The following is a 57671-nucleotide window of genomic DNA, read 5'->3' as shown; positions in this document are numbered from 1 at the left end:
CGGATGACCGTGGCACGGTTCATGCGAGACTGACCAGCGGCAACGACACCGCGAAGACCTGCAGTGCCGAATTCGAGTGGCCCGGCGAAACGGCTTTCCAGCTCGGCAATCGCATCGGGGTTGGCGGCCTTGGCTTCGTCGTAAAGCGAAGAGAGCTCGGCGGCGGTGGCCTCGTCCGGATCGTGGGCGATCCAATCGGTGATGGTGGCTTGTAGCTGTTCGGAGAGCATCGGGGTTCGCCTACTTCAGACCGTCGAGGACAGCGGCGGAGGAAGAAAGGCCCAGGCGAGAGGCGCCAGCGGCGATCATTTCCTCAGCGGCAGCGGCATCGCGGATACCGCCAGAAGCCTTGACGCCCAGGCGGTCGCCCACGGTTTCGCGCATGAGTTTCACGGCGTGAGCGGAAGCGCCGCCAGCTGGGTGGAAACCTGTGGAGGTCTTGACGAAGTCTGCGCCTGCGGACTCGGAGGCCTTGCAAGCTGCGATGATTTCCTCATCGGTCAGGGCGGCCGACTCGATGATGACCTTCAGAACCTTGCCCGGAATGGCATCGCGAACAGTCTTGATTTCGGCCTCAAGGTCGTCGAAGCGGTGCTCCTTGGCGAAGGCGATGTTGATGACCATGTCAATCTCTTCGGCACCATCGACCACGGCGCGGGCGGCCTCGGTGGCTTTGACCTCGGCCTTCACCGCACCGGAGGGGAAGCCTACGACAGTGGCGATGTGCAGGCCCTCAGGCACCTCGACTGGGAGCTCCGAGGGGGAGATGCAGATGGAGTAGGTGCCGAGCTTGCCGGCCTCAGCGATAAGAGCCTTGACCTGGTCAGAGGTGGCTTCTGGCTTGAGCAGGGTGTGGTCAATCATCTTGGCAACATCAGCGCGGGAAGTCATGGGAGAAATCAAGTCCTTTCGGAAATTTGGGAGAGAGCTTAAAAGTAGGGAGATGGCGGGCTCGGGACGGGGAAGTGGCGCCGGCGCGAGCCCGTCAGAAATTTTCTAGGACACGCGATCGAGGATAATCTCGTGCTCGGCTGTCGGCGCGGTGTCGCCGATTTCAATGCCTGGCTCGATGGACTCGAGAGCGCGCTCGAACTTATCCGGAGTTTCAGTGTGCAGCGTGAGCAGCTTCTGGCCCTTGACCACCTTGTCTCCCGGCTTGGCGAAAATCTCAATACCGGCAGTGGCCTGCACCGGATCATCCTTACGAGCACGTCCCGCGCCCAAGCGCCAGGAACCAACGCCGAGAGCCAGTGCATCCAGCTTGGTCAGGTAACCGTCAGCCTGCGCAACCACATCGTGCGTGTGAGGTGCCACCGGCAACGCGGCATCCGGATCGCCGCCCTGAGCGCGGATCATCTTCTTCCACGAATCCATTGCGCGGCCGTCCTTCAGAGCCTGCTCCACGTCAGCATCGTGTACGCCGGCCAGCTCCAGCATGTTTCGGGCCAGCTCACAGGTCAGCTCCACGACGTCCGCGGGGCCACCGCCAGCGAGAACCTCCACCGATTCGCGGACCTCGAGGGCGTTGCCGATGGTCAGGCCCAGCGGAGTGGACATGTCCGTTAACAGTGCGCGGGTATTCACGCCCGCATCGTTGCCCAGGTCAACCATGGTGCGGGCCAGCTCGCGGGCCTGATTCAGATCCTTCATGAAGGCGCCCGAGCCGACCTTGACATCCAGCACCAAGCTGGAGGTGCCCTCCGCAATCTTCTTGGACATGATTGACGAGGCAATCAGCGGAATGCAGTCCACCGTCGAGGTGATGTCACGCAGCGCGTAAATCTTCTTATCCGCAGGTGCCAGGCCCGCACCGGCTGCTGCGACGACCGCGCCGGAATCCTCCAGGATTTGCATCAGGCGGTCATTCGGAACATCAGCCTGCCAGCCTGGAATGGATTCCAGCTTGTCCAGGGTGCCGCCGGTGTGGCCGAGGCCGCGGCCGGACAGCTGCGGGACGGCCACGCCGTAGGAGGACACCAGTGGGCCCAGCGGCAGCGTGATCTTGTCACCGACACCACCGGTGGAGTGTTTGTCCGTGGTGGGCTTGCTCAGCGATGCGAAGCTCATGGTCTCGCCCGAGTCAATCATCGCCTGAGTCCAATCCACAATCTCGCGACGGTTCATGCCGCGGATGAAGATGGCCATGTTCAGCGCCGCCATCTGTTCATCGCCCACGACACCGCGAGTGTAGGCATCAATGACCCAGGAAATCTCTTCCGGACTGAGCTCACCGCCATCACGCTTTACCTTGATGACGTCAACTACATCGAACTTTTCAGCCATTGTTCGCTCCTTTTATAGGCGATTGTGCTTAGCGATATTGGTCTTGTGAACTCTGCTGATTCCGATTATCATCAGCACTAGAACAAATGTCAATAGGCAACTTTCCATTTGTACCCACATAAGTATGTTTGCATAAACACCTCGAACAGGCTCGGGGAGGGAGAGCACAATGTCCTACATTTCAGACGAAGAACTACTGGCTAAGGCCTACGCAGCCACGGAAAACTCGTACGTCCCCTATTCAGGTTTTCCGGTCGGTGCCGCACTTCTGCTTGACGACGGCACGGTGGTCACAGGCTGCAACGTGGAAAATGCGTCCTATGGGTTGACCAACTGCGCAGAGCGTACAGCCGTGTTCCGCATGGTCGCGGAGCACGGCGGCAACCATAAGATTGCGGCCTGTGCCATTGTCGGGCGAAAGGCGGCACCGTGCCACCCCTGTGGTGCCTGTCGGCAGGTCCTGCACGAATTTGGGTGCAAGCGTGTCATTGTGGAATCCGAGCGCCCGGAAAATGGTGGTTTAGGCGCTCCGGCCAGCATCGACTTCGAAAAAATTCTCCCTTACGCCTTTGGTCCCGAGGACCTGTAGGCATCATCACCACAGCCTCTTTTATCAAGAAAGAAGACCTTAGTCATGGATAGACTGCAAGGCTTACTGGGCATCATCCTCGTCATCGGATTTGCCATTGCTATCTCAAAGAACAGGAAAGCCATTAACTGGCGCACGCTCGGCGTTGGCCTGCTGCTGCAAGCGGTGTTCGCGCTGGTAGTGCTGAAGTGGGAACCCGGCTTCCAGGCGTTGAAGAGCGTCGCCGGTGCCATTGAGAAGATGATCGACTTTACAAATGAGGGCACCTCATTTGTCTTCGGTAATCTTTTCGACGGCACGGGGAAAAACTTCGTCTTCGTGCTCAACGTGCTGCCAGTGATCATCTTCCTGGGCGCAGTCCTCGGTGCCCTCTACTACCTGCGGGTAGTGCAGTACTTCGTTGAGTATGTCGGGTCCGCACTGAAGTTCATTATGGGAACCTCGAAGGTAGAGTCCGTCTTCGCTTCCACGGTGATTTTCCTCGGGCAGTCGGAGGCTCCGCTCGTCGTTAAGCCGTATATTCCGAAACTGACCAAGTCGGAGCTGTTCGCATGTATGTCGGGCGGTTTTGCTTCGGTGGCCGGATCGACGTTGATTGGTTACTCCCTGCTCGGTGCGCCATTGGAGTACCTGCTGGCGGCATCGGTAATGAACGCGCCGGGCTCGCTGCTGATTGCGAAGACTTTCTGGCCGGAGACGGAGGAATCCGATCTGGATGCGTCGGTGAAGGATGTCCGCGACACTGAGTCGAAGAACGTCATTGACGCGCTAGGATCGGGTGCGTTGGCCGGCGGTCGTATCGCTGTGGTTGTGGCATGTCTGTTGATTGCGTTCATCGCTGTGATTGCGATGCTGTCGGCCATGATTGGCGGCATCGGCGGCTGGTTCGGTCAGGAAAACTGGTCACTGGAGGGGCTGTTCGGCCTAATCTTCGCGCCGATTGCCTGGTTGATTGGTGTGCCGTGGGAGAACGCAGGGCTGGTCGGTAGCTTCATTGGTGAGAAGACGATTCTGAACGAGTTCGTCGGCTACACCTCGTTCTCGGAGCACGTCGACTCGCTGGATCCGAAGTCCATCATGTTGGCGACCTTCGCCCTGGCTGGCTTCGCCAACCTGTCTTCCATTGCAATTCAGATCGGTTCCTTCGGTGCGCTATCGCCGGAGCGTCGCGGTGAGATTGCCAAGAACGGTCCGCTGGCGCTGATTGCGGGTCTGTGCACCAACCTGCTCAACGCTGCAATTGTGGGTGTGATTGCGCTATAGCTAGGTGCTTGCTGTGTGGTTAGTTACTGGCCCTGCTAGTCGATCTTCTGGAACGGATCGGTAGCAGGGTCAGTCTCAGCAGCGGGCTGCGAGGAAAAATCTTCAGTTGCTTCTGCTGGCATTTTATCCAGGCGGTCGGGTTCCTCAGTTCGGAATTCGGCCGCCTGCTTTTCTAGATTCTGATGGATTTTCTGCTCGCCCTCGGCGGCCGCGGTAGCTCGGGGTGGAAGCTGGATGTATCGCTCTGCGGGCAGGCCGGCGCGCAGTTGGCGCATCCTCTCAACCTCGGCATCCAGCTTGAAGCCGAAGACCACGACGACATTAATGCCCCAAAGTGCAGTCATGAGAGCAATGACGGCACCCATGGCGCCGTAGGGGTTTGAAGCCGCAAAGTTGAACAGGTAAAGCTGCAATGCCTTGCCAATACCCAGCGAGCTGATAATTGCCAGTGCCGAACCGGTACTGAGCCAGCGGAATTTGCGCATGCGCACATTCGGTGTGAAGTAGTACAGCGAGCCAATCAGAATCATCGACATGACGATAATGACCGGCCAGCGCAGCCAACTCCAGACGGAGATGCAGAAGTCAATGACCTGTCGCGTGGTCGATTCAATACCCAACGGGCGGGCAACCGGTTCGACGATGGTGATAACTAGCTGGTCATTGACAACAATCGCAATGAGCAGTACCACCGTGCCAATGAGCAGCAATAGCGTAATGGCGACCATGAGCAGGTGGTAGCGAATAAGCGTGCGGCCTTCGGATACGCCATAGATGGAGTTACCCGTGCGCGAAAATGCGCGCGTGTAGGCCGACGACGAAATCAGCGCAAAGACAATACCGATAGTCAGTGCGACGAGACCGCCCGTGGCGGAGCCGATAATCGTTGAGATGACATTGCGAATCGGTTCGGCATACTCAGCTGGAATGTAGCTGCGGATGAAATCCTCGGTCAGTCGGTTGAGGTCATCGGTGTAACCGGCCAACATCAGCGTGGCAATTGAGTAAATCGCAAGCAGTGCGGGTGCGAAGGTTAGCACCGTGTAGTAAGTCAACTTCGCGGCGGCGTCGAAACCGAGCTCCAAGAAAAACTCGATACCCGCACGCTTGAGAGCGTAGAGCGCTCCTTTCCACCCCACGGGTGGCAACTTCTTCGCGGACTGAGCAAAAGATGCGTCCGCCGACTCGTAGGCCTGGAGTGTGTGCTTGATCTGCTGTGCTGGTGACACCTAAAGAATCGTCCTCTCCGACCGGACAGCGGCTGCAACATATATGCGGACATCTGCGCTCGCTTAAGTCTATCGGTCGAAGAGGGCAGAGACGCTTCTCGGGCCCGGGTGTCAGTTCTTTGTACTGATGCGTCCCGAGACAGCTAATCCGTGGCAGAGGGAGGGGTGGAGCTAGTGGGTGAGTCTGGCGAGCCCGGTGAGTCCGATGAGTCGAGCGAAAGTAGGCGCTCGGCGGTGGCATCGTCAATGACCAAGTGAGTGGCCAACTTTGTTCGAAGGGCCACATCGATAGCCTCGGCCTTGTGTGCGCCACCGGCCACAAGTACCCGAGTGGGGATCCGGCGCAGGTCAGAGAGGCTGATACCTACCGTGCGGGCATCGACCTCTGGCAGCGCAATGCCACCGTCCGGGCGGTAGAAGCGTGAGCAGGCATCGCCCACTGCGCGCTCCACGAGTAAGTCCTTTTCGGTTGCCGACAGCTGCCCCAAGTTCAAGGCCAGTGAATCATGGTCGACTGCGCCGACAGTGAAAACGGCAATGTCCACCGTCCGGCCAAGCGCCAATACGCTGGCGATGAACCGATCCTGTTCCACGATGCGCTTGGTCTCGACCGAATCGAAAATCACCGGCAGCGGCAATGTGCGGGCATAGGCATGGAAAGCGTGGCAGAACCCGCCAATAGTGCGGATGTCATTCGTCGACTTATCGGAATGACTCATTCCGCCCTTGAGCTGCACAATTTCCACGCCCGAGACATCCTTGGACTTCAGTTGCGTGGATACGGAGTACATGGTCTTACCCCACGAAACACCGAGAAGGGTACCGTCGACCACCAGCTCGTCGAGAAGCTCGGCGCCCACACGCCCCAACTCGCGGAGCAAGACCGCGTTGCCAGCGCGTGCCGGTTGCGCCAGGCGCACATCGTTGAGCTGGTAGCGATCCCGCATCTGCGTCGCGGTCTCTGAGGCTTCCTCGCGCGGGTCGTGGATTTCAATGCGCACGTAACCGCGCTCACGGCCAAGGTTGAGCAGTTTAGAGACCGTTGGGCGGGAAACCCCGAGTTCGGTTGCAACCTGAGACTGTGTGAGCCCCTCGCCGTAATAGAGCTTGACGGCGGTGAGTGCTTGGATGTCGCGGGTGTCCACAGCGGCCTCCTCCAGCAAGAGCACTTAGTAAGCGCACTTGTAACAGGAACCTCGCTTGATTGGGACCCTGCCCGACTTGGTCATCGGGAAAGCGTGCGCCTCACCTGTGATTTTAGTTCCACGTTTGCAAAAACAAAAAGTCAGCTTTTGCATTTGTAGTAAACGGTGAGGCGTTTGCTGTCCCCGGAGGCTGCGGAAGGCATCGGAGAGCCCGGAAAGCATCGGAGGATAAGGCAGCGCAGGTTGGGTTCCCGCAGAATTACCAGATATTCACGCGCTCATTCGGCTCACGCCACATGCCGTCCCCCGCTGAAGTGCCGAAGGCCTCATGGAACTCATCGATGTTGCTGGCAATGACGTTGCAGCGGAACTCCGCCGGCGAGTGCGGGTCAATGGCAAGCAGCTGACGTGCAAACTCCGGACGAATCTTGGAACGCCAGACCAGTGCCCACTGCTTGAACAGGTCGCGGTAGGTCTCGGGGGTGTCCTCCAACCCGAGTTCCTTTCCGCGGGCAGCGAGGAAACGGCGGAAAGCGACGACAGCAATACCAAGCCCGCCCAAGTCACCGATGTTCTCTCCCAGGGTGAAGCGACCGTTGACACCGGGCAGGTCAGCGCCCTCCTCGGCCTGCTCGCGCAGAGCCTGCGGAACCAGGCCCTCGTACTGGTCCACCAGTGCGGAGGTCAGCTTCTCAAAAGCTGCGCGATCCTCATCGGTCCACCACTGGTGAAGGTTGCCGTGACCGTCATACTGCGAGCCCTGGTCATCAAAACCATGACCAATCTCGTGACCAATAACCGCACCGATGCCACCGAAGTTCTCCGCCGGGGAAGCGTCCGGTGAGAAGAACGGCGACTGCAAAATCGCAGCCGGGAACGTGATGTCATTGACCACCGGATTGTAGAAGGCATTGACCGTCTGCGGAGTGCCATGCCACTCATCACGATTGGCCGGGGTTCCCAGCTTTGCCACCTCATAATCATGCGCAAAAGCGCTGGCAGCGCGAGCATTGTCCATCAGTGAATCCCCGAGCTCCATCGCCGAGTAATCACGCCAACGCTCCGGGTAGCCAATCTTGGCCTTAAACAGCGACAGCTTCTCCAGCGCCCGCTCCTGTGTCGCCTTCGTCATCCACGGCAGCTTCGAAATTCGCTCCCGGTACGCCGCCAGCAGGTAGTCCACCAGTTCCAGGACCTGCTCCTTGTACTCCGGAGGGAAGTGCTTTTCCGCATACAGCTTGCCGACGTCATGTCCAACCGCCCCGTCCGCAAAGGCAACACCACGCTTCCAGCGTGCACGCTGCTCGGTCGAACCCTGCAGGGTGCGGCCGTAGAAGTTAAAGCTCTCCGCAGAGAAGTCATCCGACAGGTAGGCGGCGCGCTGGTGGAGGACGCGCCACAGTGCCCACAGGCGCAGATCTGCCAGGTCAGTGTCCTGCCACAACTTGCTCAAGTGCTCGAAGTACGACGGCATCATCACCACGATGGTGTCGATGGCAGTCTGGTTCGTCTCATTGACACCGGTGGCCGCGAGCCACTCCGCGACCGGGAAGCCGGTGGGGAGGTCAGAAATGGCCGTCTTGTTATAGGTCTTCAGTGCATCGCGGGTATCGACCACATTCCAGTGACCAGCGGCAATACGCTTTTCAAAAGCCACGATGCGCGCCGCCGCAGCGGCCGGGTCCACCAACTCGAATGCAGCAAGCGCGGTGGAGAGGTTCCCCGCGCCGTCGTCATGCGAGGAGAGAAGCTTCAACATAGCGGCAACATGCTGCTCATAGGCAGCGAGGGTGTCGGCGTGACCAGGCTCGCGGTAGTAAGCCTCATCCGGGAGGCCGAGGCCCGACTGCAACAGATAGAGAGCATCCAGGTCCGAGCCGGAATCCTTCTCTACCCAGTACCCGAGCGCACCACCGACACCGAGGCGGTCGAGGCGGCCGAGCGCCAACGCCAGCTCATGCGCGTTCTCGGCGGAGGCAATCATTTCTAGATCCTGCGCGAGAGGAGCTGCGCCGGCGTTATTAATAGCGGCTTCGTCCATAAAAGAGTTGTACAAGCGAGCGACGCGGGAATTCGGATCCGCATCGGCGGCAGTGGTGATGAGCTCGCGGACGTTTTCCTCCGCCTCATCCCGCAGCTTGTAAAAGGCGCCATCGATGGGGCGGTCAGCCGGGATGACGTGATTGCTAATCCACCCACCGTTGGTGGCCAAGTAGAGGTCGTCCTGCGGGCGAGGAGTTGTTGAGAATTGGGACGTTGCGGACTGGGTCTCAGTATTAGTGCTATTTGTCATGCCGCCAGTCTAGGGGCAAGGGCGGATTGAAGCTGTGACTGGAGGGGTGGAATAAGTTTAGGCTTACGAATGGGGCTGAAGTGGTTTAGGGGGTAAGGTGCAAACCATGAAATTTCTTCCACTTTCCGCGAACGCGGTGTTGAAGCGACGCCCGGGACGCGCCACTTTGGCAAGTATCGTGGCCGTTGCGCCGCTGACCTTGGGTGTTATTGCACCGGCAGACGCACAAACACAGGACGCATCTGCACACTCCAACCAGTCCGCTGCTGATTCCAAGGGGTCGCTCGACTTTTTGACTGTTCAGGAGTCGCAGGGCTCTGATGCCAACGGGTCGTCAACTGGTTCGGCTACCAGCGCATCGTCAAACTCGGCTCGCACCGGCTTCAACATGGGGCCGACCGGCGTGGACGTTTCCAAGTGGCAGCGCCCAGGTGGCGTCGCGCTGAAATGGGACGAGGTCGCAGCCAGCGGCCAGAAGTTCGCTTTCATCAAGGCCACCGACGGTGTCGAAGGTGACCAGAAGTACTTCCTCGAGGACTCCATTGCTGCAGCGAAGGCCGGTCTGTATGTGGGCAGCTACCACAAGGCACATCCGGATCGCTCCGCAATTGCGCAGGCTGACCAGTACGTAGAAGCACTGCAGCAGCGCGATGAGCAAATCTCCACAGACAAGACACTGCCGCCGGTGCTGGACATCGAGCTGGATAATGGCCTCAACCCGACCCAGCTGCAGAAGTGGACCAAGGACTTCCTCGAGCGCGTAGAGGAAAAGACCGGCGAAACCCCGATGATTTACACCTACCGTTGGTTCTGGCAGAACCCGATGGGTAACTCGACCGACTTCACCGACTACCCGCTGTGGCTCGCCGCCTACGAAGACAGCGCTCCGACCTCGCTGCCGGGCGGTTGGGAGAGCATGGCCTTCTGGCAGCGTTCCTCCACCGGCCGCGTCGATGGCATCCCGACCATCGTGGATGAGGATGTCTTCAACGGCACCGAAGCTGAGCTGCAGCAGCTGGCTGCTGCTCACTAGCAGTGTGTTGTGGGGCCTGGGGGCAGGCTAAAACTTCGTCCGCCCCGCACGCCACGCAATCAACGCAGGCAGGAGCTTGTCGACGTCGTCGACGACGATAAGCGCATCGAGAAGCTCCGGTCGCACAAACCCCGCATCCACAACTTTGCGCAGGAGCGCCAACAGGGGCTCCCAGAAGCCCGAAGGTCCCAGCAACGCCACTGGCTTGGCATGAATCCCCAGGTGCTGCTGGGTCCACACCTCGAAGAACTCTTCCAGTGTGCCCGCACCGCCGGGGAGTGCAACAAAAGCATCGCCGAGCTCATACATGCGCGACTTTCGATCGGCCATAGTCGCAACAGTTTCCAGGTGAGTCAGCCGCGGATGGGCAATTTCCTTCTTGACCAAGACCTCGGGGATGACACCTGTGACACTGCCGCCGTCGTCAAGCGCTGCGTTAGCAACCGTGCCCATAAGACCAATCGCCGCGCCACCGTAGACGAGCTCCACCCGATTTTCCGCGAGTGTCTGGCCGAGACGTTCGGCGGTGACGCGCCAGGCGGGATCGTTGCCGAAGCCGGAGCCGCAGAAAACAGTTAGTGACGACAGTGCGCGCTGTGTCTGTTCACGGCCAGCGGCAAGCTGCGGCAGCTCTTCGCGGAGTTTCGGCAGAGTGGTCTCGGCCAGCATAGGGGCGATTTTCCCGGTCGGCAGCCAGGGGTCGAGCCAGCGGACCTCTTCAATTTCGGCGTGGGGCTGAACGTTCGCCAGCTCATCGGTGAACTCGCCGACATAGCGCACATGGTGGCCGACGACCTCGAAGCCCGCCTCGTTGGCGGCGGCCGCACGGGCGATATTCCACGGACGCAACAGCGATAGGTCGATGTCCACGCCGAGCTCCTCGGAGACTTCGCGCGCGGCGGTGACCTCCGGGTGATCGACGGACTCACCCGGCTCGAACTTGCCGCCGGGCAGCATGAACGTATCCGTGCCCCGCTTACGAACGCACAAAACCCGCCCCACCGGGTCAGTCACAACCATTGCGGCGACAACGATGGAACGGGTTTGTGCAGTCACTCGGTCTCCTTAGGTGAAGGAGGCACCGAGGCTCTTTCGCCTAGGGATCCTTCACAATCATCTTCCCGGGCGAGTATAGACCCGAGCGAGTGATATCTTCATACTCAATTTCGGCGACATCCGGCTTGACCTTGTCCTTATTCGGACGCGGCGAGAGCTTCTCGACGGAACCCCAGTCGCGGCGCCAGTCGTTCTTGAGGTAAGTCGGTACGGACGTAGCCTCATTCACAGCGTCGGAGAATCCGAGCGGACCACCGCCATCGACCGACTGCCAGACATCTGCACCGACGACCTTCAGGCCACGGTCCGGAGTGATGCGGTATTCCGGAAGCTCTGCGACACCTGCGTAGTGGTCGAACGGACGCTGGCACGGGAACTGGAAGGCAACCGGCCAGTCCGGGATAGTCGCAGTTTCCGGCGAAATGACATCAGTCATCGACTGCAGCTCGGCCAGGCGCGGCGGGGTCAGTGCCAGCCACTGATCCTCGGAGACGTCATTGTCCTCCGCGACCAGTCGCACAGCGGTCGCTCCCTCTGGGATCTCCTCGGTCAGGAAGCGCAGGTTACGCCAGGTCGGAGCAGGGCCGATATCAATCGGCTCCGACTCGGAGAGGACCTCGAAGCCATCCTCGTCGCCGCCCTTGCGACCGTACTCTGCCACCAGCTTGCGACCCTGCTGAGCCACACCGTTGATGTCGTGGTGGAAGATACGGCCGGCCGCCGATACGACGAGTAGCGGGTGGTCCTCGTCAATCTCAGGCAGCTGGAACCAGGAAGTTTCCAGGCTTGCAGGACGCTGAATGTCCTCGGAGTAGGAGCCAAGCACCGGCACCTTATCCGGATCCAAGCCAAATGGCAGCTCGACCTGCGAGCCGTTGATACCCTTGTCGGCGCGCTTGCCGCCGTCGGTGCCCGACGCGGAACCGCCCTCAACTGTGGCTTCCGGATCAGTAGATTGATCATCAGTGTCGGCAGTACTTGCCTGGCTCTGGCTGGTGTCCACAGCTTCGGCCTTCATATTAGACGGGACGCCGTTCGGGTCGAAGCCACGGTTCTTGCCGCCACCGCGCAGCGATTCCGCTAGCGGCTTGCCATCGACGGTATTCAGGAAGCCATCGTTCGGATCGGTTTCCATCAGCACATCGCTCGCCATATTACATGTCTGACCAGCCAAGGAGCGGATATTACCAGCGGCGACCGAGTATGCCGGGTACTGCGATACTGCGCCCTTGCCCAGCGAAGCCACCATGAACATCGTCACCAGCAGCGTCGTCACCGCAATCGGGGACGATGCAACTGCATTGATGCGGCGCGCGCGTGCCGACTTTTCCTGCGACTTCGGCTTGGTGCGGAACTCCTGGACGAAGTTCATTACGGCACCAGCCAGCAGCAGTAGCAAGGCCAGAGCCAATACTGCTGAACCCAGCTGGTGACCGCGCAACTGAATGGTCTTGTCGAACCACGGCACACCGTAGGACGACACATACCACCAGCCGTTAATGCCCATCAGTGAGAAAGCGAGGATGAAGGTGATACCACCGGCAAAGAACAGCTGGTTGCGCGGGTTACCTGCTACCCAATGGCTAATGGCCATGGCGGCAAGTGCTGCCAGGGAAGCCGCGATGCCCGCGTATACGCCGAAGTGGTGCGTCCACTTTGTCGGCGTGAAGGTCAGGAAGAACATGGTGCCGATGAACATGAACACCAGGCGTGCCGACGGGCCGGCCAGAGCCCCCGGAACGGTGCGGTGACGAAGCAGCGCGGCAATCGTGATGGTCAAGCACGCCAGTGCAATCAGAACCGGGAAACGACGTGGGAAGGCGCCGTCGACCGACTGCAGCACCAGCCAGTAGTAGCGGACGTACTCGTTGTACCAAGGCTCCGACGGGCCGATGATGCTGCGGACGCGAATGGACTCGCGGACCGTGGCCAAAGTCTGGTCGCCGAAGACACCGACCAAGATTGCGGTGCCCGCAGCCAGGAACGGCGCAATCTGCATCAGTGGGGCCTGCCAACCACCACCGAGAGCCTTATGGCGCTCAACGACAATGCGCACCAGCATCGGGATGCCTGCGAGCAGGGCAGCAACTGCCATTAGGCCCGTTGGGCCCGAGCCCAGTGCCAGCGTGGCGATAACCACTGCGACTGCAGCTGGCAGCAGGCGTCGAGTCAGAATTGCGCGCTCAATGAATACCCAGGTCAGCAGGGATCCCAGAGCAATGACCGGCTCCGGGCGCAGTCCGTTGTTGTACGGCAGCCAGAAGGCCAACAGCACACCAGCAGCAGACCAGTAGGCCACCCGGCGCTGGGCAATCTTCTCGCCGAGGCGTGGGATAACCATTCGGGAAATAATGAACCACACCAGCAGTGCGGACAGCAGCGCCGGTAGTCGCATCCACAGTGACGAGGTGGACACCTTCACCATCAGCGACAGCAGGTCGTAGTAGGGGCTGCCGAACGGTGACTCAGGAGCGCCGAACCAACGGTAGTAGTTCGCCATGTAGCCCGACTCGTCGGAGACGCGCGCCATGGTGAAGATGTAACCGTCATCGGAAGTGTTGCCACCGATGAAGTGCCAAACGACCAAAATCGTGCCAACCAGGATGTCCAGCGGAGTCGGCTTCAACGCACCGCGCTTGAACAGCGGAGTGAAGGAGGAACCGTCGATACGGTCAATGCGAGCTAACGCGACCAGAGAAGCCAGCGTCAGAAGCAGACCCAAGTACATGACGATGTACTTCACCACTGTCGGGTGTGAGGTGTAGCGGGAGTCGATGTTCATGTGGACATCGAGTCCATCGGCTACGGCCTTGGCCACGTCGCCGTCAGCGGGCAGGTCAGTGTAGATACCGGTGACCTGCGGGCGGTAATCGCCCTGTGCGGTGGCGGTGAGCTTCTCACCATCTGAGTTCTTGGCGCCGTCGATGTTGACGGTGGTCTCATGCTCGTTTGAGCGGATCTCCAGGATCTTGCCCTTGTTGCTGGCAAGCTCCTTCTTATCCAGGCTCATCACCACGCTGTCGCGCAGAATGACGTCGAGGCCGTCCTTGCCCGAACGCACCATCAAGCCCCGTTTGGTCGGCTTATCCGCGGTTGGCGGGATAGTCGACAATAGGGTTGTCCGCTTGTCGGAAAGTTCATCCGTCAGCGACAGAGGCAAATCGACGCTCAGGTCCAACGGTGCCTGCGCCATGAGTGGCGCATCCACTGAGTTCAGTGTGTCGCGCTGAGGCCAAGACACGGAGGACTGAGTATTCACGACCGGGAGGAACGGTGTGATGACAAAGCAAATGAAACCGACGATTCCAGCGATAATCGCTGTCCAACGAGTCAGTGTCGTAGGAGAGGGGCCGTCCATAGGCGGTCTCTCCACGCGGTCGATGGTCACTTCGGGTGAACCGTCGACACTTTCTTTGATTTCTTTAGTTTCGGCAGTCACAAGGAAAGATACTACGGTAATTGGCCTTTTTCTTTGAGTTTGCAACGCGAAAGTTACATCACAGTTTCCACATTAGTAACAGGAATCACGTTTGCGGCAGGGGATAGCCGCCCAATACCTACTTGCCAACACCTATTTGCGAACCGCCACTACAAACGGGCCGACCTGGTTTAGCTCCCAGTGCTTCTCAAATGCAGAGCGGGCAAAATTCAGGCTCCGGAAGACCACATTCGGATTGTTCGGATAGATATCATCCGCGATGTCCAACGTCAGCGGAGCGGCATCCTCGCCATCAGGCGTCTCAACCTCGCCTCGCAGCACAATGGCATCTGGTCCGCGCCACGGCGTTTCGTCCATTGCCTGCACGAGCTCATCGGGATCGCGAATCTCCGACCATTCCTCCAATGCCTGATTACGGCGGTCAAACTCACCCAGAGGGTTAGCGTAGTGGCTGGTCAGTGCCTGGAATCCATACCAGGGATAGAGTGCTTGGAAATTCTTCTCATCCGTCAGCACCACTGTCTGGGCCGGATCGAGCCCGGCCTCCTTCAGCGTTTGGTCCACCGCTGAGTACCACGCCCCGGCATTCGGTGGGAAGCGGTCCGCGCGCTCGCCGTTACCGTCGGTGTCGGTATGCGCCAAGTCGATGGCGCCATGCAACTTATTCGGAATCGACTGCGCGTAGCCAATGCCCGCCAGCAGCAAGACTGCCGCCATTACCGCGGAAACACGCTTGGCAATGTGAGCTGGTGCCGCCTGCGGCCAGTACTTCTCGATGCCGTTGAGACGGGCGTCGGCAAGCGCAACCACACCAGCCGCAATCAACATGAACGTAATCGGTGCGGTGAGGCGAAACCCCAGCAGCGTGCGTCCGAGCAGTGTCGCCACCATCGAGGCCACTACCCAGCCATAGAGCACCAGCGTGCCCAAGCCGAGCGCGCGCGCATCCGGCTCTGTGGCGCTGACCAGCATGCGCACGACACCGATGAAACACAGCACACCGATCACGCTGGCGGCGAGCATCGGCAAAGGCAGCTGCGCACCCTCCGGCGGCAGGTAATGCGTCGCTGTCGCGCCCGAGCGCGGTGCGCCCGCCGCAACCGCCAGCATGTACGGACCCCACACCGTCGCCGCAATCAGCATCGATCCCACGCCCATTATGATCAGGCGCACTACAGGCATCCACGAGCTTGACGACGTCCACGCGACCACGGCCAACGCGACCACAATAAGCGCGCCTACGGCAGTGTAAAGAGTGTAGAAAGTCGCAGAAATACCCAGGAAGACGAGCACGCCAAACATGGCGGACCAAGCGCCGGTGAGACCGCGCCAGGCCATCACGGTCATCGCCGGAAGACCCATAGCAACGACTGCGGCGTAGGGCTCATCGGCGACAGTGGCCAGGGCGACGGCCGTGGTTGTCAGCGCAATGCCAGTGGCTACTGGCAGGGAGCCACTCAGGCGTTGCCACACCGGAACCAAAACACAGCCAGCAGCGGCGAGTGTCATCAACGCCCAGGGCTGGAAGACCTCCCAGCCGGCAATGCCCAGGATATTGGCCAGGCGTCCGCCCAGGAAGAACCAACCAGCGGGGTAGAAAGACGGGATGTCGATGTACGACATGTCATGCAGGCCAGGCTCCGCGGCCATCCTGGTGAGGTACTCAGTGCGGAACTCCTGGTCGACAGAAAGGCCGTCCAGCCACAGCCTGGTCGAGCCCAGCGGCAGGCCGACGGCAGAGACCACCAGAATGGCCGGTGACATGTAAGCCATCAGGTAAGTCAACCACGTTAGCCACCTGGGGCGATTGTCTTTGCCCTTGGTGGCGAAGAAATACAGCAGGACGGTGGTGAGCGTCAGCGTGATGACAATCAGCGCTGTTGCGACCGCCCTGGTCAGCTGCGAGCCGCCAAAGGCCGGCAGCGACAGGCGGTGGAACACAAACCAGGACGCCAGAGCGATAACCGAACCGCCCACAAGCGCTGCGACCAGGTAGAGGAAGGCAGCCTTGAGGGAGAGCTGGTCATCATTGAAAATCTCGTAACGGTCTTCGTCGGTGAACTCGCCTGCGAGCCGGTTTGTGGAAAACTCTGTAGTTTCGTCAAAAGCTGGCGAAGCCTGTTGGGCTTCGCTGCATGATGAGGTGTCGGCCTGCTTGTCAACCATGCTTTTAAGTGTTGCACACGAACGTGAACGACCGGATACCTGCGACGTGGATATCGCTTTGAGGGACGAGTTCTTTAGAGTTTCACGGTAAGGTCTTTACGCGTCGCGAGAAGGAAAGCTCTCCAAAGGATTATTGAAGAACTGGCAAGCCCGATGACCAATCCCCACCACACCCCGTGAGGCCCTAGACCGATGGGAAAAGCAAGTACTAAAGCAGCTGGCAAACCTATAATCCAATAACCAGTGAGGGATGCCTTCAAACCAGTAGTGGTGTCGCTAATCCCGCGCAGGAGACCGATAGCTATGTTTTGTGCAGTATCGACAAATTCCATCACTGCGCCAATAGCCAACAACCCCAATGCGATGCTTAATGTCTCGGTGGCATTGGATTTCTCGGAGCTGTTTATAAATGGGGAAAGTACGAGGCGGGGAGCGCAAAGAAAGCTGACGGAAGCAACAGCAACGATGGCAGCCATCATCGTTTGAGTTCGAATGCCGACTTGGCGTGCAAGGGAGTTGTCATTCAGACCCCAAGCGCGACTCACAAGAATAGAGCTGCCGTGGGAGAACCCAACACCAATCTGGAAAACAATAAAGGTTATTTGATAGACGACGTTGTGCGCTGCGAGTGCTTCTGTGCCAAAGGATCCCATGACCATCGCCAGCACAGAAAACATGCCCGCTTCGGCTCCGTAGGTTGCTGAGACTGGAAGCCCCAGACGAAGCTGAGTGCGGACGAGGTGACGGAGCCTTCCGTGCATCGTGTCTCTGTCGGCACTCCAGAAATCGAGGGCAAGAAAAGTTGAGAGGTCGGGATCTCGGATGGTGATTCGCAGGTAAATTAGGGCCGACAATAAATGAACCAGTGTGGTGGACAGTCCAATACCTAGCAGCCCCAATGCAGGAATAGGCCCGAACCCGAAACCGAGTGCGTAGTTCAATGCTGCATTCACTACAATCATCGCCACGGTGATGTGCAGTAGAGATTTTGGTTTGCCGAGGCCTACACAAAACTGACGGGAGACTTGGAACCACAAACAAGGAACAAGACCTGGCGCGAGCAACCACATCATGGAAGTGGCTGCGGAACTAATCTCAGCGGACTGGCCGAAAAACGGTAGGGCGTAGGCAATCGCCATCAGAACCAGTGCTCCCACTAGACCGCTGACAGTTGCTAATAGCCAGCCGGTGCGTGAGAGGTTGCGAATTTCGCGTTGCAGCGTAGCGGCAGATAGTTCGGAGTCCGCTCGCTCGCGAGATTTGCTTTCGTAGAGTGAATGAGCCGACGCAATTCTATTGCCCAGCGGTGTTAATAGGCCCACGGCCATTGTGCGTATCTGGTTAAACCACACAACTGCCAAACCTCCGCCAGCAAGAGCCCCGAGGCTAAGTTGGCCCATCATGAAAGTGTCGGTGGTTGAAATTGCGATATTCGCAAGCTGTGTGCCGGCAAGGGGAAGAGACAACGCCAAAATCTGGCGGTTTAGTTTCTGAGAGGTAGCTCCGGGCACTACTTTTCCTTCGACCATGAAACTCGTGTTGAATTTAGCGAAATTGGGCTTTCCCCAGCGCGCAATGACATAACTTGTTCCCAAATTTTGGACTCGAGAGCTACATCGAGCAAATCGCGTTCGGCCATCCACTCATCGTTGAATACGGTATCTAGATACTTTTCCCCTCCATCGCACACCATGGTCAACGATGTAGAGCCAGCGGGAAAGCCCGGCAGGAGCTCGAGGGCTGCTATTACGGCTCCGCCAGCAGATCCTCCCAGTAGAAGTCCCGTATGCTTTGCGATCGCCCGACATGCAGCGAAAGCTGCCTTGTCGGATACCTTTGCTCCGTAGTCGAGTAAGTCGTAGCGAACCGAAGTGCCGATAACTGCACCTTCGGGGGTGCCCGTTCCAGATTGCCAATAGTCGTGTCCAGGAGCACCGAATGCAATGGAACCTTCCGGTTCGACGCCTATAATAGTGGGACGGTGTCCCAATTGATGGAGACGTTCAGTAACTCCAAAGAGACTTCCACCTGTGCCTACAGCACTGATGATATGAGATGGACTTGCTCCGAGATCATTCAAAATTTCATCAGCTGCAGGGTAATAACCCATTGAATTTGCAACATTGTCGTGCTGCTTCATGAATACCCAGCCGTGTTGTTTGCTGAGCTCCTCAGCATGGTTTTCTCTAGCCGATGTGGCGAGCGAATCGTCATCTTGATTGGAAACGAAGCACATCTGTGCATTCATTGCACGCATGGAGTTCAATTTATCTTTACAAGAATGATTATCGACGACTGCTACGAAGTCGTATCCGCGCTCAAGTGCAAGAAGTGCTAAGCCCTGTCCAGTATTACCGGAAGTCGATTCAACGATAGTGCCATGCTCTTGAAGTCGGTTATCCTGCTCTGCCGCCTTAATCATCGACTGGGCCATCCGGATTTTCGCACTTCCAGTTGGGTTGAATTGCTCGAGCTTAAGCAAAACGCGACTTTTCTGGGGAGTACAGACAAGCTCGAACAGAGGAGTATTGCCAATGAGTTGAGACATCTGCGTATAAATTCTTTTTGGCATCTTTATTTGGCCTCTGTTCTAGCGATCTTCCGTGATGGTCATGGTGACAGGATTAAAGGCGTATTTCTGAGGAATCCGATATCCGTGGAAAGCAGACTCGTTCGAGTCCATTTGATACCCGGCTGTGTCGGGATAGACTAGGAAATCTCCAGGTCGAGGCCTGTCGGGGAGTTGAATCATTCTTTTGCTGAGATAATCGCTGTCTAAGCACGTTGATCCGGAAACTGCTGTTGCGGTAGCTACTCCCGAGTCGATAATGACTCCGTTACGCACAAGGTATGGGTCCGGATAATACTCCGAGTTGAACCATTGCTCTGAGAGGCTGAGACTAGTTCCACGTACGACAGTTACTGTCCGTGCAGCATTGGGCAATGCGTGACACGAAAGAACAGGAAAGAAACTAGCACCCGCGAACTGGCATAAAGACCGTCCAGGCTCTGCCAAAATCTTTATGTTGTGACGATGAGCGCGCTGAGCCATGGAGTCCGAGCTGCGTCGAGTGGACTCCATATCTCGACGTGTCAGTGGGCGATGTTGATTAGCTATAAACCGTAGTGAGTATTGTCCGGATAAAGGTGATCCGAACGGATATTGGTCTTTAGGTTTATCCGAATCTATGAACATTTCGTTTTTTAGTCGAGATTGTAGGTTTCGCCAGACTCCATACTCGACTGAGCTTGTGGGAAATCCACCTCCAATGGAAATAGTGTCGGCCCGTGGAGACAGGGAGCGCACCTTGAGTAGGGTGTCGATTGCCAGATGCGACATGTTTATCCTCTCGTGGAGGTCATAACCGTTGCAGTGGAAACTTAGGCCGGTAATTTCGATGTTGGCACGGCCGTGGCTAAGACGAGCGGTTAGAGACAAGGCGGTATCGATGCTCATACCAAACCGTGTGGAGGGGGTTTGGTTCGCAATCCGGAGAAGAACTCGGAGCTGATTAGGCGTATCGATTTCGTCGACAAATTGGGAAATTATTCTTGAATCTACTTCATTGGAAATAGTTAGAGTTGCATCGTGGCAAACTGCCAAATGGATAAGTTCTCGACTCGGTGTAGCACCAGTAATGATTAATTTATTTCCTGGTACACCAGCGGCCAGAGATGATTGGAACTCTTCTACGCTGGCGACATCGATTCCACTGTCGAAACCACGAAGAGCACTCAGTGCTATCTCGCGACTGAAGTGCGCGGACTTATTTGCCTTTTTGCCAAATCGAATACCGAATTTAATGCCGACTTCCTTAGCGGTTGTATGCCAGGCTGAAAGTGTTTGAGCAAATTGGTTTGGGCAAAGGACATGAAAAGGGGTGTCGGAAAGCTCAGCAATGAAGTCAAGTTTCCCTGAGCCAATCAGAGCCGTTTGCCAGCTTGGAACATCAATCTTGCATGATATGGCACTTACCACAGGGATATCTCCGTCCCGAATCCCTGCTTAAGACCTTCCTTGGCGAGGATTTGGCCGACAGCGATATCGGTTAGAACTAGTCCGCTGTTATAGCAAAACGTAGTTTCGTCAATACGAGGCAGTTTGCGCCCTTTGCGGAGCAAATCGGATAGTTCGGCATGGACATTCGGCAACCGACCATCGGTGTCAGCGTAATCGCGACCGGTAACATTCATCTGTTCGATACTCGTCGTGATGACTCTGCTCGCTTGATGACAGATATCAGGGGCGATTCCGTAGCCCACAACAACGACGGTTGCGTGCCGGGGAATATCGGATGCTGTGACAGTACAACGAGTCTCAGGTCCAGCGGCCCCGATAATGAGATCACAGTTTGAACTCACAGTTGTAGGATCGTCTACAATCTTGATTCTTATTTTTCGGCCAAGCTTCACTGCTGCTGTTGATGCAATCTTGGCGCCTTTCTCTAGTCCCACGCTGTGGCTGCCGGCGAGATAAATCGTGTTTAATGTTTCAAAGGTTTCAAGGAGAAAAGGGGCTGCGTTTTGTCCTTGGGTTCCCGAACCGATGATGAGAGCGCTCTGAGGAATTGCACCAGCATACTGTGCCAACAGCGCTGAGACTGCCGGGGTTCTGAGAGTTCCTGCCGCAGCGCCGTCGAGAAGTGCAATAGGATATCCGCTGGAATCGTCGTACAGTGTGAGGGTCGTGTAATAGCTTCTATCCCTGGCGCTTTGTTGGTGAGTTTTGCTCCAATGGGTATAGGAAGTCTTGAATCCGACGGAATTTGAAGAACGACTTCTGCCGACCATCGAGTAACTCACGCTTTCAGGTACTTCAACTTTGATTTTCCCTGGGCACAGAGTTCCTGGCTGGTCGAGCTCGATGAGAGCGGATTTCACCGACTCGAGTACGGACTCGGGTGAAATTTTTATTTGAGCTAGTTCTGATCTGCTGAGGACGGTCAGGTTAGTTCGCTGTTTCATAGGATTTCACCATCCATAAATCGGATGTGTTGGCCGTAGCCGGGTTCGTTGATTTCATTGATGGGGCGTGTGTTTTTGGTTCCCATAATGTTGATGCGTAGCATCCAGCGGTCGGTCCCGTCGTAGTTGGCTACGAAAGGTACTCGTCCGTGGGCGCATCGGTCATTGTTGATGATGACCATCTGACCTGGCTTTATAGGCACCGTATAGGTGACAGTGTGAAGAGCCTGTTGAAGCTTCTCAAATGCCTCCCACCACTGTAAGGTTCCAGAATTTTTGTCTGTGTAGGCGGGGTCAAACCGCATGCCTAAATTGCCATCAGTTTTCCAGATTGATGTCATGGCAGTAGGAGCTGCATATTCGTAATCACCGTAAGATGCATCTGGAATAATGATGGCTCCGTCCCCGGTTAGAATTTTTTTCGAATCTACATCGAGTAGATGCCATGCTTCATCGATGGGGGCCAGCGTAGTGCCGACATTTTTGGGGTTACGAAGACCAAATAAAGCGAAGTGCGTCGCGCGCCGCGGATGAAAAGCATCTTCTGTGTGCAGAGTCAATGTGGTGTTGCTGCTGGCGCCAACTTGCTGGTTCTCCTGGCTGCGGGTCGGCACCAAGTCTGTGGTGATACGGCCTTTCTGCTGTCCGAACCATCCGAATGGGCGACCGACAGCGCTAGCGATGATCGCAAGAACGAATCTCCAGGTTCGGACCTTGCCAACGCATTCCTGCCACGTGGCTGGGGTAGGTCCGTGAACTGCAGGGAAGGGAAGTCCATGGATGGAAGTGGCATGGGCAGTAGGGGAGAGCAGAATTAGTTCTTTCAGTTCCTCCAGCTCATCAGTCAAAAGATGATTGATGGCATTGTACGAGTCGGGAGAGCTAATCTTCTGTGTCGCAGCCAGTTCGTCGGCAGCTTTAACGATCCTGTGTGAGAGTTCTTGGCTCAGGTGCAAATGCTGCATGACAGAGAGATTAGGTGGGGGTAGCCTATGCCGTAAAGGGTGACCTAGGTAATTATTCTTAAAAGAATTTCGTTAGTAGGCTTGCCTAAGCTTTACTGCTGCTGTCGTTGTTAGCTATGTCTTTTCTCCTGTGGGCAGTCTTTCTTAGAGATTAAGGAACCATCATGACCAATTTTTCTCGACGCCAATTCCTCGCTGCAATGGCAGTTATTGGGACAGGCACTTTTCTGACGGCGTGTACGTCACGAGAGTCGACGGCAGGGGATGGGGCTGCCAGTGGGGATGAAGTCGAAAACGTTAATGTGCTGCGTGTTGGGGCTCTCGGGAAAGCGGCAAGCGCTCAACGAGACCCTTACCAGCTTTTGCCTAATGATTCAGATATGCTTATTAGCTCCCTGATCTGGGAGGCTCTGACGGTGCCGGGCGAGAAAGAAACTGTAGTGCCACGCCTGATGCAGGAATGGAAACAGAATAATCCGACTGAGTGGGAATTTATGATTGCCGACGGTGCTACCTTCCATGATGGTTCCTCGGTCACATCTGAAGATGTCGTGTGGTCGTTGAAGAAGATGCTTTCGGATGAGGAAAACTCATTCCGGCTTCCAGTGATGCCTGATAGCATTCGTGCTGCTGGAGCCAACGTCGTTGTGATGGAAACTGCGGAACCGAATTCACAGCTTCCGATGCTTGCGCGATTGATGACCTTCGTGATGAAGAAGGGTTCCTCTGCTGAAAAGCCCATTGGATCGGGGCCGTTCCAGCTGGTCAGTTGGGAAAATGGTTCTGCTAAGCTCAAGCGTTTCGATAACTATCACGGAACAGTAGCAGGAGTTGCTGAGGTCCATGTCATTCCATTTGAAGACTCCACCGCAATGACTAATGCGCTGTTGTCCGGGCAAATTGACTTAGCTCAAGCTGCGGGTCCTATTGCGGCCCGATCCGTCGAAGGAAATGAAGATATAAAGATTGTGCGCCGGATGAATGACTCGGTTATTCCACTAATCATGCGTACCTCAGATGGGCCTTTCTCAGATGTGAAAGTTCGTCAGGCGCTGCGCCTTGCAGTTGATCGGGAGCAAATCATCCAACGAGCTCTCTCCGGTTATGGAACCCCTGCAAACGACATTCTTGGAACGGCAGATTCGAACCTGGATTCTTCGTTAGTGCGTAAGCGTGACGTTGTGAAAGCGAAGAATCTCCTCCAAGAGGCAGATTTTGACCTTGAGAAAACGTATGACTTGTACGTTACCCCTGAGGCTCCGGGTCAAGTAGAGGCGATGAAGGTTATCGCTGATCAGGTGAAAGAAATCGGCATGACTCTCAATGTAGTGGAGCAGGATTCGGGTACTTTCTACGACGAGACATGGACCAAGGCAGACCTATATTGTGGCTATTGGGGAACTAATGATTCTGTGCTCTTCTTCGCTGGGAAGGTTCTCGACGGTGACGCGGCCTCTAATGAGACCGCATTTGATGATGCTGAATTCAACGAGATCTATGATCAGGTACTGGAAAGCACCGATACTGAGAGAATTAACCAGCTAAGCCGCCAGCTGCAGAAGATTGAGTTCGAGCGATCCGGGTATCTGGTCTGGGGTGCATCTGACGGAGTCGATATTGCGAGAGCTAATTTGAGTGGTCTGCCTAAGGCTCCAGGCTATGGTCGTGTCCTTCTTGAAACCGTCCAGAAGGCTTAGTGTGCCAGCGGAAATCGCGCGTTGGCTTATTCCTCGGCTGATAATTCGTGGAGGCTTACTTTTCGCAGTTCTCGGACTTGTTTTTGTAGCGATTGATTGGCTGCCCGGTAATGCTGCCTCCGCAATCTTGGGCGCAAACCGGACCCCGGAAGCTCTGGCAGCGCTAGAAAGAAACCTGAATCTTGATAAGCCGCTTATGGCCCGCTTCCTGAGCTGGCTGGGAAGTGCGTTTGCGGGCGACTTTGGTACTTCCGTAAACGGAGTACCGATTATTAATCTGCTGAGTTCAGCGCTGCCTGTGACGCTGGCAACAACTGGTATGGCATTTTTAGTCACTGCTGTTCTTTCGGTAGCAATCGCCATTTTTTGGGCTTCACGTGCTGAAAGACCCTGGATTTCGCACATTATTGACCGATCGACAGTGGCATTAATTGCGCTACCAGAGTTTGTCGTTGGTGTGTTTCTGGTAGCGGTATTCTCTCTCTGGCTTGGTTGGTTTCCCGCGGTCACTATTACCGCGGAAGGCTTGCCAACCCAGATAAGTATGTACGCATTACCGGTTATGGCGCTGGTAATTCCTCAGGCGGCCTGGAATTCGAGAATGCTTTTCGCAGCGTTCGAGGATGCTTCTCACAACACTGCGGTCCGCAATGCTGAGCTAAACGGAATCGTGGGAAATCAGCTGGCACTTCGACATATCCTGCCGCTATCCGCACCGACATTTGCTACTTCAATGGCTACAACAGCAGGTGTTTTGATAGCAGGGACAGTCACAGTCGAAGCGTTATTTAACCATCCTGGAGTGGGGCTTTTGGTGTCTAATGCAGTCGCGCAACGGGATATCTCGGTGATTCTTGCCGTACTTGCTGTAACAGGGGCGATCATATTGGTGTTGCTGACTGTGGCAGATGCAATAAAAGTCGCATTCACCCCGAAGGTGCAACTATGATTCGAAGGTTTTTAGCGGGGGCCTTTATCGCCCTAGTGTTAGGCGGACCGGTCGCTGCTGGTTTGTTTGGCATTGAACTGTCGGCGCATGGCGTGCCCTTCGCTAACGGTAACGAGGAGGGTTTCCTAGGAACAGAACACCTGGGGAGAAGCGTGGGCGCTGCAGTGCTTGTCGGTGGCCGGTCCTTGGTCGTAACTGCAATTATCGTCGGTTCTTTGACCACGGCATTTGGCGCTCTATTCGGTATCTTGGGGTCGCTAAAGCCAAAACTGGGCTTCTTTATTGAAGCAGTGGCGGATGTCACCATCTTGGTGCCCGCAGTAATTCTTTTGCTTTTAACCGCAGTCTTGTATCCCAATGGTGGGCTACCAGCGCTTATTGGTGTTTCGGTTGTGGTGGGTACGCCTTATGCTGCCCGTGTGGTCGCCGCCGCCACCTACCCCGTTGCTAACGCTGGTTATGTTCAGGCTGCGCTGGGCAGTGGCGTATCGACCGTCTCGATAATCTTGCGGGACATCATTCCCAATATTTCCGCAGTACTTCGTTCGGTATGGAGTCTTCGCATTATCGAAGCGCTGTATGTGCTGGCTACGGCGAGCTTCCTTGGGGTCGGGAGAAGCCTCGGTGAGTTTGCATGGTCAGCGATGGTGCGGGATAACGCGAGTGGAATATCACTGAACCCCTGGTCAGTACTTGCACCAGCCGCCGCGTTGGCAGCGACATCGATTGCTGTAGTGGCCCTGATTAATGGGAGGCAGAAGGAACCGAAGGATGTGCCGAGCTCGTGATTGATGTAGATATTTCCGTGATGCAAAGCGGGCACGTTATCCTACCCCGCACAGTGCTCACTGCCCGAGCGGGTGAGATTACGGTTTTAACTGGGGTGAGCGGCTCCGGGAAGACCTCACTTTTAAAGGCATTGATTGGTGCGGTACCGGAGAGATCGGAAGTAATTGGTGGGGTTTCTGTCGAGTCCAGTGAGTGGCGAGATGTAAACCCGCTGGAGCTTCCATCATGTGAATTAGCTCATTTTCGCCGTGAGCACATTGCTTTCGTAGGACAGGATCCGGGCGCCGAGTTGCCACCATTGATGTCAGTAGCCCGGATGCTCCGGGAGCTAGCTCCAGCGGCCGACGTTGCAGCGTTGCTGCAGCGTGTAGATCTTCCAGCCAGCATTGCTTCCCGACGTATTCACCAGCTTTCTGGTGGACAGCAGCGACGGGTGGCACTGGCTCGGGCACTATCGCGTTCGCCTGAAGCCATCGCTCTTGATGAGCCCTTCGCCGGCCTTGACTCCGATACTTCGACGGTAATCGCTCATCTGCTAAGAGGCATCGCGGATAGTGGCGTTACGGTCATTTTCACCGCCCACCAGGTTCCTAAGCTTGCGATTTGCATTGACTCGGTCGTGGCTGTCGGGAATGGAACGGAAAAAAGCGATTCGATCACCCAGCGCGTGGAACGCCAGAGTGTAGAGACGACTTCTGGCCACAGCCCGCGTTCAGTAACGAAAGGCATCCAGGTCACAGAACTCTCCAAAGCCTCGATTGGTGAATCTATGCCGGGGGCGGGGGCAGGGGCGGGCGCGTCTCCAGTCTTAAGAGTTTCCAACCTGAGCTGCGTGAATAATGAACGCGTGACTCTTTTTCAGGGCCTCTCTTTCGCTGTACAGCGTGGCACTATGGTTGGGGTCAAGGGACCGTCGGGAAGCGGAAAGTCGACACTACTTCGGTGCCTAATCGGGCTAAACCACGCAGAGTCGGGTGAGATTGAATGTGCTGGTGTAACTCGTGAAGCTAAGCGTACATGGCCACGGAAGAATCGTTTGATGATGCAGATAGTTCCGCAGGATCCTGCCTCTACGTTGAACCCGAAAATGACCGCACTCGATGCCGTAGCGCGTGCAGCCCGGGTGTCGGTAAGGGGACGCCGTGACGCACGCCGAGCGGCAATAGATTTGCTCGATAAAGTCGGTATCGATAAGCAGCTCGCACAGCGTAAGCCAAGTGGACTCTCTGGAGGGCAGAGGCAGCGTGTTGCAATCGCACGTGCTCTAGCCGTGCGCCCAAAGCTCCTGCTCTGCGATGAAATTACCTCGGCGCTTGATTATCAAGCAGCGACCAAAGTGATGAGCGTTCTGCAAGAACTCAACAGCGAGGGAATGGGCATAGTTCTAGTCAGTCACGATGATGAGCTGCTGCAATCGTATTGCTCCACGGTTATCCCAATTGGAACTGCAGCTGTGGGTTGAGACCAAAGCCCTGCTATTCGGGCCTTGGTCCCCTCCAGACCTTAAATAGGCAGCTTCTTGAAGATCGGGCGCGGAATGTGCTTCAGCACCATCATCACCAGCTGGAATGCTGGCGGAGCCCAGACCAGGGTCTTGCCAGCCTCGACAGACTTCACTGCGAGCTTGGCGACATCTTCCTTATTTACAGTCAGTGGCGCCTCGTCCACGTCAGCGGACATACGGGTACGGACCTGACCCGGGCGGATAACCAGGGTCTTCACGCCGTACTCCTCCAGGGCCTCACCCAGGTTCAGGTAGAAACCATCCAGGCCGGCCTTGGTGGAACCGTAGACAAAGTTGGAGCGACGCACGCGCTCACCAGCAACGGAGGACATGGCAATGAACTGACCATGGCCCTGCGCCTTGAACTTCTGACCAACCAGAACACCCATCGACATCGCACCGGTGTAGTTGATGTTCGCAGCCAGGACGGCCTTGCGCTGGTTCTGCCAGAGCTCCTCGGCGTCGCCAAGCATGCCGAACGCGACGATGCAGATATCCACGTCGCCGTCGGCAAATGCCTTCTCGACGACCTCCGGGTGGGAGTCGAAGTCCGTTGCGTCGAAGTCGAGGGTGACCACCTCGGAAGCACCGGCGGCCTTCATCTTCTCAGCGGAGGCCTCGCGCAGCGGATCGTTCGGCAGGGAAGCCAGGATGACCTTGGCCGGGCCCTTCTTCAGGAACTCGGCGGTAATAGCCAGGCCGATTTCACTGGTGCCGCCGAGCAGCAGGATGGACTGGGCAGCGCCTACAGCATTAATCATTGGGGCTTAAATCCTCTCGGTTCTTTTAGTGCAGTTCCAGTCGACGCGACATGTCAGAGGCGAAGACACCGTGCGGGTCGATCTCGTTGCGGGTGTCCAGCCAGCTCTGCATCTCGGGGTACATCTGGTGGAAGTTAGCGGCGGAAGTGCGCGACTCCTTGGCCAGGTAGAGGCGGCCGCCGAACTCCATGACGCGACGGTCGAGGTCGTCCAGGAACTGGCCGAGACCCGGCTTAATCGGGAAGTCCACGCAGACGTTCCAACCCGGCATCGGGTAAGACAGCGGAGCGCGATTACCCTCGCCGAACAGCTTGAACACATTCAGCGCCGAGTAGTGGCCGGAGCGCTGGATATCGCGGACAATCTCCTTGAACGGCTCGACGGCCTCGCGCGGAACAACGAACTGGTACTGCAGGAAGCCCTTGGAGCCATAGCCACGGTTCCACTCACCGATGAGATCCAGCGGCTGGTAGAACTGCGTGAGGTTCTGCACCTGGTTCCGGTAGGTACCGGACTTCAGCCACCACAGCTCACCAATGCTGATCATGGTCAGCTTGTTCATGGTGAAGGACGGGAAGATATCCGGCACGGTCACCAGCTGCGGAGCGTTGAACTTCAGCGGGTCCTTGGCCAGCTTCGGGGCGTATTCCTCCAGCTGAGCCAGGGTTGCCAGCGAACCGCGGGAGATTGCGGCGCGTCCCAGCTTCGGCTCCGGCGAGATGGCATCGAACCACGCGGAGGAGTAAGTGAAGTTCTCCTCGGAGCCATCGGAGTGGAACTCGATGGTTTCGTCCAGAGTGTGGGTCATGTCGCCATCGGCGATGAAGTAGGCCGTCTCGGTCTTGGTCATCTTGATCCGAGCGCGGACAATAATGCCGGTCAGGCCCATGCCACCGACAGTTGCCCAGAACAGCTTGCCGTCCGGGTCATCCGCGGAGCCCTCCGGCTCGAGGTGCAGAATACGGCCATCAGCGACCAGCAGCTCCATCGACAGCACATGGTTGCCGAAAGAACCTGCGGAGTGGTGGTTCTTACCGTGAATATCCGGACCAATGGCACCACCGATGGTGACCTGGCGAGTACCCGGCAGTACCGGCACCCACAGGCCGTAGGGCAGCGCGGCCTTCATCAGCTGATCCAGTGTGACACCGCCGTCGACATCAACAATCGCCGACTCCTGATCAATGGAGTGGATCTTGTTGAGCTTCTGCATGTCGATGACCAGACCGCCCGAATTCTGGGCGGGGTCGCCGTAAGAGCGGCCCATACCGCGGGCAATCACACCGCGGCGCAGGTGGGCAGGCTTGTCGGAGTTCTGGTCTGCGACAGCCTTGACGGCGTTAACAATTTCATCCAAGTCCGGCGTCGACAGCACCTGGGACTTAGCGGGGGCAGTACGACCCCAACCGGTCAGGGTCCTGGCTTCTGTGTGTACGGCTCCGTAGGCACCGTTCGAAGCATCGGTGCTGGACTTGCCGTTAGTGTTAGTGGACATCAAGGCTAGGCTACCCCCTTGCACCGGCTCCGTCGCCCGTGACGCTCCGAGGTGTTGGTCACGCTTGAGGCCGCGCACGGGCCGTCGGAAAGCGAACGAAATGTACGGAGAGGCTATAGATCCATAATTTTTCGGATCTCTTCCGGCAGCATCTCCTGCGAGGTGATCTGCGGGCCGTCGTAGGCCTCGAGTACGCGGTAGACCTGTGCGCGCTCTGTGCTGTCGAGGATGGGCAGTTCCTCGGCGAACAGCATGACCATCTGGTTCGACAGCGGGGTATTGGTGTACTCGGCGGCCATGTTGATGGTTTCGCGCGGCTTCTTCTTAAAAAAGTCGAACATGCGATACAGGCTACCCCGCTTCGAATCCGCCACTCGCGATACCATCAACCTCATGACTTCCACGCCTGCTGCTGCTCCGCAGACCCTTGCCGTATGTAGTTCCACATCGCCCGTTGTCATTTGGCATGTGGAGCTCTCGCCGTCCTTTGCAGGCGAGAGGTTGTCGGGTGCATGGCTGGTGGATCCGCTTGACGACGGAGCCCTGGAGACCGCCACCAATCTGCTCACCGGTTGCTTTGTTGCGTCTGTGACCGCGGGCGATGGTGACGGTGACGCTGCGGCAGAGAGTGCAGAGAGCGCTGAGGGGGCGGACCTGCTATCGCAGGCGATTGAACAGGCAGGGGCCACGGTGGTGGACCTGCCGGCATCGGTGGCTGGCATTCGTGACCACATCGGACAGCTGCGCGCCGCCGCGAAGGAAGAGAAGGCCAAGCCCGGCAAGGGAAATCTGACGGAGCCGCGGTTCCCCAAGGTCAACGACGTAGAGGTTATTGATTTTCCGCATGTAGGCGAAGAAGTCGCAGGGCCGGTGCTGGGGCTTGCCCGCGGGGTAGAAGAGCTGGTGGCGCAGTGGACCGCGGTGGAGTCGCAGCGCCTGCGTCGCAAGTACTTGGTAGAGCCGTGGGGTGCGGAGCCGCGCCAGATTCCGCTGGTAAAAACGCGCGCATTGTAGCGAGTTTTTGCCATCCAGGCCACATTGTTTTTCCTGCGTACGCTGTGAGGTATGGCAGCACAGACCGATAACGTAGTCGCCTTCCCAGGCGTTCGCGTGGCCACGGAACCGGCCACGCTCATTATCGGTGCCTCTTTAGAGGAAGAACCGTGCAGTGCCCACCGCGTCTTCGGGGTCAATGACCAGATGGATCTGCGAAGCCTGTCCCGCGTGTTAGCGGTCATCTTTGGGTGGGGCGAGGAAAGCGTGCCGACGAAGTTCCATTTGCCCGGCTCTGCGGTGGAGTCTGCGGCGCAGCTGGTGACTGGCGGCAGACCCGCAGCGGTCGGAGTCGTCGATGTTCCCCTGTCCACCACAGTTGCCGAGGTGCTGCAAAGTCCCGGCGATACCCTTATCTGGCAGTGGGGCTTGTGGGAACATACCTTGCAGGTCAGAGAAGCTTTTGCCCGCGATGAGGCCACCCCGGATGCCCTGTGTATCGGTGGCTCGGGCTCTATCCGCGCACTGGGAGATGTGGACGCGGAGGAGCCGGTAGATATTGCCGCAATCAATAGGGAATTGACCGGACGGGACTCTATTCAAAATACGTTGGCCACCGCTCGTGCTGATGTGGTGGACATCATCGAGCGGTCGGGGGTGTTTGAATTCGTGCCCCTGTTACAGGCTCTGGACCTGCAGAGGTCGGAATCAACCGCGCTGGAATTGACCGGGGAGGCGGGGGAGAGCGTCGTCAAGCGATTGCGTGCATTGCCTATAGAGGACGCCGAGAAAGACCCAGCCGGGCACGATGCGGCGTTGGTGGAGCTGCTGTGTTTGGCGGCGCTGACCTCGGATGAGCTGCGGCATGATGTGGCGGCGCATGTCATGGAGCGCCTCGGTTGGGAGAGCGACGAGGGCATCCCGCTATCCGGCGAGGATGTGGAGGAATTGGCGGCGGCTAGCTGGGCGGAGATGAGTGCGTTGGGCCTAGCTGGGGAGGATGCGCTCTCGCCAGTGGAGCGGCTGGATCTGCTGCGTGAGGCGCTGCGGCGTTAGTTCGTTTCTCCTCTTTATTGCCTCTTCATGTTCGCGCTGGCTGTTTGTTAGCTGGCCGGTGGCCTAGAATTTCTAGGCGTGTCAGCGAATGAAACAGCAAATGAAAACCCGAACCGTGAAAACGGCAAGCTCGGAAACGGCTCCCACGAAAATGGCTTTGTCGTAGAGGACTCGGCCGCAGTGCCGATGGCGACGGAGACCAAGGACGAGCACGGTCTGAAAGTGCAGATGATGCGCTTTATTATCTCCGGCGTTATTGCGGCGGTGGTGGACTTCGGCCTGACGTTCATCATGCTCAACGCCTTCGGGGCGACCAACTTCTGGGGCAAGACGGTCGGCTGGGTTTTCGGCACGATTACGGCGTACATCATTAACAGCCGCTGGACCTTCAAGTCGAAGTCCTCGGCGAAGAAGGTGCTGGCAGTTGCGGTGCTGTACCTGATCACTTACGCCACGCAGGTCGGTATCTTCAACGTGTTGCAGCCCTGGCTCGTCGAATCCTGGGACTGGAACGCGCAGTGGGCACAGTTCGGCGCATTCGTTGTCGCGCAGGGCGTTGCGACGGTAATTAACTTCATCATTCAGCGTGTATTCATCTTCCGTGTGAAATAGCGCGATACGCTGGGGGACGTGACTTCGACTGCTTCTAATAAGGAATCCACTCAGCTGACCGCCGAAACCGATGTTGACATGCTGACTATTCAGCGCGTGCTGTTTGCTCCGCCCGCAGACTGGGTGGAGCCGGATTTGTACTACCGAGTCGAAGGCGTTGGCGCCTACGACAGCTCGGTGCAGGCCACCCGTAACTCGATCACGCTCGGTCGCCACACCGTAGTGCGCACTGACACCTACTTCGGGCGCTTCCGAGCTTCTTACTGGCAGCGCTGGACCTCAATTAAGCAGGTCGAAATCCGTGCGCGCGTGGTCGGTTCCGCGCGTGTGCTGGCCTACACCGAGGATATTGGGGGCCACCTCCGATTGGAGGACTCCTGGGCAGCGGGTGGCTCGGATGCCGACGGCAACTGGACCGGTGAGCACTCGCCGATGTCGGGTTCTGCCAATGAAGAGGTTCGCCTGACCGTCCCGCTGGACCGCTTCGCCGATGGCGGTGCCATTCACCTGCGCTTCGACACCGAGGACGCAGGCGCAAAGATTTCCGATGTCCGCTATGTTGTGCCCAAGTCGGCTATCAAGCGCGATATTCCGACTGACCTGGTCATTTGTTCTTACAACCGACCGGTTGACTGTGCTCGAACCGTCGCCACGCTGGCTGAGGACCTGCCAGCCCTTGAGCGCGTTCGCACCATCCGCGTCGTTGACCAGGGCGAACAGCACCCGGCCGACGAAGCTGACTTCATTCAGGCCAAGGAGATCCTCGGCGAGCGCCTGAACGTTGTCCACCAGCCGAACCTCGGCGGCGCCGGCGGTTTCTCCCGCGGCATGCGCGACGCCACCGCTGCGGGCGACTGCATGGTTCTGCTTACCGACGACGACATCCGCCCCGAGCCCGAAACCACCTTGCGCCTATCCGCCCTGGCCGTATGCGCGGAAAAGCCGATGCTGCTCGGCGCGCAGATGCTCTTCCTGTTCAACCCGACCAGCCTCTTCCGCACCGGCGAGACCTACAACTGGAAGGCGCTGACCGTCGAGGAGAACGACCCCAAGTTCGGTTACGCCGACGTGGACGTGCGCAAGTACCACCAGCTGCGTCGCCTGGGCGTTGACTACAACGCCTGGTGGACCTGCCTGGTGCCGTCCGAGGTCATTAAGAAGATTGGCCTGGCGCTGCCGCTGTTCTTCCAGTACGACGACATCGACTACGGATTCCGCGCCGCCAAGGCCGGCTACCCGACCGACACCATTCCGGGCGCCGCCGTCTGGCACGCCGATTTCTACTGGAAGGACATCGAAAACGCCGCCCAGTACTTCGGCCTGCGCAACTCGCTTATCGCCGCCACCATGCACGGCGATGTCACCGCAAAGGACATGGTCAACGTCGCTTCACGACGAATCCTCTCGAACCTGGTCTCCATGCGCTACGGCCTGGCCTGGACGCAGATGGAAGCTGTTCGTGACCTGCTACGTGGCCCGGAGGTGCTGAAGAACGCATCGCAGGGCGACTTCGCTCGCATTTCTGCTGGTCGAAAGAACTTCCCGGAGACCGAGCTGCTGCCGATGCACGAGATGCCGGGTGGTCTGACCCCAGTTCGTCCGCCGTCACACGAGATCTCCAGCGAAAACAAGACGATGGCAAAGCGGCTTGCGTACACCCAGATGGGTAAGAAGCGCCCGGGGCCGGTGGCTGTGGCCTTCGAGGACTCCTTCTGGTGGCACATTTCCACCTTCGACGACGTCTGGGTCACCGATGCCTCCCAGAACGGTGTGCGTCACCTGGTCCGCGACCTGGATAAGGAAAAGTCCATGCGCGCCGAGACCATCAGCCTCATGCGCGAACTGTCCTCCAAGTGGGACGACCTTGCGAAGCAGTGGCGTGCCGCCGTGCCATCTTTGACCAGCGAAGACAACTGGGAAAAGTTCTTCCAAGGCGAGTAGTTCTTCAATCATGACCACGCACACACCCACGCCTTCGACTAGCTCAGGTGACAAAACCCGCAAACAGCTCATCACCATCTTGGTGCTGCTGGTGTTGATTATCCTGTTGCTGGCTCTGTTCCTTTTCCTCCAGGTTTCTGGGGATCGAGGTGGCGATTCGGCGGCTGCTGAGGGCAGTGTGTCGTCGTCAAGCGAAAATGGCGATGCGCAGGTGCAGGCGCAGGCGGAGAAGGCCGTCGTTGTGTACAAGCAGGTGCTGGCGAACCCGGCGCCACTGCAGACTTTTGTCGGAGAAGTTAGTCCTGGTGGGGCGATGAAATATGCGCTCGTGCATCTTGATGATGGGTGCGTGCCCGAGCTGGTGTTGAACTATGGCACAAGTGCGATGAGCGCCGAAATTGATGCGATTGGTGTCTACGGCGTTGACGAAAATGGTCAGGAAATTCAGTTTCAGAATTCCTACCATGACGGCGTGACTTCTGTGGGCGGTGTACGTCGCGCTCTTCAGCGAGCTACTGGTCAGCCGGGTATGTTCTCGTTTTCTGCAGAGAGAGGCGGACGTAATCAGGAAGATTTGCTGGTGACGCGCCAGGGCAATGAGCTGGTGGAAACGCCTGCGAATCCGGGTTCTGGGGAGTTCGAACAGTTTAACTGGATTCCGGCTGACAACCTGGATGTCGTCGAGGCCATTGCTGCTGGTAATGACTGCGCGCCGAGCTCGGGCTCGGGCTCGAATGGCGCTGGCGCTGATGGTGGTAACGGTGGCAACGGTGGCCCGAATCCGACGGCGGGGCGGTCGGCTTCGGGGTCGGGGTCTGGTTCGGGTTCGCAGTCTGGGGCTTCGGATTCTAGTTCGCTGGGGTCGAGCAACGGGACCAGCGGCCAGCAGACCGTAACCGGTACTGTGAAGGTTTTCCAGAATCGAGCCGAGGTTCTCGCTTATCAGCAGCGTGAGGATCCGAACCCCCATCTTGCCGACGATCGACACTTTGCGATTTTGGTTCTCGACCAGCCAACTGAAGTGACAGCAACGCTTGCAGGAAGTAATGAAACTGAGACACGCACTATCGGCCATGTCGTGATTAACCCAAATCGCCACAGCGATGGGGAAAGGGCAACGATTAGCTTCTCAGCTGACGAGAAGTACTGGCCGTCAGACACCGGCATTCCGTTCGGTCTCGCAGTTGAGGACGGCGCCAAGTATTAAGTAAGCGACAGCTGGGTGTCCGCAGCTAGTTATCCACAGCCGCCAAATTGTCCACAGATAAGGGCAATTCGGCGGCTTTTCTTCTGCCAATATTCACGGAGTCGGCCATAAATGAAGGCACTAATTCCAATGTGTGAATTCCTGTAGCCGACCGCGGGGAGTGTGTCCAAACCAATGCCTACCTGGACTTACGATTCCGATGGCCTCATCCATGCGGCTGCGCAGAAGCAAATCAAGCATCCTTGTGAATACGTCAGTGCCACGTCACAGCTGGATAATCTGCACGGCCACGTCGAAAGCACAAATATTCGAGATAGATCCCTGCTCAGACTGGCGCACGGCACCTACATCGAGTGCTCTCGCTGGAATGCGCTGTCAGCATTCGAACGTTTTCAACTGCAGATAAAGGCACTGGTCAAGCCAGGTTCCGGGACAATCATTACGGGCGAAGCAGCCGCTGCGTTGCATGGCATCCCGTTGCTTGTTCGAAATGCCACAATCGCGCTTGCCAATTCCGGCCTGCGCCGACCTGGCGGCGGATTGCGCCATGTCGGTGGCAGAATCCTCGAACAAGACATCGTTCGCATTGGTGGGCGCTGCGTTACAGATGTGCCGAAAACCGTCATCGATATCTGCCGCACCGCCGAGTCCGAAAACGGGCCAATCATCGTTGACACCGCACTGCGACAGTGGTGTGACCTCGAAGAACTGCACACTGTCCTCACAAATTACCCACGTTCGCCGGGTACCCGCCGCGCCCGCGAGCTACTTCGAACTGCCAGCGCACACAGCGAAACCATCGGTGAGTCAATCACAAAGAAATGCATAATCGACTCAGGAATTGCCACGCTTTACGACGAAAAATGCGTGCTCATGCAGCAAGTCGAGTTCTATGACAGTGAAGGATTCATTGGGCGCGTCGATTTTTATGTGCCTCATCTGAATTTGATCATTGAGTTCGATGGGCTGACTAAGTATTCCGGTGGCGGGGTAGCAGCTACGGAGACTGTGCTTCTGAAAGAGCAAGCTCGCGAGAAGCGTCTGCGAAACCTCCACTTAGATGTACTCCGCTTCCAATGGTCACAGGTCATTAATGGGGACTGCGTGGAGGTCTTGCGACAGTTCGCTATTCGGCAGAGGCAGCGCATTCAGGCAGGTGGGTTGGTATTTTCGTCCGGAGTTGGGCGTTTTCGTCAAGCCACTGTCCCGTATAAAGATCGGCAGCTCCGTGAGTCGAGAATCCAGGAGCGTAAGCAGCGTTTGCAGCTTCTGGAGAATGCACCGGCCTCGCGCGACTCAGGCTAAGTTCAGCTGCTGACCTATTGCAATTGTGCTCACCGGACTTGGAACGATTTCGAGCGGACTGGCTCGGATTTCCAGCGACTTATGGCCAACTTTCCGCCACTTGTCGATGACTTTTCAGGACTTATGGCCACGCTGTTGGCCTGGCCCGCGCACTTATCGTAGGACTATTCACTTATGCGCAGGCTGTAGCGCATCGATGAGTGAATACCTCATCGATATGTCAGTGGAGGAGAAGGGAACCAGGGGTTAGGTAACACTTTTGCGCACTGAGCACTCGAAATGCGGACTACACGACCCGGGCGAGATCAAATATGCAGGCCAGCGCCACAGCCTCAGGCCCACCAGCCGCAACGTCTGCGCTCCAGGCCAGTGCCACAGCCCCAGCCCCAATGCCAGCCGCAACGCCAGCCCGAACTACTTCGACTTTGGATCGAAGCGCTCGAAGTTCTCCGCGCGCCCCTGCTTCAGTAGCTTGAACCAGCGGTAGAAGCCGCGGACATCGCGGCGCTGGACCAGGAAGAACCAGCCGAAGCGCAGGAACTCCTGCGGCATGAGCTTGCGCATGCCAGGCTGGCTCATCAGGTAGCCACGGTTGCGGTAGGTGAAGTAGCGCTTGAAGTCATTGGTCGGGTACTGCGTGTGCATTTTGCCGCCGAGAATGGGCACAAATTCACCCGAACCGGAGGGGTGCAGGTAGGCCGTCGTCAAGCATGTGCCGAACCGGAGGCCGGAGCGGACCAGGCGGCGGTGGAATTCGACCTCGTCGCCGCGGATGAATAGGCGGTAGTCGGGAACGCCGAGCTGTTCCAGCGAGCGGGCGCTAAACAGCGCGCCGTTGAACAGGGATGCGATGCCGGGCAGGAGGTCGTGGTTGCCGTCGATGGTTTCGAGGTCGCTAGGCAGTTCGAGCCCGGTCGCAGCCTTCTGATCTGCAAAGTTGGTGAACCATCTCCGCCCCTCAGAGTCGTTCACTGCCGGGAGTTTGGGGTTGATGCCGCTTTCGAAAAGCTCCTCGCGATGACGGCGCCACACCAGCCCGCGGCGCAGGGGGAATGCCAGCTTGTTCGGGGCCTTAATGTCGCAGACCACCGGCGAGACAGCGTCGAGCTGGTGACGTCGCGCGCAGCTGTGCAGCGCCTTCAGCACGTAGGAGTCCTCCGGGCGCCCGTCATCATCGGCGCACCAAATCCACTCCGCGCCCAGCGACAGCGCAGTCAGCATACCCAGTGCGAAACCACCAGCGCCGCCCAGGTTCGTCTTGGAACCGACGTAGTGAATCTCCGGCGCCGATCCGCTTTCCGACGACTGCTGCGCCGCCACCTGCTCGGCGAGTTCCTTGACCTTCGGGTCGTTGCCGTTGTCGACGATGATGAGCCACTTCGGCATGTGGGTCTGGCTGGCAACGATGGGAAGCGATTGGCGCAGGTCCTCGATGCGGTTGTGAGTCACCACGATTGCGGCCGTTGCTGCCTCATCGTGATTTGGGTGGTCAGCCGAGTTTTCGCTCACTTCGTTCTCCATCGGGGACGTACCGTTTATTACTGTTTTTATTGCTGTCTATCTTGCCATGTTGCTCCGGGTGAGCAATTCCAAGCATCCGTGCCGCCCGCCAGCCGCCGGCCGGCTGCCCGCGAGCCGCTCGCTCGGCCACGATGGGGGAACCGCGCCCGGACTCCCGGCGAAGCTGCTACCGTCGCTGCGCGAGCACGCGGCGCACCTGGTCGGCGGCCTCTTTACCTTCGTAGGCTTCGACCACTTCGTCGACAAGCCCTGCCTGTCGAACCGTACCGTGATCAATCCACAGTGCCGTGTCACACAGCTGCGCCAGGAATTCATTCGAGTGCGACGCAAACACCAGCAGACCGGAGCGGTCGACCAATTCGGTCAACTTCGTCCGGGCCTTCGCCATGAATGCGGCGTCGACGGCTCCGATGCCTTCGTCGAGAAGCAGGATCTCCGGCTCAATGGACGTGACCACACCGAGCGCCAAACGCACGCGCATACCGGTGGAGTAAGTGCGCAATGGCATGTGCAGGTAATCGCCGAGTTCGGTGAATTCTGCGATTTCGTCGAGCTTGGATTTCATCTGCTTGCGCGTCTGCCCCAGGAACAGGCCACGGATGATGATGTTTTCCAGGCCGGAGATCTCCGGGTCCATGCCGACACCGAGGTCGAACACCGGCGCCACACGCCCGCGCACATCGGCGGCACCGCGCGTGGGCTCATAGATTCCCGACAGTAGTCGCAGCAGCGTGGACTTACCCGCTCCGTTGTGGCCTACCAAGCCGACGCGGTCGCCCTCGCGCAGATGGATGTTGATGTCCTTCAGCGCCTCAATGACCACGACATTGGAGTCATTGCGGCCAATCGCACCACCCGCGGCGCCGAGGAACGCCTTCTTCATCGACCGCGATTTGGCGTCGAAAATGGGGAAGTCAACGCACGCGTTGTAAGTATCAATGCTGACCATGCTTATCCCTTGCTAGTTCTATTCGCTTTACGACGGCCTTTGCGGCCTAAACCCAGTAGCTCACGCGGGAGCGCCACAGGCGCATGGCCCCGAGTGCCAGCAACAGGCCAACTGCGGTGCAGGCGAGGACGATCCACCAGTGGTAGGTATCCACCGGCTGGCCGGTCAGTGGGGCGCGGATGATTTCCAGGTAGTGGAACAGGGGATTGATCTCTGCGATGCGTGCGCGTTCGGCGACGGCACCGCCCTGTTCCTCCAGTGTCTTGGTGGTCCACACAATCGGAGTCATGTAAAACACCAGCTGAATTAGGGAATCCAGCAGTGGTGCCACGTCGCGGTAGCGCGTAGCGATGATGCCGAAGAACATCGTCACCCACACACCGTTGACCACCAGCAGTGCCATCGCTGGGATGACTAGGAAGAAGTTCCAGCCCAAATCTGGACGGAAGACCAGCACGAGAATCAGCCAGATCACCATGTTGTGGGCCAGGAAAAGCAACTGACGCCACACCAACCTGTAGACGTGAACACTCAGCGCACTGGGCAGCTGTTTGATGAGGCCTTCGTTTTCAATGAAGACGGTTGCGCCCTCGCGCACGCAGCCGGAGATGAAGCCCCAGATAATCAGACCAACGGTCACGTGCGGCAGGAAGAACGCCAGGTCCTGCTGGAACAGCAGCGAGTACAGCAGGCCGAGAGCCAGGGCCATCGCGCCGGTGGCAATGGTGATCCACAGCGGGCCAAGCGTGGAGCGACGGTACCGCTGCTTGATGTCCTGCCAGCCCAGTTGCAGCCACAGTTCGCGCTGGCCAAAGCCGGTAGCCAAATCCCGCCAGGCAGCGCCCATGGTACGGGAACGCGACTTGAAAGCCGGTGCCTCACCCGTTGCGTCAGTTATGCGCGCAATGTCGCGACGGAGAGTTTCCTCCGTGCGGATAGCGGAGCCATTGCGCACAGTATTGGCCGGCTGGTCGGCTGCAGCTGCGGATTGGCGATCATTTTCTGCGTTAGTCACGTCTCCAAACTACTAGCTAGGGCGGTTTAGATTGAATACCGACGGCACCGGGCGAGCCATTATTCCACGTCGTGACGGCGAACAACCGTCGCGTGGGGTGGTCGTCATTGGTGGTGACGTGGTGCTTCTGAGGCTGTTTCCACGGTTGGTTATGCGACTGGTTATGTGACCCTGGAAAACTTACATACAATCGCCGCTGTAACTGCTTTATGGCATGCAGCTGGTGCATATGGTTCACGCATCGGGAGTGCTTGCGCATGGCTACAGGCAAGAAAAGTTCGGCCAATTTTAAGCAACTGCTAAAAAGGGATAAAGATTATCCTATATGGGGTTGCTCCGATAGAATTGGCTCCAACTAAGATGTGCAATCGATACACGGTTCGGGGCATGGATGCTCGATTCGTGGGTGATTGCACAGTTAACTCTGAAATAGATATCGCAGCTTGAATTCGAAACCGGGAAAGGGTTTTCATGGCCTTCGATGTGCCGACAACCAGGGGTGCTTACTCGTCGCTTTCCGACGGTTGGACATACCTCAATGCGGGTCAACGCACCCAGGTACCCGAGCGTGTCCAGGCTGCGATGATTTCTGCATTTCGCAATGCCCAGAAGTCCCTTCCTGGTGAGACTGGGGCGGGGGCTCATGGCCAGTCGCGCAGCTCGGGCGTTCCCGCTGCAGCGGAGCTAACCGCCAGTGCGCGCCGGGCTTTTGCGGACCTCACTGGCGGCCCGGTCGCCGGTGTGGTGTTGGGATCTTCGCGTGAGGTGCTCATGGAGCAGTTCACGTCCGCAATGAGTCGACGCTTGACGCTCGGCTCTAACCTGGTGATTTCTCGCATTGGTTCGCAAGTTGTACACGCACCACTACGCCGGGCAGCCAATCTCTACGGAGCTCAAGTCCGCATTGCTGAGGCTGACTTGTCCTCGGGTACGTTGCCGTCCTGGCAGTTCGACGAGCTCGTAGACGAGCACACTCGCCTCGTTGTCGTCCCGGCCGCGGATCCGTTCGTTGGCACCATCGCGCCGGTAGCTGACATTTCTCGGCGGGTGCATGAGCACTCCAACGCCTGGGTGTTGGTCGATGCCTCGGATATTGTTGCCTACCGCGACGTGTCGATGAGCAAGCTGGGCGCCGACATCATGCTGGTTGACGCCTCCGTGCTGGGCGGGCCTGAGGTCGCAGCTTTGGTGTTCAGGGATCCCGAGATGTTCGAGCGCATGACGTCGTTAAGCTATGTGCCGAATGCGCGCGGCGTCGAGCGGATTGAGGTTTCCCCGGTGTCGCCGGCACTGCTCGGTGGGGTGTCGGAATCGGTGCTGCACCTGGCATCGCTGGATAGCACGGCGAGGGGGTCGCGTAGGCACCGCATTGAAACCGCGATGCCGCAGGTTTCTCGCTACTTGACGACGTTGTCGGAGCGCCTGATTGCGGCGCTGATGACCCTGCCGCGGGTGTACATCATCGGCATGGATACCGAAGATGATTCTTTCGCGAGTGTGTCGCGGGCACAGCACATTCCGCGTGTTAGCTTCCTCGTCGATGGAGTGTCGGCGAAGGTGGTCGTGGACAGGCTGCTGGATAATGGCCTGGTGACCAGCATTGTTGATGCGTATGAATCACCGCTGTTGGAGGCCATGGGCATCGCTGAGGCTGGAGGTGCCGTGAGAGTCGGCCTCCAGCCGTTCAATACGCCGCACGACATTGACCAGCTCGTGCGCGCAGTTGCCTCGCTCGGTTAACTAGGCGGTCAGCTAACTAGGCGGTCAGCACAATCTTGCCGCTGACCGCGCCACTGTCGAGCAGTTCGTGGGCCTTGGCCGCGTCGCGCATATCCATGACCTCATGAATTTGAGGGGTGACGGTGCCGTCGGCAAGCATTGGCCAAACGGTGTCCTCTGTGGCGTTGACGATGCGAGCCTTGTCGGCTAGATCGCGGTAGCGCAGGCCGGTGGCGGTAATGGAGCCGCGCTTGCTCAGCAGGCGGCCGATGTTGAGCTCGCCCTTTACGCCGCCCTGCATGCCGATGATAACCAGGTGGCCGTCCTTCGCCAGGGCCTTGACGTTTCGGTCGAGGTACTTTGCGCCCATGATGTCCAGAATGACATTGGCGCCGCCCTCAGCTGCGACGATTTCCTCGAAGTCCTCTTCTTTGTAATTGATGAGGATGTCGGCGCCGAGTTCTTTGCACTTAGCCAGCTTCTCCGCTGAACCGGCTGTGACTGCGACGCGAGCGCCGAGCCGCTTGGCCATCTGAATAGCGAAAGTGCCGATGCCGCCCGCGCCACCGTGAACCAGTAGTAGATCGCCTTCCTTTAGGCCAGCAATCATCACGACATTCGAGAACACCGTGCAGGCAACCTCGACGATAGATGCGGCCTCGGTGAAGGAGTAGCCATGTGGCAGTGGGAGAATCTGGCCGGCCGGGACTGCGACCTTTTCGGCGTAAGCGCCACCGGAGAGAAGGCAGCAGACCTCGTCGCCGACTTTCCAGCCCTGAGAGTCGCCCTTGACCTCTTCAATGACACCCGCGCACTCCAGGCCGAGGGTGTCGGTCACGCCTTTCGGTGGCGGGTAGTGGCCAGCGGCCTGCAGCAGGTCAGCGCGGTTTACGCCAGCGGCTTTGACCTTGACCAGCACCTGCCCATCCTCGAGAGTCGGTTCCGGAGCATCGGCCCATTCCAGGGCGCGGGGGTTGGAAAGATCAGTCTGAATGATTGCCTTCATAGTCTTCAAAGGTAATGCAAAAACTGGTTATGCACGCGGTATTTCAAGCTCTTTTGCAATTAGCAAAAATAGTTATGTCTGTAGAGGTGGATGCTTGGGGTGTGGTTTGGGATGAGAAGGCTAGCGAAAGGTGCTGGCAAGGGGTGTTATGAGGGCGTTTGCTGCCTCACGGCGGTATGCGGTTATGATGTTGTCGTTGGAAGTATGGCAGAGCGGCCGAATGCACTGGTCTTGAAAACCAGCGAGGGTCACACCTCCGGGGGTTCAAATCCCCCTGCTTCCGCAGACAGAAGCCCTCGGTAGTTGTTCTACTGGGGGTTTCTTCATTTGTCTTCAAAATTGGCGTATGTGGTGGGGTCAGCGACGGATAGTCGGACCGTACGTAACCGCGGTATTGCGCGCATTGCTGCATTCTCTCCGGCCGCAGGTATGACATGCGCGGACATGTGCGGGATTCGGCAGTATCGCACATGCTCAGGAACTGGTGGTCAATGACACCATCGCCAAGGGGGCGCCGACGCGATTGCCGACGGTTCGTTGAATACAGGAACTGAAATCCACTTCAACCCGGGGCACTCGGTGGAAAAGCTGCATGGCATGGAACCGAAACCGTTGTGGCCTGAAACAATACGGGCAATTTGCCAAAACCGGTAAGCTCGGTCTTGCTGTAATACAAACTCAGCGTCATACTGGCGGACGGTATTGAGGGAAAAGGTCGAACAATGGCAACGAATCGGAGCAACCACTCGGACGACTCGTTCGGTGAGTGGAGCATAAATCCGGACGCGTCAGATGATCAGCCCTCTGCAGATACGCCGGCAAATGCGTGGAGCGCTGTGGATGGGACACAGTGGGAGCAGCCTGAGGGGCAAACGCAGGACCATCAGACCCAGCAGCCGCCCCAGAACCAGCAAACCCAGTATCTGCAGCAGCAGTATCCACAGTCCCAGCAGCCTGAACCATACCGCCCTGCCCCCTATGTTCCAGGTCCGCAAGCTGGTCCGGCTGCTGCGCCGCGCAATGACAACAAGGGGCTGACCATCGCGGTTATTGTCCTGGCACTCGTTGCGGTCGCTCTCTTCGTCGGCGCAATGGCTTTCTTCTACTTCTCCGATTCGAAGGGAGTGAATTCGGCTGGCAGCAACTCGTCCCAGTCGGTTCAGTCCGCTAGTGCTGAGGGTTCCTCCACCTCGTCGACCGCTGAGCAGAAGCGTCGCGCTGAAGGGTTCCAGCCGCCATCGAACTGGCGTCACTGCTCCGGCTCGGGCGATCCGGGTGATTTGAACTTGGTATATGCAGAAGATGTCGGCGGTAACACGACGACCTGTCAGTTTGCCACCAACGTCCGCAATTCCTTCGTTGAGCAGTACCAACTTACGAAGAAGCTTAACGGTACTGTCACCGCTAGCAGCCCAACAACAGGCAAGACATACAGCATGACCTGCCGCGATAACGGTGAGGTTGTCACTTGTACCGGCGGTACGAATGCGACGGTGCACATTGTCTAAACGTCTCCGAGTAGCTCTGGCCGCAACCGCCGTCGTCACGCTCGGCCTTAGCGCCTGCACCATTGGCACCGATTCGGCGGACATGCCGTCGCCGACGCTGTCCAATCCGCTTGACGACGGCCCCGGCGGCGCATCCTCCGACGGGAAAGTTGTGCCCGGTGAGATGCCTCGCGAAGTTGTCGAGGCCGTGAAATCCGCGCAAAAGGAACTCGGTGGTTTGGCCGGCGCCGCTCTGGCAACGCCGGATAAGGATTCCGAAGTGGTTGCCACAGGTGACTTCAAAACGGGTCCGGCCTGGTCGACCTCCAAGGTGCCGATTGCGGTGGCTTATGTGCGCCAATCGGGCGTGGATTCCCTGGTCGAAGCCGCAATCACGGTTTCCGATAACGATGCGGCTGAGTCCATGTGGTACTCCCTGGGCGATGACGCGACCGCGGGCGCGACCACCGACGAGATTCTCCGAGAGGGCCACGACACCCGCACCGTCATGGGCACTGACCGCATCCGTGCGGAATACACCGTCTTCGGGCAGACGCAGTGGGATTTGCGCGACCAGGCTATTTTCGGCGCCAATTTGCAGTGCATCGAGGCGGGCCCAAAGGTCGCTGACCTCATGGGACAGATTGCCGACGAGCAGTCCTACGGCCTCGGACGCATCCGCGGCGCCCACTTCAAGGGCGGTTGGGGCCCAGATGATGAAGGCGTCTACCTTGTGCGGCAGTTCGGCTATCTGCCGGGCAAGAAGCCGGGCACCTTCGTTGGTGTAGCTATCGCAGCCCAGCCTGACGACGGCACCTATGAGACCGGCCAGCAAATGCTTGACCGCATCGCCAAGGCGATTGAGCGCAGCGGTGGCGCGACCACCGGCCGTGCCGGTAGCTGCTAGCTGAGCGATAGCTGTTAGCGCTCGATACCGAGCGCAGCTAGCAGCTGCGAGGTCTCTTCCTCAGTAGTGATGGTGATACGAGCACCTTCGCCGGCAAAGCAGCGGATGAGAATGTTGCGCTGCGCCAGGAAGTCACCGAGATCCGTGGTGGTGGCCACCGAGACGTCGTCAAGCAAAGAGAGATCCGCAATCCGACCCTCGTCAATCCAAATGAAGTTGGCCTGCGAATTCGGCAGCACCGTCTCGCGGCCGGTGGCGGCGTTGATGGCCTCGGTGACGGCGACGCGCTGTGCGCGGACCTCAGCAATGCGGGCGGTGAGCTCTTCCTGTGCGTCGAGCGAGGTGAGCGCGGCAATCTGCGCGAGAGTGTTTATGGAGAAGGGGATAGCGACCTTATTCACGGCCTCCACAAGCTTCTCCGGGCCGAACATGTAGCCCACGCGGAGCCCGGCCAAACCGTAGACCTTGGAGAATGTGCGCAAACCGACCAGGTTGGGGTAGGTATCCAGCAGCTCATGCGCCAACGGGGTAGCGGCATGAGTGGCCTCGTCCACCAGCTCGATGTACGCCTCGTCGAGAGCGACCACAACATCGCCCGGAACCTGCGCCATAAACTCCGCGAAAGCCGCGAGAGTGATGGTCGTGCCCGTCGGGTTATTGGGATTACAGACGAAAACCAGGCGTGTGCGGCCGGTGATAGCGGCAGCCATTGCCGAAAGATCATTGCGACCCTGCGCATCCAGCGGCACCGGCACCGGAGTAGCCCCGGCGACGCGAGCGAGAATGGGGTAGGCCTCGAAGCTGCGCCACGGGAACACGACCTCATCCCCATCCGCACAGGTGGCCTGTACGAGCTGCAGGCACAGAGCGGAGGAGCCGCAGCCGACCGCGACCTGCTCCATGGGCAGACCCAGGTGCTCGCCGAGCTTAATGCGCAGGTCAACCGCGCCCATGTCCGGGTAGCGGTTCGGGCTGGTGGTTGGGTCAGCGATGGTCTGCGAGATGGCCTCCACCACCGAGGGCAGTGGCGGTTGAGTCATTTCATTGGACGCGATCTTCAGCGCGCCGGGCACAGCCTTGCCCGGGACATAGGCCGGAACCTGCTCGAGGTCGGCGCGGGTTTTGGGCTGAACTGAAGATGCATCGTTGGTCATAGGCCTAACTGTAGAACATGGCCCGGATTGGGCAGTACAGAATCCCCGCAAAATCCCAAGGTGTGGTCGCTATTTGTGGCGCCGTATTTGGTGGCTCCGCGGGTGTTTTGCTTTTCAATTCTTGTGTTCTGTAGGATTGGCTGCGGTTATTTGGTCTCGTCCACGCAATGGCGAACAGCTTTGCTGAAGCGGGATCGATGCCAGTGGTTTTGGAGGCGTGCCAGAGCGGCCGAATGGGGCTCCCTGCTAAGGAGTTGCCTGTCTTGCGACGGGCCGGAGGTTCGAATCCTCTCGCCTCCGCCACACGCGCCCGTAGCTCAACGGATAGAGCATCTGACTACGGATCAGAAGGTTAGGGGTTCGAATCCCTTCGGGCGCACCATGTAGACCCGCACCGTGGAGGTGCGGGTCTTTTTGTTTTATTACCTGGCAGTGCAGCGCGAGCCGGGGCATTGCGGGGCGGGGCAGCGCGGTCCTTCACTTGTGGCCAGGGTTCGGTCACTTATCGATGGTTTCTCGTGGCCTGTCGATGGTTTTGCGCCACTTATGCGCGCGCTGTGGGTGCTACGTGTGCACTTGTCGATGCGCTGTTCACTTGTGGCCAGGCTATAGCGAATCGATAGGTGAACTATGCATCGATAAGACAACGAACCAGCTCCCTTGCTTCAACAACGCGCAGCAACAGGTAGCAAAGCGCAGCAACAGGCACCAACCCGGACCTGCCGACCGACTCGCCACCTCCTTGAGCAGCCACGGCCGTACCTCCAACACCCCCGCGCAGCCTTTGCCCGGCTGAATCCGATTAGCCTGGCCTTGTACTTGGTCAATCGGGGCCTCCGCCCCGCGACGCTTCCGCCCCGCGCCGCCCCGCGCCGCCTCGCGCACCGGGGGACATTTTCCTATCCTGAACAGTTGCAATAGACTTAGACCCCGGTTGCCCTCCCCGTATTTCGATAGGAGCCTTGATGGACGCCCGTCTAGCCGTTCGCCGTAAGCCCGAGTTCCGCAATGAGGAAGCTACGCTGCTGTCCTCGATCGGCCAGGACGGCGAGGTGGCAATCTACTATCTCTACGATGCTTTCGATGCGACGGAGGAGGATCTTGTCGCGCTGCGTGAGTCGGTAGTTGCTGATTCGCGTGTCGACGAGCTGGTCGAGCTCCCGGCCCCCGCCGAGCTGGGGAACTACCTTGCTGTCGAGCCGCTTCCTGGCCAGTACGACCAGCGTGCCGATGCCGCCGAGCAGGCCCTGCGCCTGCTCCGCCCGGAAACGCAGGCGCAGATCACCTCGGCAACGCTGTATGTTTTCGATGCTCCGGTGAATGACGCCGTGCGCTCCTTCCTCATCAACCCGGTCGAATCGGGGGAGAAGAACCTGAGCGTCCTGCGCCGTCCGAGCATGGGCGAGATTGAGCCGCTGAAGGAGTACCCGGGCTTCACCGAGCTGGATGACGAAGGCCTGGCCGAGCTGCTCGCAGCCGACGGCATGGCCATGTCGCTGGCCGATCTGAAGACCATCCAGGACTACTTCCGCTCCGAGGGCCGCGCTCCGACCGAGGTGGAGCTGTCCGCGCTGGATACCTACTGGTCAGACCACTGTCGCCACACCACCTTCAACACCGAGCTGACCTCCATCGAGAACAACGAGCCGCGCTTTGCCGCGCAGTTGGATCGCGCGCTGCGTCGCTACGACGAGCTGCGTGAACTCAACGGCCGCACTCACAAGCCACGCACCCTGATGGACATGGGCACCATCATGGGCCGCGAACTGCGTCGCACGGGCGTGATGGATGACCAGGAAGTTTCCGAGGAAATCAACGCCTGCTCCGTCTACGTCGACGTCGAGGGCGATGACCGCAAGTGGCTGCTCATGTTCAAGAACGAGACCCACAACCACCCGACCGAAATCGAGCCGTTCGGTGGCGCCTCCACCTGTCTCGGCGGCGCAATCCGTGACCCGCTGTCAGGCCGTTCCTGGGTCTACCAGGCCATGCGTCTGTCCGGCGCAGGTGACATCAACACTCCGCGCGAGCAGACCCTCGAGGGCAAGCTGCCGCAGCGCGATATCTCCTCTCGTGCCGCAGCCGGCTACTCCTCCTACGGAAACCAGATCGGTCTGGCCACCACTGGTGTGCGCGAGCTGGTCCACCCGGGATACGTCGCTAAGCGAATGGAACTCGGTGCCGTCGTCGCCGCTGCCCCGGCAGACAACGTCAAGCGCCTCGAACCTGCGCCGGGCGATGTGGTGATCATGCTCGGTGGCCGCACCGGCCGTGACGGCGTCGGCGGTGCGACCGGCTCGTCGAAGGCCCACGATGAGGACTCGCTGGGCCGCTCCGGCGCCGAGGTGCAGAAGGGTAACCCGGTCAACGAGCGCAAGATTCAGCGCCTGTTCCGCCGCGAGGACGTCGCCACCAAGATTGTCCGCTGTAATGACTTCGGCGCTGGTGGCGTATCCGTCGCGGTCGGTGAGCTGGCTGACTCCATCGACATTCACCTCGAGCGCGTGCCGCTGAAGTACGCCGGTCTGAATGCCCGCGAAATCGCGATTTCCGAGTCCCAGGAGCGCATGGCGCTGGTCGTGCGCCCGGAGGACGCCGACTTCATCATCGCCGCCGCTGCTGAAGAGAACATCGAGGCCGTCGCGCTGGCCGACATCACCGATACCGGTCGACTGCGCATGTTCATGGGCGACGAGGTTGTCTTCGACCTCTCCCGTGAGTTCATCGACACCAACGGCGCCGACCGCGCCCAGAACGTCGAAATGGTTGCTGCGGAGGGCGGCGTCGTAAAGCAGGCACCGGCGAGCGTGCTGGAGTCGCTGCGTGCGGCGACGGCGGGCTCCCAGGAGGGCATGATCGAGCAGTTCGACTCGACCGTCGGCCGCTCCACCGTGCTCATGCCGTACGGCGGTGCGACGCAGAAGACCGACGAGCAGGCGTCGATCCAGACGCTGCCGGTCGATGGCGGCACGAGCACCGCGTCCATCATGACCTGGGGTTACTCGCCATCGCTTGCCGACGAGTCCCCGTACCTCATGGGTTCCTACTCCGTCGTGGAGGCACTAGCTAAGCTCGCAGCGGCCGGTGGCAATCCGCGCGGTGCCTGGCTGAGTGTGCAGGAGTACTTCCAGCGCCTGGACCAGGATCCGCAGCGGTGGGGCGAGGTTGCGCAGGCTCTGCTCGGCCTGCTCGAGGCTCAGGACGGCTTCCAGGTTGCGGCCATTGGCGGTAAGGACTCCATGTCCGGCACCTACGGCGAGGACCTGCACGTGCCGGCGACCCTGGTGACCTTCGCAGTTGCCGCGATGGACGAGACCGACGCCGTATCCGCTGCAATCCCGGCCGGAAACTTCGACCTCTACCTGTTTGCGCACAAGCCGCTCGAGTCCGGGGAACCGAACTACGAGCAGCTCAATGAACTGTTTGCTGCTGTGCGCGAGCTGCGTCCGGCTGCTGCTTCGGCTGTGACCAACGCGGATCTGGCCGCGACTCTGGTCAACATGGCTGTGGGCAATGGCGTGGGCCTGGAGGCATCCCTTCCGGAGGCTCCGCTGGGTTCCATCGTTGTGGCTGTTCCAGCTGGTCAGGCTGTTGAGGGTGCTGTTGAGGGGGCCATTGTGGGGGCCGTGAAGATTGGTGCCACCGACGAGTCGGGTACCTTGCGCTTCGGTGCGGAGTCCTTCACGGTCGCTGAGGCTCTGGAAGCGATGGAGTCCGGTTACCGTGACGTCTTCCCGCTCAATGACTACGAGGGCGAAGCCCTGCCGGAGTTCGCTAACCAGGTCAACGAGACCAAGACCGACCTGCAGAGCCCGGGCAAGAAGGATGTCCACGTGTTGCTGCCAGTCTTTCCTGGTACCAACTCCGAGTACGACATGGCCGAGGCATTCGTCGCGGCTGGCGCTACCTACGAGTTCCACGTAATCCGCAACCTGACCCCGGCAATGCTGGCGGAGGACACGAAGGCGTTCATCGAGAAGCTTCAGGACTCCGACATCCTGGCATTCTCCGGTGGCTTCTCCCTGGGTGATGAGCCGGACGGATCCGCCAAGTTCATCGCCGCGTTCCTGCGTTCCGACGATGTCGCAGCCGCCGTCAAGGAGTTCGTGGCCGACAACGGTCTTGTGCTCGGTATTTGTAACGGTTTCCAGGCGCTGGTCAAGTCCGGCTTCCTGCCGTACGGCGACCCTGCGCAGCTCCGCGAGGACTCGCCGACCCTGGCCCACAACCGCCAGCTGCGTCACGTGTCCCGCATCGCCACCACTCGCGTCGCGACCGTGAATTCCCCGTGGCTGCGCGGTTTCGAGCCAGGTCAGACCCACCTCATGCCGGTTTCTCACGGTGAGGGCCGTTTCGTGGTTTCCGAGGACGAGGCCCGCCGCCTGTTCGAGGCCGGTCAGGTCGCTTTCCAGTACGTCGATGCTGACGGCGATGCCGAGGGCGTGCCGACGATGACAGCGCCAGCCAACCCGAACGGTTCTTCCTACGCCATTGAGGGCATTGTCAGTGCTGACGGCAGGATTCTGGGCAAGATGGGTCACCCTGAGCGTTTCCGCGAGGGCTTGATGCGCAACATTCCGGGTATTGGTGAGCAGGACATCTTTGGCAACGCTGTCCGCTGGGTCCGCGGCGAGTAGTTCCTCGGTTTCTTCGTTACCTCGGTCAGGGGTACCTCGGTCGGTCCTGTTCGGATAGGCCGGGGTAACCGCTACGAAACCTGTTGTTAATGTGCAACGAATATGTACTTGAATAAGTGCCGAAAAGGTTGCTTGAACAGGCGATTTTGTAAAACTTAGCAGGATGAGTAAAGTATCTATTCGTTGCAGGGGCCGAGGGGATTACCCCAGAGTCGCTGAATAACAACAAAATGCGCCCGTAGCTCAACGGATAGAGCATCTGACTACGGATCAGAAGGTTAGGGGTTCGAATCCCTTCGGGCGCACAATGCAGACCCGCGCCGATAAGGTGCGGGTCTTTTTGTCTGCCTGACTTATCGATGGTTTTCCGGTACTTATGGGCGCGGTATTGGCTCTGCCTGCGCTCATATCGATGAGCTATTCACTTGTGGCCAGGCTATAGCTCATCGATATGTGAATACCTCATCGATGAGTGAATACCACCCATGAGCCACCCACGCCCGCAAGCCGCCCACGATCCCCCCACGAGCCACCCATGAGCCACCCACGAGCCACCCGCACCCGAATCCCCAAAACCCCAAACCCCAGCGCCTCAATATTCGAAGCATCTCAAACTCGCAATATCCGACTAACGGTCTAGACTGTGGAACCATGATTCGTACTGAGTCCATTCTTGACCTCGCTACCGTAGCCTCGGGGCAGTCCCACGCCGACGCCCTACAGGGCTCCATCGATTTGGCGCAGACAGCGGAAAAGGCTGGTTATCAGCGTATTTGGTACGCAGAGCACCACAATATGAACTCCATCGCGTCCTCGTCGCCGGCAGTTCTTATCGCAGCCGTGGCTGCAAAAACCGAGAGCATCACCCTCGGCTCCGGCGGCGTCATGCTGCCGAATCATGCACCGCTGACGGTCGCGGAACAGTTCGGCACGCTCGCGAATCTGTACCCGGATCGCATCGAGCTGGGGCTTGGTCGCGCCCCGGGCACGGACCAGGCCACTATGCGCGCCCTGCGGCGTGACCCGCGTTCGTCCGATTCCTTCCCGCAGGATGTGCAGGAGCTGCGCGGTTACCTCTCCGACGAGTCGCTGATCAAGGGCATCAACGCGATTCCGGGCCGCGGCACCCATGTGCCGCTGTACATCCTGGGCTCTTCGCTCTTTGGTGCCCAGCTCGCAGCGGCGCTCGGCTTGCCGTACGCATTTGCTTCGCACTTCGCTCCGGACGCGCTTCGCGATGCCATCGCGGTCTACCGCGAGCAGTTCCAGCCCTCTGAGCAGCTGGATAAGCCGTACGCTTTTGCGGCCATGAATGTGATTGCGTCGGAAAGCGAAGAAGACGCACAGCAGCAGTACTTCGCTACCCGCAGGAACATGGTCAGGCGGTTCCTGAGTCGCGGTGGGCATCACCTCACTGACGATGAGGCGGAGATTCTGATGGATACCCCGCAGGGGCGTCAGGTGCAAAATATGTTCCGTCACACGGCGGTCGGCACGGTGGCGCAGGTGCGTGAGCAGATTGCGCAGTTCGGTGAGTACTCGACGGCGGATGAGCTGATTGTGGCTCATCAATCGCTGAAGGTTCCTGACCGGCTGCGTTCGGTGGAGCTCACCGCAGAGGCCGCGGGGTTGACCGCGTAAGGCTCCAGGCCCCGACCCCAGAGGCGCGCGGCCTTAAACTGACCCGCTTACTTCACTGCAGCCAGCGGCAGCGACTTTTCGCTGGCAAGCTGCATGATTTCGGCGTTGGTGCGCTCGCGGAGGAAATCCGCAAGCTCCTCGCGGTTGCTCGCGCGTGTGGCCTCGGTCAGGGCGGCGGCAAAGTGCGGCTCCAGCGCTGCCACGGCCACGTAGCCGTCGGCGCTGGGGTAGAGGCTGTACGTCCACAGGCCGCCACCGAGTAGTCCGCCGGGCGCCGTCATGCCGTACTTCAGCGGCGCGGCACCGGCCTCACCCGCCTGCTTCAGGCCGATGCGGCAGTGCAGTCCAGGCTGCTTTACGACGTCCGCACCCGCACCCGCCCGCTTAATCAACCCGGCAAGGGCAGCGGTGACCGCAAAGTGTGCACCCAGGATGTCGCCCAACAGCACTGGCGGCATGGCCGGGGGCGTGAGAGTTCCGGCCTCCGCCTGGTAGGTCAGGTCATGGCCAGGTGTTTCTGGAGCTTTGGTATCACCGACAATGTCGATATGCACCGGCCCATTCGGGCGCTCGTGGAGACCCGCCAGCCCCATGCGTTCCAGCGCGGAGGGGCGAACCGAGGTGATGACCACATCGGCCTCATCAATCAGCGAGCTCAGCTGTGCGCGGCCCTCATCGCTCTTCAGATCCGCCTGGATAATCTCGTGACCTGCGGACATAGCTTCATACCAGGGGCGGCCGAAGGAACCGAGCGGGTCGCCTGTGGGTGGTTCGACCTTAATCACCCGGGCGCCTAGCTGGCCCAAGTGCTGAGCGGCCAGTGGTCCCGGAACGTTAATGGCGAAGTTGACGACAGTGATGCCGGCGAGGCTGGTGTGCAGCTCGGGGGAAAACATAGTTCCACACTAGAACACATCTACCTGGCCGCCGACGCTTTCGGCCAACTTCAACTGGTTGATCCAATCGCCCTCTCCGACGCGCAGTCGGAAAATCGGGCGGTGAGCGGGGCGGGCCTCGTAGCGGACACGGGCAATCTGACCGGTTTTGGCCAGGTCCATAGCGGTTCCCTCGGTGGCCAACTGGGTGCGCGCGGCGGTGAGGCGCTCGATGACGTCGTCAAGCGCGGCGAGCACGGGTTCGGTGTTGTTCTCGCACCAGGACATGACCATGTCGGGAGCAGCGGCGGCGACGCGGGTGCAGTCGCGGAAAGAGCCGGCCGCCAGCGAAATGGCCAGAGGACCGCCGGCTTCACCGGCGGCGGCAATTGCGTAGGCTGCCAGGTGTGGCATGTGGGAGATGCGGGCGACGCTAGCATCGTGGTGATTGCTTAGCGCTGGAATGAGCTGACTGCCAAGAGCTGCTCCCAAGTTGGCGACCTGCGAAAAGACCTCAATCCAGCGCTCCGGGACGGGCTCGCCCGCAGCGTCGGCAGCGGCTGCCAGGTCGTAGGTGATGACCCAGGGGGCGCCGTCGAAAAGCCCTTCGAGTGTGGCGGACCAGCCTGCCTGCGCGGACCCCGCCATTGGGTGCGCGCCGACGAAGCGTTCCTCCATCCCGCGAGCGGAGACCTCGGCGGCGACGGCCGCCTTCACGGAGACCACATCCGTGATGCCACAGCTGGGGGCGTGCTCGTTGATGGCGTCGAGCATCGTGCCGACGACTGTCATGGGGGTGCCGATTACGATGAGCGCGCGGCTGGCCTCCGCGCGTTCGAGCGTGGCTTGAAGATCTGTACTGGCGTCGAATCCCTCCTTCGTGGCTTCCTTGACCGTCGCGGACGAGCGATTCCAACCGAAGCATTCGACGTTATGGGCCCGCAGGTCGCGCATCATGGAGCCACCGATGAGGCCCAAACCGAGGATGCATACCGCGGGTAGTTGTGCAGCTGACAGGGAGGACGAAGCAGGGGAGGGGGACTCGAAATTGCTCACCTGACAAGCATGACATACAGCGACTAGCGTTGTGGGTTATGAGCACGACCTTTTCCGGAGGGTACACCTCCGATGACGACCGCTCCTTCGCGGTTGCCGTAACTATGGGGGAGCGCGGTTGGCGCGTCGTCGACCTCGGGGACGACGCCACCGATTCGCTCGCTGACGCCGCACAGGCGCTGCGCAATCTGCGTTCGGAACGCGCTGCTGTCGGAATGCTCAATATCGACGACGACTATTTCATTCTCGTGCGCCAGGGCGTTGGGTCGCTGCGCGTAGCGCTTTCCGACGCTACCGCTGCCGTGACCGATGACATCGCGGCAGATGTGTTCGACGAGCTGGATCTGGATATCCCCGACCTCGACGAGGACGAGCTCGACGATGTCGATGCCTGGGCTGAGGGGGACATGGATATCCTCGCTGACCTGGGCTGTTCGGAGGAAGCCCTGGAGTCCATCTGTGACGATCAGTCGCTGTGGGCGTCCGAGCAGCTTCTGGCCATTGCCGAGGAGTTGGGGTGTGCCGAGGAGCTAGCCGATGTCGCCGACCTGGATTACGACGGCGACGATGACGACTACGACCCCTATGACGACTAACTCTGAGAAAGGTCATTTGCACGAGAGGCCAAGCGCGCTACCCCGTCGAAAACAGGACATTCTCGACGAAGAGTGGATGCGCCTGGCTATTGCCGAAGCTGCTCACACGGCACCCGGGGATGTGCCGGTGGGAGCCGTGGTCGTGGATGCCGAGGGCAAGGTTGTGGGCCGGGGCTCGAACCGTCGGGAAGCTGATGGTGACCCGCTTGCCCACGCCGAAGTCATTGCGTTGCGCGAGGCCACCCGCGCTGTTGGTGACGGTTGGCGGCTGGAGCAGTGCACGTTGGTCGTGACGCTGGAGCCGTGCGTGATGTGCGCCGGCGCGTGCGTCATGGGGCGCGTAGGGCGTGTGGTCTTCGGCGCGTGGTCGCCCAAGACCGGCGCGTGCGGCTCTATCGCCGATGTCATCCGCGATCCCGCCCACGCGTTCACGCCGCAGGTGCGCGGAGGTGTGCTTGCCGACGAATGCTCCGTTTACCTGCGGGAATTCTTCGAACGGCAACGGCAGTTGGAAGCGTGAGCGGGGTCACAGTTAGGTCACAATTCCCGTCGTGGCCGTGACGAGCCTTCATTTTCACGTAACGTCGGAACTAGTGGAGCTGCTAGACGGTGGCTCTAGAGAATAGATAAGTCGTTTACATAGGAGGCTTACATAATGAGCGAGCTGCAGAACAAGGCCGACGAGTTGGGCGGCAAGGTTAAGGAAGCTGCCGGCGACGCCGTTGGCAACGAGGATCTGGCAAACCAGGGCAAGGGCGAGCAGGCTGCTTCGAAGGTCAAGCAGGGTGCTGAGGATCTGAAGGACAAGGCCACTGAGACCCTGGGCAAGCTGACTGACAAGTAAAGCGCTTAGTTCTCGGGTAGAGATAACCCCAACCGTTTCCGCTTCTGATATGCGGAGGTGGTTGGGGTTCTTTGTGTTTCGATGGCCGGCTGCCAGCGTTGGGGCTGGCTACAGCTTCTGGGCCACCAGGTCATCCAGTGGTTCGGCGGACAGTAGGTACGGGGCGATCTCGAAGACGGTACGGGCACCGGTCTCGCCGGCCTGCTTCAGGCGGTAGGCAGCGCGACCGTAGGCAACCTGGACAGCTGCGGTGAAGTCGGGGTTGCGATCCAGGTCGAGGCCGAACTCGATGACGTGACCGGACGTACCGGCCTGGCCGCGGGTAATGACCTGGCCACCGTGCGGCATGCCCTGGTGATCGCGGTCGAACTCCTCCTCGGAGATGAAGTCCACGATGGTCTCGTAAGGGGCAAAGTAATCCGGCATGGTCACGATGGTTTCGCGGATCTGCTCCTTGAGCTTGGCGTCCTCGTCGGCGTTGCCGGTCTCTTCGGCGACGACGAAGCAGTGGCGCAGGTGGCATTCGTTGCCCTTCAGGTCTGCGCCCTCGCCCTTCTTTACGGCCTCGATAGCTTCCGGGTTCGGCTTGGTGTACTGGACACCCTTCTTCACTCCCGGCACACGACGCACGGCATCGGAGTGGCCCTGCGACAGACCCGGTCCCCAGAAGGTCATCTGGTCTGCGCCCGGCAGGATAGCAGCGCCCAGGACGCGGTTCAGGGAGAACAGGCCCGGATCCCAGCCGGTCGAGATCATGGCGATGTTGTCACCTTCGCGGGCGGCGGCGTCCATGGCCGCGCGGTGCTTCGGAATCTCGTGGTGGTTGTCGTAGGTGTCGACCGTCGTAAAGTTCTTTGCCAGCTCAGGGGCCTGCTCCGGGACATCGGTGGCCGAGCCGAGGCACACGAACAGTACGTCTACCTCATCCTTGTACTTTGCGACATCCGCCGCCGGGAGTACGCGGGCCTCAGTGTCCAGCGAATCGCGACGGGAGAAAACGCCGACGAGTTCCATGTCCGGCTGGTCAGCGATGACCTTTTCGACGCTGCGGCCCAAGTTGCCGTAGCCGATGATGGCGGAACGAATCATGAGGGAGAACCCTTTCTGTGTGGCTGTACTTCTGTGTTTAAGTTTCTAGATTTCAAGCTACAGACTATTCCTTCATATCTCAGCGGGCGTTGGCCACCCCGAAGAGCGCGGTGGAGGGTTGACGGGCTTGGGGTGGCGCAGGGTGTAGTGCAGCGAGAGCGGCTTGGCGAAGGCCTGGCTACTCTGACCTGGGGATTTGGTAGATAAAGGGGCTACCTGTAACGTTTTCTAGCGGTGACGTGTCCGAGCGGCCGAAGGTGAAGCACTCGAAATGCTTTGTGCGGTAACCCCGTACCGAGGGTTCAAATCCCTCCGTCACCGCCAATAAAACCCCCGGTGGTTCCTTTAAGTAGGAGCCCCGGGGGGTTAAGTGACAAAAAGTGTGTCCGCTCGGTGTGTCGCCGGGTGGGCCCTTTTTATCTCATGGGCCCTTTCCGGAT

Annotated in this window: 46 protein-coding genes, 5 tRNA genes and 1 pseudogene (1 of these 52 running past the window's edge); 27 read left to right on the top strand and 25 right to left on the bottom strand. The window is 58.9% G+C overall.

The window, feature by feature from the left end; translation table 11 throughout:
• The 3 genes from QP995_RS07115 to QP995_RS07105 form a co-directional block, all read right to left on the bottom strand.
• Positions 1 to 230, bottom strand: partial view of a phospho-sugar mutase gene (locus QP995_RS07115; RefSeq protein WP_284853061.1) — the 5' portion only. It extends 1534 nt beyond the left edge of the window; 230 of the gene's 1764 nt are visible here — the first part of the coding sequence; its start codon is at positions 228 to 230; its stop codon lies off the left edge, out of view.
• Between the two features lie 10 nt (positions 231 to 240).
• Positions 241 to 891, bottom strand: a complete 651-nt coding sequence (deoC, locus tag QP995_RS07110; protein ID WP_070429109.1) for a deoxyribose-phosphate aldolase — start codon at positions 889 to 891, stop codon at positions 241 to 243.
• A gap of 105 nt (positions 892 to 996) precedes the next feature.
• On the bottom strand, positions 997 to 2283 hold the full coding sequence (locus QP995_RS07105) for a thymidine phosphorylase (RefSeq protein WP_070862555.1): 1287 nt from the start codon (positions 2281 to 2283) through the stop codon (positions 997 to 999).
• 169 nt (positions 2284 to 2452) lie between these two features.
• On the opposite strand from QP995_RS07105, the gene QP995_RS07100 reads away from it, so the two are divergent.
• Positions 2453 to 2872, top strand: a complete 420-nt coding sequence (locus tag QP995_RS07100; protein ID WP_048732021.1) for a cytidine deaminase — start codon at positions 2453 to 2455, stop codon at positions 2870 to 2872.
• A 45-nt stretch (positions 2873 to 2917) separates the two neighbouring features.
• Complete coding sequence (locus tag QP995_RS07095; RefSeq protein ID WP_048732023.1) at positions 2918 to 4135, top strand: NupC/NupG family nucleoside CNT transporter; 1218 nt, start codon at positions 2918 to 2920, stop codon at positions 4133 to 4135.
• Between the two features lie 35 nt (positions 4136 to 4170).
• On the opposite strand, the gene QP995_RS07090 is transcribed toward QP995_RS07095, so the two are convergent.
• The 3 genes from QP995_RS07090 to QP995_RS07080 all read right to left on the bottom strand — a co-directional run bounded on the left by QP995_RS07090 (position 4171) and on the right by QP995_RS07080 (position 8802).
• Complete coding sequence (locus QP995_RS07090) at positions 4171 to 5364, bottom strand: YihY/virulence factor BrkB family protein (RefSeq protein ID WP_224783750.1); 1194 nt, start codon at positions 5362 to 5364, stop codon at positions 4171 to 4173.
• A 143-nt stretch (positions 5365 to 5507) separates the two neighbouring features.
• Positions 5508 to 6509, bottom strand: coding sequence for a sugar-binding transcriptional regulator (locus QP995_RS07085; protein WP_049172610.1), 1002 nt, complete (start codon positions 6507 to 6509; stop codon positions 5508 to 5510).
• A 259-nt stretch (positions 6510 to 6768) separates the two neighbouring features.
• Positions 6769 to 8802 (bottom strand): M13 family metallopeptidase, encoded by a 2034-nt coding sequence (locus QP995_RS07080; protein WP_070429111.1) that lies wholly within the window; start codon positions 8800 to 8802, stop codon positions 6769 to 6771.
• Positions 8803 to 8908: 106 nt separating this feature from the next.
• Between QP995_RS07080 and QP995_RS07075 the strand changes: the two genes are divergently transcribed.
• A complete protein-coding gene (locus QP995_RS07075; protein WP_069359693.1) occupies positions 8909 to 9835 on the top strand; it encodes a glycoside hydrolase family 25 protein in 927 nt (308 codons plus the stop codon).
• Positions 9836 to 9862: 27 nt separating this feature from the next.
• Here QP995_RS07075 and QP995_RS07070 read toward each other — a convergent pair whose 3' ends face one another.
• The 8 genes from QP995_RS07070 to QP995_RS07035 all read right to left on the bottom strand — a co-directional run bounded on the left by QP995_RS07070 (position 9863) and on the right by QP995_RS07035 (position 22426).
• A complete protein-coding gene (locus QP995_RS07070; RefSeq protein ID WP_284853060.1) occupies positions 9863 to 10891 on the bottom strand; it encodes a TIGR00730 family Rossman fold protein in 1029 nt (342 codons plus the stop codon).
• A gap of 40 nt (positions 10892 to 10931) precedes the next feature.
• Positions 10932 to 14330: an arabinosyltransferase domain-containing protein gene (locus QP995_RS07065; protein ID WP_284853059.1), complete on the bottom strand. Its 3399-nt coding sequence runs from the start codon at positions 14328 to 14330 to the stop codon at positions 10932 to 10934.
• Positions 14331 to 14462: 132 nt separating this feature from the next.
• Positions 14463 to 16496 (bottom strand): galactan 5-O-arabinofuranosyltransferase, encoded by a 2034-nt coding sequence (locus tag QP995_RS07060; RefSeq protein WP_284853058.1) that lies wholly within the window; start codon positions 16494 to 16496, stop codon positions 14463 to 14465.
• 74 nt (positions 16497 to 16570) lie between these two features.
• The gene (locus QP995_RS07055; RefSeq protein WP_069359690.1) at positions 16571 to 18025 is read right to left on the bottom strand and encodes an MATE family efflux transporter; all 1455 of its coding nucleotides are present in this window, start codon (positions 18023 to 18025) and stop codon (positions 16571 to 16573) included.
• Positions 18007 to 19068: a PLP-dependent cysteine synthase family protein gene (locus tag QP995_RS07050; RefSeq protein WP_284853057.1), complete on the bottom strand. Its 1062-nt coding sequence runs from the start codon at positions 19066 to 19068 to the stop codon at positions 18007 to 18009. Before QP995_RS07050 ends, QP995_RS07055 begins: the two co-directional genes overlap by 19 nt.
• A gap of 18 nt (positions 19069 to 19086) precedes the next feature.
• Positions 19087 to 20475 (bottom strand): alanine racemase, encoded by a 1389-nt coding sequence (locus tag QP995_RS07045; RefSeq protein WP_284853056.1) that lies wholly within the window; start codon positions 20473 to 20475, stop codon positions 19087 to 19089.
• Positions 20469 to 21461, bottom strand: coding sequence for an ornithine cyclodeaminase (locus tag QP995_RS07040; protein ID WP_046648446.1), 993 nt, complete (start codon positions 21459 to 21461; stop codon positions 20469 to 20471). Before QP995_RS07040 ends, QP995_RS07045 begins: the two co-directional genes overlap by 7 nt.
• Positions 21458 to 22426, bottom strand: coding sequence for a TauD/TfdA family dioxygenase (locus QP995_RS07035; protein ID WP_069359687.1), 969 nt, complete (start codon positions 22424 to 22426; stop codon positions 21458 to 21460). Before QP995_RS07035 ends, QP995_RS07040 begins: the two co-directional genes overlap by 4 nt.
• A gap of 164 nt (positions 22427 to 22590) precedes the next feature.
• Here QP995_RS07035 and QP995_RS07030 point away from each other — a divergent pair, with 164 nt between their 5' ends.
• The 5 genes and pseudogenes from QP995_RS07030 to QP995_RS10925 all read left to right on the top strand — a co-directional run bounded on the left by QP995_RS07030 (position 22591) and on the right by QP995_RS10925 (position 27323).
• Positions 22591 to 24123: an ABC transporter substrate-binding protein gene (locus tag QP995_RS07030; protein WP_035010183.1), complete on the top strand. Its 1533-nt coding sequence runs from the start codon at positions 22591 to 22593 to the stop codon at positions 24121 to 24123.
• A gap of 1 nt (position 24124) precedes the next feature.
• On the top strand, positions 24125 to 25072 hold the full coding sequence (locus QP995_RS07025) for an ABC transporter permease (protein WP_069359686.1): 948 nt from the start codon (positions 24125 to 24127) through the stop codon (positions 25070 to 25072).
• Positions 25069 to 25860 carry an ABC transporter permease subunit gene (locus tag QP995_RS07020; protein ID WP_070429118.1) on the top strand — a complete coding sequence of 264 codons (792 nt, stop codon included), beginning with the start codon at positions 25069 to 25071 and terminating at the stop codon, positions 25858 to 25860. Before QP995_RS07025 ends, QP995_RS07020 begins: the two co-directional genes overlap by 4 nt.
• Positions 25861 to 25880: 20 nt before the next feature.
• Positions 25881 to 26367: pseudogene (locus QP995_RS10930) on the top strand (ATP-binding cassette domain-containing protein); the annotation flags it as partial.
• Positions 26368 to 26630: 263 nt separating this feature from the next.
• A complete protein-coding gene (locus tag QP995_RS10925; protein ID WP_255468947.1) occupies positions 26631 to 27323 on the top strand; it encodes an ABC transporter ATP-binding protein in 693 nt (230 codons plus the stop codon).
• A gap of 41 nt (positions 27324 to 27364) precedes the next feature.
• Here the strand turns inward: QP995_RS10925 and dprE2 are convergent, their stop codons facing one another.
• The 3 genes from dprE2 to QP995_RS07000 all read right to left on the bottom strand — a co-directional run bounded on the left by dprE2 (position 27365) and on the right by QP995_RS07000 (position 29962).
• Entirely contained in the window at positions 27365 to 28126 is a 762-nt protein-coding gene (gene dprE2, locus QP995_RS07010; protein WP_069359684.1) for a decaprenylphospho-beta-D-erythro-pentofuranosid-2-ulose 2-reductase, read from the bottom strand.
• A 25-nt stretch (positions 28127 to 28151) separates the two neighbouring features.
• Positions 28152 to 29621, bottom strand: a complete 1470-nt coding sequence (gene dprE1, locus QP995_RS07005) for a decaprenylphosphoryl-beta-D-ribose oxidase (protein ID WP_005510894.1) — start codon at positions 29619 to 29621, stop codon at positions 28152 to 28154.
• A gap of 113 nt (positions 29622 to 29734) precedes the next feature.
• Entirely contained in the window at positions 29735 to 29962 is a 228-nt protein-coding gene (locus tag QP995_RS07000; protein ID WP_070607249.1) for a hypothetical protein, read from the bottom strand.
• Between the two features lie 52 nt (positions 29963 to 30014).
• Here QP995_RS07000 and QP995_RS06995 point away from each other — a divergent pair, with 52 nt between their 5' ends.
• The 6 genes from QP995_RS06995 (at position 30015) to QP995_RS06970 (ending at position 36735) form a co-directional block, all read left to right on the top strand.
• Positions 30015 to 30635, top strand: a complete 621-nt coding sequence (locus QP995_RS06995) for a hypothetical protein (protein ID WP_284853055.1) — start codon at positions 30015 to 30017, stop codon at positions 30633 to 30635.
• Positions 30636 to 30686: 51 nt separating this feature from the next.
• Positions 30687 to 31670, top strand: coding sequence for a hypothetical protein (locus QP995_RS06990; protein ID WP_049172474.1), 984 nt, complete (start codon positions 30687 to 30689; stop codon positions 31668 to 31670).
• 78 nt (positions 31671 to 31748) lie between these two features.
• Positions 31749 to 32282: a GtrA family protein gene (locus tag QP995_RS06985; protein ID WP_070841483.1), complete on the top strand. Its 534-nt coding sequence runs from the start codon at positions 31749 to 31751 to the stop codon at positions 32280 to 32282.
• A gap of 18 nt (positions 32283 to 32300) precedes the next feature.
• The gene (locus tag QP995_RS06980) at positions 32301 to 34223 is read left to right on the top strand and encodes a glycosyltransferase (RefSeq protein WP_016421829.1); all 1923 of its coding nucleotides are present in this window, start codon (positions 32301 to 32303) and stop codon (positions 34221 to 34223) included.
• Positions 34224 to 34233: 10 nt separating this feature from the next.
• Positions 34234 to 35430 (top strand): hypothetical protein, encoded by a 1197-nt coding sequence (locus QP995_RS06975; RefSeq protein ID WP_284853054.1) that lies wholly within the window; start codon positions 34234 to 34236, stop codon positions 35428 to 35430.
• 174 nt (positions 35431 to 35604) lie between these two features.
• Positions 35605 to 36735: a PDDEXK family nuclease gene (locus QP995_RS06970; protein ID WP_049172470.1), complete on the top strand. Its 1131-nt coding sequence runs from the start codon at positions 35605 to 35607 to the stop codon at positions 36733 to 36735.
• Between the two features lie 414 nt (positions 36736 to 37149).
• On the opposite strand, the gene QP995_RS06965 is transcribed toward QP995_RS06970, so the two are convergent.
• The 3 genes from QP995_RS06965 to wzm form a co-directional block, all read right to left on the bottom strand.
• Positions 37150 to 38256: a glycosyltransferase gene (locus tag QP995_RS06965; RefSeq protein ID WP_049193884.1), complete on the bottom strand. Its 1107-nt coding sequence runs from the start codon at positions 38254 to 38256 to the stop codon at positions 37150 to 37152.
• 166 nt (positions 38257 to 38422) lie between these two features.
• Positions 38423 to 39205: a galactan export ABC transporter ATP-binding subunit Wzt/RfbE gene (wzt, locus tag QP995_RS06960; RefSeq protein WP_005510871.1), complete on the bottom strand. Its 783-nt coding sequence runs from the start codon at positions 39203 to 39205 to the stop codon at positions 38423 to 38425.
• Positions 39206 to 39251: 46 nt separating this feature from the next.
• On the bottom strand, positions 39252 to 40112 hold the full coding sequence (gene wzm / locus QP995_RS06955) for a galactan export ABC transporter permease subunit Wzm/RfbD (protein WP_432758719.1): 861 nt from the start codon (positions 40110 to 40112) through the stop codon (positions 39252 to 39254).
• 579 nt (positions 40113 to 40691) lie between these two features.
• Here wzm and QP995_RS06950 point away from each other — a divergent pair.
• The gene (locus QP995_RS06950; protein ID WP_070547052.1) at positions 40692 to 41960 is read left to right on the top strand and encodes an aminotransferase class V-fold PLP-dependent enzyme; all 1269 of its coding nucleotides are present in this window, start codon (positions 40692 to 40694) and stop codon (positions 41958 to 41960) included.
• A gap of 16 nt (positions 41961 to 41976) precedes the next feature.
• Here QP995_RS06950 and QP995_RS06945 read toward each other — a convergent pair whose 3' ends face one another.
• On the bottom strand, positions 41977 to 42945 hold the full coding sequence (locus tag QP995_RS06945) for an NAD(P)H-quinone oxidoreductase (RefSeq protein ID WP_070547054.1): 969 nt from the start codon (positions 42943 to 42945) through the stop codon (positions 41977 to 41979).
• Positions 42946 to 43143: 198 nt separating this feature from the next.
• On the opposite strand from QP995_RS06945, the gene QP995_RS06940 reads away from it, so the two are divergent.
• The 3 genes from QP995_RS06940 (at position 43144) to QP995_RS06930 (ending at position 45339) form a co-directional block, all read left to right on the top strand.
• Positions 43144 to 43228: transfer RNA gene (locus QP995_RS06940), tRNA-Ser, on the top strand.
• Positions 43229 to 43667: 439 nt separating this feature from the next.
• Positions 43668 to 44453 carry a hypothetical protein gene (locus QP995_RS06935; RefSeq protein WP_284853053.1) on the top strand — a complete coding sequence of 262 codons (786 nt, stop codon included), beginning with the start codon at positions 43668 to 43670 and terminating at the stop codon, positions 44451 to 44453.
• Positions 44446 to 45339 carry a hypothetical protein gene (locus QP995_RS06930; protein ID WP_101688002.1) on the top strand — a complete coding sequence of 298 codons (894 nt, stop codon included), beginning with the start codon at positions 44446 to 44448 and terminating at the stop codon, positions 45337 to 45339. The genes QP995_RS06935 and QP995_RS06930 overlap by 8 nt, the downstream gene beginning before the upstream one ends.
• 14 nt (positions 45340 to 45353) lie before the next feature.
• Here QP995_RS06930 and QP995_RS06925 read toward each other — a convergent pair whose 3' ends face one another.
• Positions 45354 to 46493 carry a histidinol-phosphate transaminase gene (locus QP995_RS06925; protein WP_284853052.1) on the bottom strand — a complete coding sequence of 380 codons (1140 nt, stop codon included), beginning with the start codon at positions 46491 to 46493 and terminating at the stop codon, positions 45354 to 45356.
• Positions 46494 to 46704: 211 nt separating this feature from the next.
• Between QP995_RS06925 and QP995_RS06920 the strand changes: the two genes are divergently transcribed.
• The 5 genes from QP995_RS06920 to QP995_RS06900 all read left to right on the top strand — a co-directional run bounded on the left by QP995_RS06920 (position 46705) and on the right by QP995_RS06900 (position 52771).
• A tRNA-Ser gene (locus tag QP995_RS06920) sits at positions 46705 to 46796 on the top strand.
• Between the two features lie 3 nt (positions 46797 to 46799).
• Positions 46800 to 46875, top strand: a tRNA-Arg gene (locus QP995_RS06915).
• A gap of 583 nt (positions 46876 to 47458) precedes the next feature.
• Entirely contained in the window at positions 47459 to 51130 is a 3672-nt protein-coding gene (locus tag QP995_RS06910) for a phosphoribosylformylglycinamidine synthase (RefSeq protein ID WP_284853051.1), read from the top strand.
• Positions 51131 to 51362: 232 nt separating this feature from the next.
• Positions 51363 to 51435, top strand: a tRNA-Arg gene (locus tag QP995_RS06905).
• A gap of 346 nt (positions 51436 to 51781) precedes the next feature.
• Positions 51782 to 52771 (top strand): LLM class flavin-dependent oxidoreductase, encoded by a 990-nt coding sequence (locus QP995_RS06900; protein WP_070601690.1) that lies wholly within the window; start codon positions 51782 to 51784, stop codon positions 52769 to 52771.
• 47 nt (positions 52772 to 52818) lie between these two features.
• On the opposite strand, the gene QP995_RS06895 is transcribed toward QP995_RS06900, so the two are convergent.
• Both QP995_RS06895 and QP995_RS06890 read right to left on the bottom strand, forming a co-directional pair.
• Positions 52819 to 53667: a CoA transferase gene (locus QP995_RS06895; RefSeq protein ID WP_284853050.1), complete on the bottom strand. Its 849-nt coding sequence runs from the start codon at positions 53665 to 53667 to the stop codon at positions 52819 to 52821.
• A 9-nt stretch (positions 53668 to 53676) separates the two neighbouring features.
• Positions 53677 to 54702: a prephenate dehydrogenase gene (locus QP995_RS06890; RefSeq protein WP_070546596.1), complete on the bottom strand. Its 1026-nt coding sequence runs from the start codon at positions 54700 to 54702 to the stop codon at positions 53677 to 53679.
• 38 nt (positions 54703 to 54740) lie between these two features.
• Between QP995_RS06890 and QP995_RS06885 the strand changes: the two genes are divergently transcribed.
• The 3 genes from QP995_RS06885 to QP995_RS06875 all read left to right on the top strand — a co-directional run bounded on the left by QP995_RS06885 (position 54741) and on the right by QP995_RS06875 (position 56142).
• Positions 54741 to 55298 carry a tRNA adenosine deaminase-associated protein gene (locus QP995_RS06885; protein ID WP_070429199.1) on the top strand — a complete coding sequence of 186 codons (558 nt, stop codon included), beginning with the start codon at positions 54741 to 54743 and terminating at the stop codon, positions 55296 to 55298.
• Positions 55288 to 55818 carry a tRNA adenosine(34) deaminase TadA gene (tadA, locus tag QP995_RS06880; protein ID WP_255456343.1) on the top strand — a complete coding sequence of 177 codons (531 nt, stop codon included), beginning with the start codon at positions 55288 to 55290 and terminating at the stop codon, positions 55816 to 55818. The genes QP995_RS06885 and tadA overlap by 11 nt, the downstream gene beginning before the upstream one ends.
• A gap of 135 nt (positions 55819 to 55953) precedes the next feature.
• Positions 55954 to 56142, top strand: a complete 189-nt coding sequence (locus tag QP995_RS06875) for a CsbD family protein (protein WP_016421846.1) — start codon at positions 55954 to 55956, stop codon at positions 56140 to 56142.
• Between the two features lie 108 nt (positions 56143 to 56250).
• Here QP995_RS06875 and QP995_RS06870 read toward each other — a convergent pair whose 3' ends face one another.
• A complete protein-coding gene (locus QP995_RS06870) occupies positions 56251 to 57231 on the bottom strand; it encodes a diaminopimelate dehydrogenase (RefSeq protein WP_016421847.1) in 981 nt (326 codons plus the stop codon).
• A gap of 233 nt (positions 57232 to 57464) precedes the next feature.
• On the opposite strand from QP995_RS06870, the gene QP995_RS06865 reads away from it, so the two are divergent.
• Positions 57465 to 57555: transfer RNA gene (locus QP995_RS06865), tRNA-Ser, on the top strand.
• The last annotated feature ends 116 nt before the right edge of the window (positions 57556 to 57671 follow it).

The sequence above is a fragment of the Corynebacterium sp. MSK032 genome (assembly GCF_030232065.1).
GTDB classification, from domain to species: Bacteria; Actinomycetota; Actinomycetes; order Mycobacteriales; family Mycobacteriaceae; genus Corynebacterium; species Corynebacterium jeikeium_D.
Note: the sequence above shows the minus strand (reverse complement) of the source record. Positions and strands in the feature narration are given on the sequence as shown.

What these genes read in the sequence shown, in the direction of transcription:
- QP995_RS07040 (WP_046648446.1), bottom strand. Translation starts at nt 21,461, where the DNA reads ATGAAACAGCGAACTAACCTGACCGTCCTCAGCAGATCAGAACTAGCT.
- QP995_RS10925 (WP_255468947.1), top strand. Translation starts at nt 26,631, where the DNA reads ATGCCGGGGGCGGGGGCAGGGGCGGGCGCGTCTCCAGTCTTAAGAGTT.
- QP995_RS06895 (WP_284853050.1), bottom strand. Translation starts at nt 53,667, where the DNA reads ATGTTTTCCCCCGAGCTGCACACCAGCCTCGCCGGCATCACTGTCGTC.
- QP995_RS06875 (WP_016421846.1), top strand. Translation starts at nt 55,954, where the DNA reads ATGAGCGAGCTGCAGAACAAGGCCGACGAGTTGGGCGGCAAGGTTAAG.
- QP995_RS07000 (WP_070607249.1), bottom strand. Translation starts at nt 29,962, where the DNA reads ATGTTCGACTTTTTTAAGAAGAAGCCGCGCGAAACCATCAACATGGCC.
- QP995_RS06925 (WP_284853052.1), bottom strand. Translation starts at nt 46,493, where the DNA reads ATGACCAACGATGCATCTTCAGTTCAGCCCAAAACCCGCGCCGACCTC.
- QP995_RS07030 (WP_035010183.1), top strand. Translation starts at nt 22,591, where the DNA reads ATGACCAATTTTTCTCGACGCCAATTCCTCGCTGCAATGGCAGTTATT.
- QP995_RS07035 (WP_069359687.1), bottom strand. Translation starts at nt 22,426, where the DNA reads ATGCAGCATTTGCACCTGAGCCAAGAACTCTCACACAGGATCGTTAAA.
- QP995_RS07020 (WP_070429118.1), top strand. Translation starts at nt 25,069, where the DNA reads ATGATTCGAAGGTTTTTAGCGGGGGCCTTTATCGCCCTAGTGTTAGGC.
- QP995_RS06935 (WP_284853053.1), top strand. Translation starts at nt 43,668, where the DNA reads ATGGCAACGAATCGGAGCAACCACTCGGACGACTCGTTCGGTGAGTGG.
- QP995_RS06975 (WP_284853054.1), top strand. Translation starts at nt 34,234, where the DNA reads ATGACCACGCACACACCCACGCCTTCGACTAGCTCAGGTGACAAAACC.
- QP995_RS06910 (WP_284853051.1), top strand. Translation starts at nt 47,459, where the DNA reads ATGGACGCCCGTCTAGCCGTTCGCCGTAAGCCCGAGTTCCGCAATGAG.
- QP995_RS06965 (WP_049193884.1), bottom strand. Translation starts at nt 38,256, where the DNA reads ATGGAGAACGAAGTGAGCGAAAACTCGGCTGACCACCCAAATCACGAT.
- QP995_RS06900 (WP_070601690.1), top strand. Translation starts at nt 51,782, where the DNA reads ATGATTCGTACTGAGTCCATTCTTGACCTCGCTACCGTAGCCTCGGGG.
- dprE1 (WP_005510894.1), bottom strand. Translation starts at nt 29,621, where the DNA reads ATGTCCACTAACACTAACGGCAAGTCCAGCACCGATGCTTCGAACGGT.
- deoC (WP_070429109.1), bottom strand. Translation starts at nt 891, where the DNA reads ATGACTTCCCGCGCTGATGTTGCCAAGATGATTGACCACACCCTGCTC.
- QP995_RS07050 (WP_284853057.1), bottom strand. Translation starts at nt 19,068, where the DNA reads ATGCCAAAAAGAATTTATACGCAGATGTCTCAACTCATTGGCAATACT.
- QP995_RS07095 (WP_048732023.1), top strand. Translation starts at nt 2,918, where the DNA reads ATGGATAGACTGCAAGGCTTACTGGGCATCATCCTCGTCATCGGATTT.
- QP995_RS07055 (WP_069359690.1), bottom strand. Translation starts at nt 18,025, where the DNA reads ATGGTCGAAGGAAAAGTAGTGCCCGGAGCTACCTCTCAGAAACTAAAC.
- dprE2 (WP_069359684.1), bottom strand. Translation starts at nt 28,126, where the DNA reads ATGATTAATGCTGTAGGCGCTGCCCAGTCCATCCTGCTGCTCGGCGGC.
- QP995_RS07080 (WP_070429111.1), bottom strand. Translation starts at nt 8,802, where the DNA reads ATGACAAATAGCACTAATACTGAGACCCAGTCCGCAACGTCCCAATTC.
- QP995_RS07105 (WP_070862555.1), bottom strand. Translation starts at nt 2,283, where the DNA reads ATGGCTGAAAAGTTCGATGTAGTTGACGTCATCAAGGTAAAGCGTGAT.
- wzt (WP_005510871.1), bottom strand. Translation starts at nt 39,205, where the DNA reads ATGGTCAGCATTGATACTTACAACGCGTGCGTTGACTTCCCCATTTTC.
- QP995_RS06945 (WP_070547054.1), bottom strand. Translation starts at nt 42,945, where the DNA reads ATGAAGGCAATCATTCAGACTGATCTTTCCAACCCCCGCGCCCTGGAA.
- tadA (WP_255456343.1), top strand. Translation starts at nt 55,288, where the DNA reads ATGACGACTAACTCTGAGAAAGGTCATTTGCACGAGAGGCCAAGCGCG.
- QP995_RS06990 (WP_049172474.1), top strand. Translation starts at nt 30,687, where the DNA reads ATGGCAGCACAGACCGATAACGTAGTCGCCTTCCCAGGCGTTCGCGTG.
- QP995_RS06885 (WP_070429199.1), top strand. Translation starts at nt 54,741, where the DNA reads ATGAGCACGACCTTTTCCGGAGGGTACACCTCCGATGACGACCGCTCC.
- QP995_RS06870 (WP_016421847.1), bottom strand. Translation starts at nt 57,231, where the DNA reads ATGATTCGTTCCGCCATCATCGGCTACGGCAACTTGGGCCGCAGCGTC.
- QP995_RS07060 (WP_284853058.1), bottom strand. Translation starts at nt 16,496, where the DNA reads ATGGTTGACAAGCAGGCCGACACCTCATCATGCAGCGAAGCCCAACAG.
- QP995_RS06950 (WP_070547052.1), top strand. Translation starts at nt 40,692, where the DNA reads ATGGCCTTCGATGTGCCGACAACCAGGGGTGCTTACTCGTCGCTTTCC.
- QP995_RS06970 (WP_049172470.1), top strand. Translation starts at nt 35,605, where the DNA reads ATGCCTACCTGGACTTACGATTCCGATGGCCTCATCCATGCGGCTGCG.
- QP995_RS07075 (WP_069359693.1), top strand. Translation starts at nt 8,909, where the DNA reads ATGAAATTTCTTCCACTTTCCGCGAACGCGGTGTTGAAGCGACGCCCG.
- QP995_RS06995 (WP_284853055.1), top strand. Translation starts at nt 30,015, where the DNA reads ATGACTTCCACGCCTGCTGCTGCTCCGCAGACCCTTGCCGTATGTAGT.
- QP995_RS07100 (WP_048732021.1), top strand. Translation starts at nt 2,453, where the DNA reads ATGTCCTACATTTCAGACGAAGAACTACTGGCTAAGGCCTACGCAGCC.